This window comes from Mycobacterium shimoidei, from assembly GCF_900417275.1.
In the GTDB taxonomy this organism is placed as follows: domain Bacteria; phylum Actinomycetota; class Actinomycetes; order Mycobacteriales; family Mycobacteriaceae; genus Mycobacterium; species Mycobacterium shimoidei.
Genome location: NZ_UEGW01000001.1, coordinates 740638 through 798308, shown reverse-complemented (window position 1 = coordinate 798308; position 57671 = coordinate 740638). Strand labels below are relative to the sequence as shown.

Here is a 57671-nt window from a genome sequence, read left to right as displayed (position 1 = left end):
ACGAAATCTGGACCACAGCATGTGATTACGACTACCTGATCCCTGGCCGGGGTGTCTGTGTGCTGCTGGACGACGGGTCGCAGGCGGCGTTGTTCCGGCTGGACGACGGATCATTACGTGCGCTGGGCAACATCGACCCGTTCTCGGGCGCCGCGGTGCTGTCCCGCGGAATCGTCGGTGACCGCCGCGGACAAGCAGTGGTCCAGTCACCGATCGCCAAGCAGGCTTTCGCGTTGGACGATGGCCGCTGCCTCGACGATCCCGCCGTGGCGGTGCCGGTCTACCCGGTCCGCGTGATCGACGGCACCGTCCACGTCGGCCGGTCTCCTCGCCTTCAGGCCGGAACGGCGGTGCGGGCCGCCTGAAACCGGCTCGCGATGAGCCGGGCCAGGCCCGGGTGAGCGCTCAGCGGTGCGCTGACCAGATCGGCACCCGCGCGGTGCGACCGCTCGAAGAACATGCCTTCGGCCAGTAGGTAGGACGCGACCGCTACCCGGCGAGTAGACCTCGAACGCGCCCGGGCAACCGCCTGCTCGACCGTGGGCTCACCGGTTGCGGCGAAGGCCAAATCCACCGCCGATCCGGTCAGCGCGGAGAGCATCCTGGCGGTGCTGCGCAGATCGGCGCGGGCGGCGTGATCGGACGTGCCGGCCGCCGCCAGCACGATCGAATCTCCTGGGCGCCAACCAGACTCACGTAGCTGGTCGATCACGATCATGGCCAGTTGCGGGCTGGGCCCCAGCGCGGGCGTGACGGTGACGTCGGGATGGCCGCTGGCCGCGACGTGCGCGGGCAGGTCGGTGCGCACATGGTATCCGCGGGACAAAAAGGCCGGCACCACGATTGCAGGCTCGCCGCCGGCCGCCGCGTTGGCGAGTATCTCGGTGGGCGTGGGTCCCAACACGTCGACGAATCCCACCTGCACGGTGTCATTCAGCAATGTGCTGACCTGTTCAGTGAGGTCGCCGATCATGGCGATGCCCTCTGGGCGGCGTGTGCCGTGCGCCACCAGGATCCGGCTCATGCGACGTCCCATTGCTCGTCGATGGCCAGTCGATAGCCGCGTTTGACGACGGTTGCCACGATGTTCCTGTCGCCCAACGCTGTTCGAAGGCGCAACACGGCGGTATCGACCGCGTGGGTGTCACTGCCGTTGCCCGGCAAAACCCGAAGCAATTCACTGCGAGCGACCACGGCCCCCGGCCGTTGCGCCAATGCGCGCAACGTCGCCATGCCCGCGGGCGACAGTGGCTTGATGGCGCCGTCGACGAGCACACACGATCCGCGGATCTCGATGGCGTGACCCGCTGCGTGCAGCGTGCTGGACCGCAGCGACGGCAGTTCGTCGGCGATGTGACGGGCCAACGCGCCCAGCCGCATGCGTTGCGGCGAAGATGTCGGAATGCCCAGGCGCACCAGTGGTTGAGCGGTGACCGGGCCCACGCACATGGCACGCACGTCGGTGCGCAACGCGGCCAGCAGCTGGTCGTAGATGCCCATTTCGCGGGCCCGCTGTAGCGTCGCCGCCACCGCCGGTGCCGAGGTGAAGCTGACCGCATCCACCTGACGCTGTGCGATCTGGGCGACCAGCGCGTTGAAGTCTACCGGTGGAGCGGGCTGCCAGCGGTACACCCGGACCGGCACCACTTCGGCTCCGGCCGTACGTAATTCGTCAACAAACTCCGGAAACGGGTCCCAGTCCGCGCTGGCGCCATGCAGCTGCAGCGCGATCCGGCGACCGTGCACACCGGCCTCCAGCAGGTAGTGCAGCACCTCACGGGAGGATTCCGATTGCGGGCTCCACTCCTCGTGCAACCCGGCGGCACGCAGTGCCCCGGTGGCTTTCGGCCCGCGGGACACAATACGGGCGCTTGCCAGGGCTTTGAGCAGCAGGTCGGTCAGCCCCCACCCGTCGGCAGCGGCGATCCAGCCGCGAAACCCGATACCCGTCGTGGCGATCAGAATATTTGGCGGACGGGCGACCAGCGCCTCGGTGTGGCGGTGCAGTTCGTCGTCGTCGTGCAGTGCGACTTTGGTGATCGCGGGGGCGGCGCAGACGGTGGCGCCTTGTTTGCAGAGCATCGCGCACAGCTCGTCGGCGCGATGCACGGACGTCACTGCCACTCGGTAACCGGCAAGCGGTAACGAGTCGGGTTGACCCATAAAACGTGTGTATGCCCGACAGATTGCCGCAGCGTTACCTGGGAATTTCCGACGAGTTGCTCCGGCGTCACGCGGCCGGGGCGCTGGTTTACACGGCGCTGCGGGTCGGCGCCGTGTGCTCGCCGGGCACCGCGGTGGCCGACGAGGGCGTGCGCACGTACATGGCCCACGTCAGCACCGAAGCTCCCAGGTAGAACACCAAAAACACCCAGAACGCCGCGGTCTCTTCACCGGTGCTCGCGTAGGACTGCCGCAGCGCCAGATTGATCGCCACACCGCCCAGCGCACCGACCGCCCCGGCGAATCCGATCAGCGCGCCCGACATATCCCGCGCCCAGTGGCGGCGTTCGGATTCACTGGCATCCAAACCACGGCTGCGCGCCTCGAAGATCGACGGGATCATTTTGAACACCGAACCGTTGCCGATCCCGGACAAGACGAACAGCGCGACGAAGCCGACGATGTAGCCGAGCATCGCCGCACCGCTGGTAGCCGGACCGCTGTGCTCGTCGTACACGCTCACGCCGACCAGGAGCCCGGCCGCGAGGATCATTCCGGCGAACGCGGCCAGGGTCACCCGGCCGCCGCCCACCCGGTCGGCCAGCCTGCCGCCGTAGATCCGGGACAGCGAACCCAGCAGCGGCCCGAGGAAGGCGATCTGTGCGACGTGCAGCGACGCCTGCGCAGCGGTTTGTCCGCCGCCCAGAAAGTTGATGTAGAGCACGCGGCCGAACGCGAACGAGAACCCGATGAACGAGCCGAAGGTACCGATGTAGAGCAGCGAGATCACCCAGGTATGCCGCTCGCGCAGGATCGAACCCAGGTGGCCGACCTCGATGCGGTGGTCCAGGTTGTCCATGAACAACGCCGCCGCGATCCCGACGATCGCCAGCAGCACCAGGTAGACCGCGCACACCAGATACGGTTGCCGGTTGCCGGCGATGGCGAGCACGAACAGCCCGACCACCTGAACGATCGCCACCCCGAGGTTGCCGCCACCGGCGTTGACCGCCAGCGCCCAACCCTTGAGCCGTTGTGGGTAAAAGGCATTCACGTTGGCCAACGATGCCGAATAGTTGCCGCCACCCAACCCGGTAGCCGCCGCGCACAGCACGTACGGCCACAGTGGCAGGCCGGGGTGAGCGAGCAGCAGCATGGTCGCGACCGTCGGGATCAGCAATATCAGCGCCGAAAACGTCGTCCAGTTGCGCCCGCCGAATTTCGCTATGCCCATTGCGTAAGGGATCCGCACGCATCCCCCGACGAACATGGCGACGGCCGCCAGCAGGAATTTGTCGGCAGCGGTGAATCCGTAAACCTCTTGCGGCATGAACAGCACCATCACCGACCACAGCGACCAGATCGAGAATGCGACATGGTCCGACATGACTGTACAGATCAGGTTACGACCGGCGACGATTTTGTTGCCGGCCTCCCAGGCAACGGCGTCCTCGGGATTCCAATCAAAGATCTTGTGCGAGCGGGTCATGCAGCACTACCTTTCGAATCCCAATGCACCCCAACAGCATTACGCTCACAGGGGTGCCGGAACGACCAAATCTGGTTCGTGTCCGGCACCCCCGTGCGCCGGAGCTCGCCGCCACGACAACTCCGGCTCTCGGCAAGCTCGATTGTTACGCCCGGTCTGCGGGCATACCGCGTTGTATCGGAGTCGTATTGGGCAATTCCACACCAGTAACCAAAACCGGGTCAAGCCAGATTCGATGCCAACCGCTGAAAGTTGTATTCCAGTTAGCTGTATGAATGCTGGTAGCGTTCGCGCGGCGTTGTGTCGCGGTATACTGCTCCGTCCCAACATCTTTCAGGTGATGCGACGGCGGTCACACTTTCGTGAGGCCGGTTTCCGGCAAGGCGATGTGAGCGGGCGGCAAACTCGGTCGGCGAATGTACATCGCCCAGGTTGTCACGGATGCGGCAAGGTAGAACGAGATGAAGGTCCACAATGCCGCCGTCGCTGACCCACTGCCCAGATATGACTGCCGCAGCGCGAGATTGATCCCGACGCCCCCGAGCGCGCCGACCGCGCCGGCGAAGCCGATCAGCGCGCCCGACATGGCGCGTGACCACTGCTGACGCTGCGCTTCGCTGGCGTTCAGTGATCGGCTGTGCGCGTCGAAGATTGACGGAATCATCTTGTAAACAGAGCCGTTTCCAATCCCGGACAACACGAACAGTGCGATGAAACCGATGACGTACCCCGTCATCGTGGCGCGGTCCGAGAACTCGCTGCCGTGGTCGTCGTGGGTGCTGACCACGACCAGTAGGCCGGCGGCCATGATCATGCCCGCGAACACCACGAAAGTGGTGCGGCTACCACCAACGCGGTCAGCCAGTTTGCCGCCGTATACCCGTGCCAGTGATCCCAACAGGGGCCCGATGAACGCGATTTGGGCGGCATGCAGCGATGCCTGCGCCGCGCTTTGCCCGCCGGCGGTGAAATTGATCTGCAGCAGTTGGCCGAACGCGAACGAGAACCCGATGAACGAGCCGAAGGTGCCGATGTAGAGCAGCGAGATCACCCAGGTGTCACGCACAAACAGGATCGACCGCATGGCAGTGACGTCGATGCGGTGGTGGTCGAGGTTGTCCATGTACCACGCGGCACCGACCCCGGCAACGGCCAAGAACACCACATAGAACGCGCAGACCCAGTACGGCTGCGTGTTGCCCGCGGTGGCGATGACCAGCAGACCGATCACCTGGATCAGCGGCACCCCGAGGTTGCCGCCGCCGGCATTGACGGCCAACGCCCACCCCTTGAGCCGCTGCGGGTAGAACGCGTTGACGTTGGTCATCGATGCTGCGAAATTGCCGCCGCCGAGTCCGGTCAAGGCCGCGCACACCAGGTACGGCCACAGCGGAAGGCCGGGGCGGGCCAACAGCGCGATCGTGCCGAAGGTCGGGATCAGCAGCACCAAAGCCGAGAACACGGTCCAGTTGCGGCCACCGAACGTCGCGGTGGCCAGCGTGTACGGGATGCGCAAACAGGCACCGACCAGTGTCGCGGTGGCGGCCAGTAGGAACTTGTCGCCGGCCGAAAACCCGTATACCGCCTCGGGCATGAACAACACCAGCACCGACCAGATGGACCAGACCGAGAAGCCCGCGTGTTCGGCTACCGTCGACCAGATCAGGTTGCGTCGGGCGATGTTCTTGTTTCCGGCCTCCCATGCAACCCGGTCTTCAGGGTCCCAGTCGGCGATCAAATGCGAGCGTGGCATGCGGCCACCGTAGGAACGCCGTGTTACGCGAAAAGTGTGTGTCGTGACCCGGGGGTGAACTTCCGCTCACGGCTGCGCAGGGGCCGCGTGAGACTGAAAGTGTAGGCTCCATCAAACTACTGGTCTGCCAACCGATTCGATTTCCGCTGCATCTAGGAATTCTCGATATGGATATTCGTCACACCCTGACCGCAATCGTTCCCTGCACGGACCTCGATGCGAGCGAGGAGTTTTATGGCCGATTGGGCTTCTCCCGTAGTCAATCGGAGTATCCGGCAGACGACCACTACCGGATGCTCGACGATGGTCGCGGGGCGGCGGTTCACCTCACCCGCGCTGTCGATGAGCTGACTGCCCGGGTCGCCGACGCGATCATCGCGAACAGCGGCCCGGAAGTAAAGCCTTGGGGGATGTACGAATTCGCATTATCCGACCCCGACGGGACCCTTGTCCGTGTGGGCTGGCAGGCGCGGTTGCGGTCCCAAAGTCCTTAGCCGTCGCCTGAGTTGGATATCGACGCCGCCGTAGCGCAATTGCGCATCATCTAGACACCGAGCGCAGGGTCGGCACAAGTCGGACCAGTTCGGCCTGACATGTGTGCGGGTCTTGTCTCAGACGTGCTGCAGGTGACCAGGGCGTTGTCGGGCAGTACCGCTCCGCAAATGGAGTAGCCGACTACGCTACGAGGTTTTCGGACCGCGTCCAAGACTGCCCTCAGCGATTGGGAGCGACGATAGGGACCCGCCATGGACAGTCATCACCGCACTCATATCCCCGTGCAGGTGCGGCCCGGCACGGGGCGAGTCACCCGCTCGGTGACGATTAGGTTGTGAAATGTCAACGGACGCTTTTACGTCGACTGAGCTCGAGGTAATCGACAAGGGTATCTGTACGCCCGCGCATCCGGCCCCGCTGCTGTTCGTGCACGGCGCCTGGCACGGGGCATGGTGCTGGGATGAATACTTCCTGGACTTCTTCGCGGACAAGGGTTATCGTGCGCTGGCCGTCAGCCTACGTGGCCACGGCCAGAGCCCGACCACCAAGTCCCTGCGTAGCTGTTCTTGCAAAGACTATGTCGACGATGTCCGCTCGGTGGCGGGCCGCCTGGTCACGCCTCCGGTGCTGATCGGTCACTCGATGGGCGGCTACGTGGTACAGAAATATCTGGAGTCGTGCACGGCGCCGGCAGGTGTTTTGCTCGCCTCGGTGTCCTGTCGAGCTATACACGGTTTCACGCTGCGACAGACGCAGCGGCACTCGTGGCTCATGTCCAAAGCCATGATCACCGGCAAATCGTCAGACATGGTCAACACCCCCACGCGGGCGCGCCAACGCTTCTTCTCCCCGGAAACCCCCGAAACCGACATCGCGCGGTACGTCGGCCTGCTGCAGGAAGAAAGCCAACTGGTGGCGTGGGATGCGTTGCTGTTCAACGTCCCCAGACCCAGACGGGTGACCACACCCTTGCTCGTGCTGGGTGCCGAAGACGACGGCTGTTTTACCGTCAAGGCGGCGCGTGCATTGGCGCGTTCCTACCGCACCGACGCGGAGATCTTTCCCGGCATGGGCCACAACATGATGCTCGAGCCGGGCTGGGCCGCGGTCGCCGAACGGATCCACAGCTGGCTTGGCGCGCAGCGCCTGTGATAAGTGTCTGAACGGAGCGGTGGCCAGTGGGGTCATCGCGGCCGCCAGAAACGGCCCGGCACTCGCGCCGAGACCGATCAACCGGCGACGGCGGGCCTTGGCGTTCCGCGACCGACGATCCCACTTGGTGCTGGGCTGGTGAGCCATTGTCTTTACTCTTCCCGTGCTTCACCGCTGAACGTTGCTGGACGCCGGCGAAATCATGGGCAGGCTATACGGGTAGACCTACCAGACGTCGCCGTCGCGCCAGTCACAGGTCAGCTCGGCGGTGGTGTCCAGCTCGACTCCGACCGGCAACACGAACACCGACCCGTCCTCCTCGGGGGTCCGCACCGTTCCGGTGGGCGTCAGCACCGATGTCGGCCCGCGCCACGGCAGCCAGCCGCGCACGGCGTAGAGCCGCCGTCCGCGGTCGGTGGAACTCAGTGCGCCAAGCGGATAAGCACCGCGAATGACTTGTTCGCACGCGTCGAGTATCGCGATGGCCAGCCCCTGACCGCGCCATTCCTCGGCCACTGCGACCGCTTCGATGTAGCCGCACCGCAGTGGGGTCCCGCGGTAGATCAGTCGCCGTTGCACCACCGCGCCGTGCGCGATGATCGAGCCGTGCTGCCAGATCAGAGCATGCATTCCGCCCAGCGCGTGGTCCCAATCGGTGTCGGAGAATTCACCGGCGAAGGCGTCGATGACCATCCGGCGGGCACTCTGCCAGGTCTCGTTGTCGAGATCGGCAGTGTGAACCAGGCGGGCGGTGTGTACCTGGGTGCGCACACTGCTGGTTTACCAGCTTTACCGCCCCGCTGTCACCGCGCTCGACGCCGACGCCAGCGGCGACCGGGGTCGTGACCAATGCAGCCGCACGTATTGGCCGGGCCGGATCTGGGCCACCTTGTCGATGTTGTGGTAAGCGACGACTCCGGCCACCGGATAGCTGCCGGTTATCGGATGGTCCGGTCCCAGGATCACCGGTAAACCGTTGGGCGGCACCTGGATCGCGCCGCGGGTGGCGCCCTCGCTGGGCAGTTGACGATCCGGCCACCGATACTGCAGTGGGCGTCCCTCCAACCGCATCCCCACCCGGTCACTGCGGTCGGAAGCCATCCAAATCGTGTGTACCAGCGCGTCCGGATCGACCAGCCAGTCATCGCGCGGCCCCGGCACCACCAGCAGTTCCACCAGGTGCTCTTCGATCGGCTCCACCGGGGCCTGGTCGAGCTCAGGGTAGTCGTCGGTGTGCTCGCCGATCGGCAGCACGTCACCGGGCTGCAACGGCAGTGGGCCGATCGCCGACATAACGTCGTAGCTGCGCGAGCCCAACACGGGCGTGACATCGATGCCGCCGCGTACCCCCAGATAGCTGCGCAGCCCCGCATAGGGGGAACCCATCGAGATGACGTCCCCATCACGGACATGGTGAATGCTGTTGATGCCGAACGGGATTCCGTTGACCGACGGGTCGGTGTCGGCACCGGTAACCGCGATGTCGACGTCGCCGCCGCGGATTCGGGCAGCAAAACCGCCGAAGGTCACCTCGATGGTGGCCCGGTCGTCGGGGTTGGCAACCAGCCGGTTGGCCAGGGTGTGCGAACGGTGGTCGGCCGCCCCGGAGCGGGTGACACCGAGATCGGCCAGCCCGACCCGGCCGAGATCCTGAACAAGCGCCAACGGTCCGGGGCGCAGGATTTCCAGCGTGGTCACAATCGGGCTCCTAAGCGGCTCGGAACTGGACCCACATGCCCGGCGTCAACAGCGCCGGAGTGGGCCGGTCGATGTCCCACACGACGGCGTCGGTGTGGCCGATCAGCTGCCAACCACCGCGGGACCGTCGCGGGTATATCCCGCAGAATTCACCCGCCAGGCCCACCGCGCCGGCAGGCACCGATGACCGCGGCTCGCAGCGCCGCGGCACGATCAAACGCGGGTCGCCGCCGACCAGGTATGCGAACCCGGGCGTTGATCCGCCGAAAGCGACTCGCCACCGGGTAGCGGTATGCGCGTGGATGACCTGCGCGGTGCTCAGCCCGGTACGGTCGGCCACCTCGGCGAGATCGGCGCCGTCATAGACGACGTCGATCACCGTGCACTCCTCCGGAGGAGCGGTCGGCTCTACGTCGGGGTTCACCCGCAACTTGCGCAACCGGTTACGGACGACGCCCTGGTAGCGCGGACCGTCGAGTTTTATCAGCACGGTCCGTGAGGCCGGGACAATGTCGAGCACACCGGGCAGCGCCGCCTCACGCAGCGCTGCCGCCCACGCCAATACGTCTGCGGTGTTGTCGAATTGCAGCAGCAGGGCCTGATCGCCGTAGTCCAGAACCATATCGGCGAGGCTCAGATCCATTGCCACACTCATTACTCGACAGTAACCCCGCATGACCGGCGCGGAAACAACTTTTCGAGCACTGCCAGAGGTGCCTTAGCAAACGCTCAGACGGTCGGCTCCGGCGGGTTCTAGTGCAGGATCTTGGCCATCATCGGAGGCAGTTGATCGGCCAGCAGCGGGTAACTCAACGGCGAGGCGAAGGCGATCGCCCCGGCTTGGTCCTTGGTGGTGAACACGCTGCGCGACGCCAGACTCGCCGCGTCGGGATCGGCCATGAGGGCCGCATGATCGTCCTCGCTGTCGGTTGTCCAGATAAGCAGATCGGCGGCACCGAGCACGGGTTTGATCTGGTCTCGCGGCACGAACGCGCGGTGCGAATCGACGGCGAATTCGTTGACGCCCTCGGCGATGACCAGACCCATCTGGGTCAAGAACTCGGCGCGCCAACCCGTCGTCGCGATCGCGTTGTCCTGGTAGAGCGTGCCCTGCAGTAGCAGCACCTTTTTGCCCTTGAATCCCCGATTGGCGTCCGCAACATCGGCGAACCGCTTGTCCACACCGTCGATCAGCGACTTCATCTGATCGCTCTGAAACACCGCTTGGCCGATCGCGGTCGCTTGGACCTTCCACGGCTCGAAGAACGCGTCGCCGTCGGACTGTGGAATCGTCGGAGCGATGGCCGACAGCTTCTGGTAGGTGTCGGCGTCCACCCCGGCATCGGTGGCCACGATCAAATCGGGTTTGAGACGGGCGATCTGCTCGATCGAGATTCCGTTGTCAAGGCTCAAGACAACGGGTTTGGCGTCGCCGAGTTTGGGCTGGGCCCAAGGCCATACGGCGAACGGCTGGTCGCCGAACCAGTTGGTCACCGCGATCGGGACGACTCCGACGGCCAGCAGATCGTCATGGCAGGTGTAGCCGGCGCTGACGACCCGCTTGGGTGGCTCCGGCACGGTCGTCTCACCGAAGGCGTGCGTGATCGTCACCGGCTGGCCAGCGGTGTCGCTGGATTCGGCTTTGTGCGACGAGCAAGCCGCCGAGGTGGCTGTGAGCAGCCCGGCGGCCCCGGCAGCGCGCAGGAATCCGCGTCGACTCCATTGCTGGTGCATCGCTTGAGGCCTCACGTCAGGGGTGGTGTCGAGAGCAATTCTCTCGCACTCATGGCGAGCGCTGTTGTGGGATTGCACCGTATCCACCCCCACCGGGGGTTTCGATCACCAGCATGTCGCCGGGCCGGACTTCGGTTGAGTCGCACCCGGCCAGCTCGACGGTGCTGCCGTCGGCGCGTTCTACCCGGTTGCGTCCCGGCTCGCCGGGTGAGCCCCCGGCCATACCGTAGGGCGGGACTCTGCGATGGCCGGACAACGTGCTGACGGTCATGGGTTCAGTGAACTCGATTCGGCGGATCGCGCCGTCACCGCCACGCCATCGGCCGGCGCCGCCGCTGCCGCGCCGGATGGCGAATTCCCGCAGCAGCACCGGGAAACGCCATTCGAGGACTTCGGGATCGGTGAGCCGGGAGTTCGTCATGTGTGTCTGCACGACGGACGCCCCGTCGAACCCGTCACCGGCCCCCGAGCCGGAGCCCAGGGTTTCGTAGTACTGGTACCGGTCGTTGCCGAAGGTGACGTTGTTCATCGTCCCGGCTCCCTCGGCCTGCACCCGCAGCGCAGCGAACAGCGCGCCGGTGATCGCCTGCGAGGTTTCGACGTTGCCGGCCACGACCGCGGCCGGGTAGGTCGGCGCCAGCATCGACCCGTCCGGGATGACGATCCGCAGCGGGCGCAGGCAGCCGTCGTTGAGCGGGATGTCGTCGGCAACAAGGGTCCGGAACATGTAGAGCACCGCGGCGGTCGCCACCGAGGACGGCGCGTTGAAGTTCGTGTCCAGTTGCGGCGAGGTTCCGGTGAAGTCGATAGTTGCGCTGCGGGTGGCACGGTCCACGGTGATGCGGACGGCGATCGTTGCGCCGGAATCCATTTGGTAGCGGTATTCGCCGTCGTCAAGCTTGTCGATGACCCGCCGCACTGCTTCCTCGGCATTGTCCTGGACATGGCGCATATACGCCTGCACGACATCGAGGCCGAACTCGTCGATCATTTTGCGAACTTCCTCGACGCCTTTCTGGTTGGCGGCGATCTGTGCGCGCAGATCGGCGAGGTTGGTGTCGGGATCACGGGACGGAAAGCGCGCCTCGGTGAGCAGCCGACGGGTTTCGGCTTCCCGCAAGCGTCCGTTCTCTGCGAGCAACCAGTTGTCGAACAACACACCTTCCTCATGGATTTCGCGGCTGTTCGCCGGCATGGATCCCGGTGTGATTCCACCGATTTCGGCATGGTGGCCGCGAGAAGCGACAAAGAACAGCACTGTTTCGCCCGCGATGTCGAACACCGGGGTCACGACGGTGATGTCCGGCAGGTGGGTACCGCCGTGGTAGGGGTCGTTGATCGCATACACGTCGCCGGGTTTTATCTGGTCGCCGCGCCGGCGGATCACTTCCTGGACGCAGGTGCCCATCGAGCCGAGGTGCACCGGGATGTGCGGGGCGTTCGCGACGAGGTTGCCCTGCGGGTCGAACAGCGCGCAGGAGAAGTCCAGCCGCTCACGGATATTCACCGACTGCGCGGTGGCTTCCAACCGGAAGCCCATCTGCTCGGCGATCGACATGAACAGGTTGTTGAAGATCTCCAGCAGTACAGGGTCGGCCTCGGTGCCCACGTCTGGCTGCGCGGCGGCGGCCACTCGTGCGATGAGCAGATGCCCGGCCTGGGTCATCGTGGCGCGCCAGCCGTCGTCGACCACGGTCGTGGCGTTGGCCTCGGCGATGATCGCCGGGCCGACCACGATGTCCCCCGCTCGCATCTGCTCCCGGTGATGCAGCGGGGCGTCATGCCACGACTCGCCGGAGTAGACACGGACGGTTTCTGACGAGCGGGCGGTGTCGGCGCGCTGATCGCCCAGATGGGACAGGTCAGGTTGCTCGGTGAGCCCCGTCGCCTCGACTGAGATTGCCCCGGCGATCAGCGGACGCTGCATCAGAAACGAGTACGTCGCTTGATGCGCGGCTTCGAATGCCGCGGTCATCGTGTCGAGGTCGGCCAGTTCGACCGGGATGGGAGTGTCAGTTCCCTGGTAGCGCAGGTGCACTCGCCGAACCACGCGGATACGTTCCGGCGGAACGCCCTCGTCGAGCAGTTCGCCTTTGGCCTCCCTCTCGAGGGAGTCCGCGACGGCCGCCAGTCTGTTCATGGCGGCGCTCTCGAGCCGGGTCTCGACCGACTGCTCACGCATCGCGGTGGTGTCGGCCAGGCCGATCCCGAGTGCGGAGAGCACACCGGCCATCGGCGGGACGAGCACGGTGCGGATCCCGAGCGCGTCGGCGACCGCGCACGCATGCTGCCCACCGGCGCCGCCGAACGTTGTCAGCACATAACGGGTTACGTCATGGCCTTTCTGCACGGAGATCTTCTTGACCGCGTTGGCCATGTTCGCGACAGCGATCTGCAGAAAACCTTCGGCGACCTGCTCGGGCGAACGGTAATCACCGGTGCGTGCCCGGATGTCGGCGGCCAGGTCGGTAAAGCCGCGCCGCACGATCTCGGCGTCCAGCGGTTGGTCGCCGTCGGGACCGAACACGGCCGGGAAGTGCGCGGCCTGGATGCGGCCGAGCATCACGTTGGCATCGGTGACGGTGAGCGGTCCGCCGCCGCGGTAGCAGGCCGGGCCGGGGTCAGCCCCGGCCGAGTCCGGGCCGACCCGGTAGCGGCTGCCGTCGAAATGCAGGATCGACCCACCGCCCGCGGCCACGGTGTTGATGTCCAGCATCGGAGCTCGCAGTCGGACCCCCGCCACCTCGGTGGTGAACACGCGCTCGTACTCGCCCGCGAAGTGCGACACGTCGGTGGAGGTGCCGCCCATGTCGAAGCCGATGACGCGATCAAACCCGGCCAGTGCCGACATCCGCACCATGCCGACGATGCCGCCGGCCGGGCCGGACAGGATCGCGTCCTTCCCGCGGAAGTGGCCCGCTTCGGCCAGACCACCGTTGGACTGCATGAACATCAGTCGTACGCCACGCATCTGGCCCGCCACCTGCTCGACGTACCGACGCAGCACCGGGGACAGGTACGCGTCGACCACGGTGGTGTCGCCACGTGGGACCAGCTTCATCAGCGGGCTGACTTCGGAAGACAGCGAGATCTGCGGGAAGCCGATCTGCTCGGCGAGCTTGCCGATCTGTTGCTCGTGCGCCGGATACAGGTAACTGTGTAGGCACACCACCGCCACCGCGCGAATCCCGTCGGCATGGGCCTGCCGCAGTTGCTCACCAAGCCGGTCAAGATCGGGGGCGCGTAAAACGCTGCCGTGCGCGGTGATCCGCTCGTCGACTTCAACGACCCGCTCGTACAGCATCTCGGGCAGCACGATCTGCCGGGCGAAGATTCGCGGCCGATTCTGGTACGCAATGCGCAGCGCGTCACCGAAGCCGCGAGTGATCACCAATACCGTGCGCTCGCCGGTGCGCTCCAGCAACGCATTGGTCGCGACGGTGGTGCCCATCCGCACTGCCTCGACGTGCTCGACGGGAATGGGCGCATCCTCGGTGATCTCGAGTAGCGCGCGAATCCCGGCGACCGCGGCGTCGCGATATCGCGCAGGGTTTTCCGAGAGCAGCTTGTGCGTCAGCAGGCGTCCGTCTGGCCGACGCGCGACGATGTCGGTGAAAGTGCCGCCCCGGTCGACCCAGAACTGCCACCCCGTTTCAGCCACCCGGACTCCCTTTCATGGCTCCCCAACCTTATCGAGCCGGGAGTAAAACCGCCGGGGTCGAAACCCGACGGCAGCATCTGGGTTGCTCAGCGAAAGATGTTGACGGTCTCGGGCAGGCCGAACCCGTTCGGGTCGAGGCGTCCGGTCGCGACCAGCAGGAAGTCGTGGGCGGCGATGCCGGTGACGTCGGCAAAGTCGGTGGCCGGTATGCCGATGACGCGTGCGATGCGCGGATCCGTCGCGGACTGGTCATCTCGGCTGAGCGCGCCGAGCACGAAGTCGAGGCTGGCGTAGAGCCCCGGTCCGGGGTCGAATGCCTGGCCGAGGGCGGCTCGAATGTCGTCGGCGTGCACGTAGGCATCATTTACCAGCGCGTGCACGCCCTGCCCGACGGTGAAATCGGGGATCGGGCTCGGGCCGGCCCAGGACGTGTCATCCAAGACAGCTGCGAGTTGACCCACCGAGTCTCGCGCCGCGAGCAGTTGCTCGGCGAGCGCGCTTGGCTGTTCGTCGCGCAGGGCGGCCGCCTGTTCATCGGCGGTACGGGTGCCTGCGGTCCCGGAAATCACGTCGGACGCCTGGCCGACGACGTGGGCAGCGACATCACACACCTGCCACCCGACACAGCGTGTCGGTTGGTGCAATGCCGAATCATCGAGTGACGCAACGAGGTTGGCGAATAATCGGTACTCTTCGAGCAGCGCAGTGAATGTGCTTTCCCGATCCGGTTCGGATCGCCTCATGTGAGTGCCTCCTTGACTTGACGAAGCTGCTTGAGCTGATCGAGGAATGCGTTCGGGCCCAGCACGCCGATCCGGCACACGAGGTGACGGGCTCCGGCATCTACGTAGCGGCGCAGGGCGGCGGCGACGACGTCAGGCGGTCCAGCAGCGAATGCCTGAATCTGTTCTACGACCTCGAGTGGGAATCCGTATGTCTGCGTGGTGAACTCGTCGAGCACAGCGCGTCCGCCATCCGCGGCGTCGGTCACCAGGACCGTCACGAAGAGCGCCGGGGTGAGGTCTGCCGGCCGCCGGGCGCCCTCGGCGGCAGCTCGCACCTCAGCCAGGCCCGATGAGAACCCTTCGGGCGTTGGCGGGTACGGCAACCATCCGTCGTAGAGCGCACCTGCCCGGGCCCGAGCCCGCGGGGTATCGGCGGCAAGCCACACCGGCGGACCTGTTCTGGTGAAAGGTGTTGTACTGCCTGGTATATCGTCGAGGTGCAGAACTTTGCCGTGAAACGAGACCGATTCCCCTCCGGCCCACAACCTGCGCCACAGCGCGACGGTGTCGTCGAGGCGTGCGAATCGGCGCGGCCACGGCACTTCCGAAGCGGCGTACTCCACTTCGGACAAGCCGGGGAATCCGGCGCCAACCGCCACGATCAACCGGCCGTGCGCCAGCCGGTCGATGGAGGCGAGCACCTGCGCCGTCTGCACCGGCCTGCGCAGGGCCGGCTGTAACGCGGCGGTGCCCAGCGTGATCCGCTCGGTGACCGCCGCGGCGGCCGCCAAGAAGGTCAACGCTTCGATTCGTGCGCGTACCAGCGAGTCGTTGGCCCACAGCGAATCGAAACCGAGATCCTCTATGGTGCGGGCGAAATCGACGAGGCGGCGAAGATCGGTGCCCGCCCACTGATCGGCGGCGAGCGGCGGGAGCAAACCCATACGCAGTTCCATGCGCCGATCGTGTGGTGCTGACCCGCTGATGGCAACTCCCTGGAGGGTATAGCGGCCAGCGCGATGATCGGGTTGACTGGCGTTATGTCGGAAGCCACCACCACCGACTTCGGCACAGTGCTACGCGACTTGCGCACTCGGCGCCGCCTGAGCCAGATGGACCTGGCCATCGCCGCCGGCACCACACAGCGCCACCTGAGCTTTCTCGAACAGGGCCGGTCTGCGCCCGGGCGAGGAATCGTCACACGCCTCGCAGGGTCACTCGATCTGACTCTGCGCGAACGCAATTGGCTGCTTTCGGCAGCCGGATTCGCGCCGGCCTACCCGGAATCGGCGCCCGATGCGCCGTTTTTCGAGCCGCTCCGGGAGGCGCTGCAGCACGTGCTCGACGGTCATCTGCCCTACCCGGCGATGGTCATGGACGGCTTCGGTGAACTCGTCGCCGCGAACGGTGCGTTTGGGCTGCTGACCGAGGATGTCGCGCCCTGGTTGCTGGAACCACCCGTCAACGTGTTGCGCGTCGCTTTGCATCCGGACGGCATGGCGCGGCGCACAGTCAACCTCGACGACTGGCGCCGCCACATCTTCGATGCCCTGGTCCTGCGGGGGCCCCACCCGCGCATCGACGCCCTGTTCGAGGAGTTGAAAGGCTACGGGTTGCCGGAGCCGGGACGTGAACCCTTCGAGTCGCTCGGGTTCGCCGTGCCACTGCACCTGCGCACCAGCGAGGGTGACGTGCATTTGGTCGCGACGATCTCGACCTTTGTCGGTGCGCTCGATGTCACGGTTTCGGAACTACGACTGGAGGCGTTTCTGCCCGCTGATCGAGAAACCGCGGAAATCCTCGCTCGCCGCTGGCGTTGACACAGCCGGGCTAACCGCGGCTGGGGTTGCCGGGCCATTTCGGCCAGGGGCTGTAGTCGGCGATCAGTTCCTCCTGCGGTGGCCGCTCGTCGGCGGGCACATGCTGCAGGTTGATGCGGATTCGATACCAGATCGAACTAGGCCCGCGCATTCCGTCGACGAGCACGTCGGTCGGCTGCAGCCGCTTCGCCGCGGCCGGATAGCGGTCCCGCCAGGTGTCCAGTGCGGCCATCGCCTCGTCCTTGGTCTTGGTGCGGGCGATTTCGATGAGCGGCATCGGTGAGTGGCGACGACCCGCGCCGGCGCGTCTCCGCGATCCTTTGGGGGCTTTCTCGGCGGGCCCGAGTTCCTCGGCCAGCACCAGCAGCCGCTCCAGCCCTCCGACGGCGTCGTCCATATCGGCCCAGGGATCCCCGATGTCGGCGAAGCGGTCCGGCACGCTGGCAATCGTGAACGCCGCCGGATCACAGTCGGCGACCTCGTCCCAGTGCAGCGGTGTGGACACCCGGGCATCCGGGGTCGCCCGCACCGAATACGCCGACGCGACAGTGCGGTCCTTCGCGTTCTGGTTGAAGTCGACGAACACACCGTGGCGTTCTTCCTTCCACCACCGGGCGGTGGCCAGGTCCGGCGCGCGCCGCTCGACCTCGCGCGCCAGCGCCTGGGCCGCCAGCCGGACCTGCCGAAACGACCAGTCGGGGGCGATGCGGGCGTAAATGTGAAACCCTCGTGACCCCGAGGTCTTCGGCCACGCGGTCAACCCGTAGTCCTCGAGTACCTCGCGGGCAACGGCCGCCACCTCCACGATCTGGCGCCATTGCACGCCGGGCATCGGATCGAGGTCCACCCTCAGCTCGTCGGGATGGTCGAGATCTTCAGCGAGCACCGGATGCGGGTTGAGGTCGATGCAGCCGAGATTGATGACCCATGCCAAACCGGCTGCGTCGCGGATCACGGCTTCGGCGGCCGAAGTGCCCGACGCATAGCGCAGCTCGGCCACATCGACCCACTCGGGCCGCTTTGCCGGCGCGCGCTTCTGGAAGACCGCCTCGTGGTCGATGCCCTTGACGAAGCGCTTCAAGATCATCGGACGCCCGGCCACGCCCCGCAGCGCGCCGTCCGCGACGGCCAGGTAGTAGTGAACCAGGTCGAGTTTGGTGATGCCGAGGTCACCGAAGATCACCTTGTCCGGGTGGGTGATCTCAACGTGGCGGCCGCCCACCTCGAGCGTCACCGGACCGGCCATGCCGTTCATCGTAATTTGCACGTCGCAGTGCGACCTGGCTCACATATTGTGGGGTTATGGCTACCATTCCTAGCCCGTTCGGGGCCGCGGCAAAAGTTCAGCAGTATGCGTCGCGGGGCCTGGCCGAGCTGCACTACTTCCGCAAGATCCTCGAAGCCGGTGGGCTCCCGATCAAGTCGCCACCGGATATGGCGGCGATGGTGAAGGACATCCGCAACTGGGGCGAGATCGGGATGCTGCCCGCGCTGCACGCACGCCGCACCCCTGACAAGGTGGCGATCATCGACGACGAGGGCGAGTTGACCTGGCGGGAACTCGATGACGCTGCCCACGCGGTCGCTAACGCTCTGCTCGACAAGGGCGTGAGGGGTGGCGACGGCGTGGCCATCCTGGCCCGCAACAGTCGCTGGTTTTCCATCGCGGAGTACGGGTGCGCACGGGTCGGCGCCCGGATCATTCTGCTCAACAGTTCGTTCTCCGGCCCGCAGATCAAGGAGGTGTCCGAGCGCGAAGGCGCCAAGCTGATCATCTACGACGACGAATACACCGCCGACGTCAGCAAAGCAGAGCCGCCGCTGGGCAAGCTGCGGGCCCTGGGCACCAACCCCGACGCGGACACGGATTCGGGCAGCACCGACGAGACGCTTGCCGATCTGATCAAACGCAGTAGCAACGCCCCCGCGCCCAAGGCGAGCAAACACTCCTCGATCATCATTTTGACCAGCGGCACCACCGGCACCCCCAAGGGCGCGAACCGCAGGACCCCGCCGACTCTGGCGCCGATCGGCGGCATCCTGTCGCATGTTCCGTTCAAGGCCGGCGAGGTGACGGCGCTGCCGGCGCCGATGTTCCACGCGCTGGGCTTCCTGCACGCCACCATCGGGGCGTTCCTGGGTTCGACGCTGGTGCTGCACCGCAAATTCAAGCCGGCGACGGTGCTGGAAGACGTCGAGAAGCACCGCGTGACGGCGGTCGTCGTCGTCCCGGTGATGTTGGCGCGGATGCTCGATGCGCTGGAGAAGATGGAGAAAAAGCCGGACCTGTCCAGCTTGCGGATCATCTTCGCGTCCGGCTCGGCGTTGGGCGCCGACCTGGCCGAGCGAGCGCTCAAGGACCTCGGCCCCGTTCTGTACAACATGTACGGCTCGACCGAGATCGCGTTCGCCACCATCGCCGAACCCAAACATCTGCAACTGAATTCGTCGACAGCGGGTCCCGTCGTCAAAGGGGTGCGGGTCAAGATCTTCGACGAGAACGGCCAGGAGTTGCCCCGCGGCGAGGTCGGCCGGATCTTCGTCGGCACCAGTTTCCCGTTCGAGGGTTACACCGGCGGCGGCAACAAGCAGATCATCGACGGAATGCTGTCCTCAGGCGATGTCGGCTATTTCGACGAGCACGGCCTGCTCTACATCAGCGGCCGCGACGACGAGATGATCGTGTCCGGCGGCGAGAATGTCTTCCCCGCCGAGGTCGAGGATTGCATCAGCGGGCATCCCGACGTGGTCGAGGCCACCGCGATCGGCGTCGACGACAAAGAGTGGGGCCAGCGGTTGCGCGCGTTCGTCGTCAAGAAAGAGGGCGCAGACATCGACGAGGACACCATCAAGAAATACGTGCGAGAACAGTTGGCACGCTACAAGGTGCCGCGTGAGGTGATCTTCCTCGACGAGTTGCCCCGCAACCCCACCGGCAAGATCCTCAAGCGCGAGCTCCGCGAAATGGACGTCTAACCTGGCTTAGCCGTCGAATCCGGTTGCACCGTCAAGCTGTTCGCGCAAGATGTCGAGTTGTCCGGTGTGGCGGGCGGTCTCTTCGATCATGTGCACATAGATCCAGCGCAGCGACACCGTGCCGAAACGACGGTGCGGCACGGCGTGATCCAACGGAAACCGCGCCGCGATGCGCCGGGACTCGTCGCACTGGGTTTGGTATTCCGCAACAAGTGTGGCCAGCGACTCCTCCGGAAGAAAGTCGAACTCCCACGACCGCTCGTGAGTGCGACGGTTGTCGTCGAGTCGCTCCTGCAACAGCTGGTCGAACCAGCCGTATTCCACCCAGCGCAGATGCTTGACCAGCCCGCCGACCGTCGTCGCTGACACAACCAGCCGACGCCGGGCGTCGGCGTCGGACAGGCCGGAAACCTTGCGCACCACGATATCTCGGTAGTCGTCGAGGAAGGCCTCCAGGTTTTGACGCTCGCCGGCGTCCGCACGGTTGCGGCGATCGGGCGCGGCGTCGGTCATGCCGGCCTACGGGTCGCGGGGCAGGCCCAGCAACCGCTCGGCGATGATGTTGAGCTGCACCTCCGAGGTGCCGCCGTAGATGGTGGTGGCGCGGCTGGCCAGCAGGTAGTCGGCCCACTTGCCAAACAGCTGATCGGAGTCACCGATCGCGGCCTCGGTTCCGAAGGTGGACACCGCGAATTCGGCGTAGCCCTGAGCCGTGCGCATCGACAGCAACTTCGAGATCGCCGCCGAGGGCATCGCATCGCCGCCGGCCAGCGTCAGCAGCGTCGAGCGCATGTTGAGCACCTTGGCGGCGTAGCCCTCGGCGATCAATTGTCCGGCCCGGTTCTGCGCGACCTGGTCGAACTGACCGTCACGCATGAACTCGACGAACCCGTCCAGGTTGGCCAGGAACGGCGCCTCGCTGCTACCGATCGAAACCCGTTCCGCGGTCAGCGTGGTGCGGCTGACCTCCCAGCCGCGGTTCACCTCGCCGAGCACCAACTCGTCGGGCACGAACACGTCGTCGATGAAGACCGTGTTGAACATCGCGCCACCGGTGAGCTCGCGCAGCGGTTTGACTTCCACCCCTTCGCTGCTCATGTCCAGCAGGAAATAGGTGATGCCGTTGTGTTTCGGAGCGCTCGGGTCCGTCCTGGCGAGCAGCATGCCCCACTGCGAGAACTGCGCGGCGGTGGTCCAGATCTTCTGGCCGGTGATCCGCCACCCGCCCTCGGCCCTGGTCGCCTTGGTGCTCAATCCGGCCAGGTCGGATCCGGCACCCGGCTCGGAAAACAGCTGACACCAAATCATTTCGCCACGCAGGGTCGGCGGCAAGAACCGCTGCTTCTGTTCCTCGGTGCCAAACTCCACCACTGACGGCACCAGCCAGGCGGCGATGCCCATCTGCGGCCGCCTGACCCGCCCGGCGGTGAACTCCTGAGCAATGATGATCTGCTCGACCGGGCTGGCGTCCCGGCCCCACGGCTTGGGCAGGTACGGCAGCACCCAACCGCCCTCGGCGATCGCGGTCGTGCGCTCCTCGCGCGGCATCGCCTTGAGCGCGGCCACCTCCGCGCGGATCTCGGCGCGCAGCTTCTCGGTTTCCGGATCGAGATCGATGTTCAGTTCGCGCATCCCGGTGCTGGTCGCGGTGTCGACCACCCGTTGCGGGTAGTCGGTGCGACGGCCGAACGAGGCGGCCAGCATCAACGCCCGGCGGTAGTACACGTTGGTGTCGTGCTCCCAGGTGAATCCGATGCCGCCGTGCACCTGGATGCAATCCTGCGTGCAGCGTTGAGCGGCCGCCGGGGCCAGCGTCGCCGCCACCGCCGCGGCGAACTCGACCCCTGAATCTTTCCCGGAGGCGGCCTCGTCGATCGCGCGGGCAGCATCCCACACCGCGGCGGTGGCCCGCTCGGTGTCGGCGATCATCTCGGCGCACTTGTGTTTGATGGCCTGGAACTGGCCGATCGGCCGGCCGAATTGTTCGCGGATCTTGGCGTACTCCGACGCCGTGTCGGTGGCCCACCGCGCCACACCGATGGCCTCCGCCGACAGCAGCGTGGACATCAACGCGTGCGCGGTGGTCATGCTCAGGTTGCTCAGCAGCGCGTCGTCACCGACCTCGACGGCGTTGGCGCGCACGTGCGCGATCGGCCGCAGCGGGTCCACGCTTTTGACCGGCTCGATCTCGAGTTGCTCGGCGCGCAGCACCACCCATTCCTCGCCGCTGTCGATCGCTACCGGCAGCACTAGCACCGATGCCTGCGCCGCTGCGGGCACCGCCCGGACTTCCCCGCGGATCACCAACCCGTCACCGTGGCGGGTCGCGGTCAGCCCGGAACTCAGGGCATACGCGGCGATGGTCGTGCCCGACGCCAGGTCGTTGAGCACTTTCGTGTTCGGGTCGTGCGCCGAGATCAGCGCGCTGGCGATCGCCGACGGCACAAACGGGCCCGGCACCGCGCCGTACCCGAATTCGGCGAGCACCACGGCCAACTCCAAGATGCCGAACCCCTGGCCGCCGACGGTTTCGGCGAGGTGAACGCCCTGCAAGCCCTGCTCGGCCGCAGCCTGCCAGTACGGTGGCGGGTTGTCGACGGGTGTCTCCAGCGCGGCGTGCAGCACTTCCGACGGCGCTACCCGCGCCACCAGGGATCGCACTGAGTCGGCCAGGTCTTGATGCTCAGGGGTGATCGCGATCGGCATTGGTCGCCTTCCGTTGGGAGCTTGTCCCCCCAATTTAATAACCGGTTGGTTGGTTGACTACATTGGCCAGCCGCTGACCGTCGCGCAGCCGCCTGCAGTTGGCGACGGCCTGTTCTAGGTAGCGCCGCATCGTGTCGACGGTGTACCAGCTGACATGCGGCGTCAGCGCGACATTGTCGAGGCCCAGCAACGGGTTGTCCGGCGCGACCGGCTCGACGGCGAACACGTCGAGCCCCGCCGCACCCAACCGGCCGCTGCGCAGCGCGTCCACCAGAGCGGCTTCGTCGACGACTCCGCCGCGCGAGGTGTTGACCAGCACCGCGCCGGGCTTCATCGCGGCCAACTCGTCTGCTCCCAGCAGGTTGTGCGTCGACGGCGGCCCGTCCGTTAAGGGCACATGCAACGAGACGACGTCGCTGTCGGCCAGCAGCTCGGGCAAGCCACGCCAAGTCGGCAGCCCGTCGCTGCCGGTGCTAGTGTGCAGCACCGTTGCGCCCATCGCGGCGACCATTTGCTCGACCCGCTTGGCGATGTTGCCGTACCCGACCAGGCCGACCGTGCAGCCGCCGATATCCCGCACGGTCTCACCCAGCTGCGGATCAGACGGCCAGCCGCGGCCCTGCCGGGTCAGTCGATCCAACGCCGGCAGCCGACGCAGCGCGGCAAGCATCAGCAGCACCGTGCCCTCGGCCACCGACGCCGCGTTGGCACCCGGCATGTTGGCGACGGCGATGCCCTGCTCGCTCGCCGCCGCGACGTCGACGGTGTTCACCCCGGCGCCGAGCTTGTGCACCAGCCGCAGCCTGGACGCCCGGCGCAGGTCGGCAGCCGACAGCGGGCGCAGCACATGCCAGATCACCTCGGCGTCGGGCAGCTCGCGATAGAAGGTGATGTCGTCGTCGGCGGCGCACCACCGGACATCTAGCCAATCAGCCTCGGACGCAAGGAAATCCAGAACTTTACTGCCAGGTATGAAATGAGCAAGGACCCTCAGCGCCACCGTTTCGCAATCCACTTGGCGATCGTGTCAGCTTGCTCGCTGCGCGCTCCCGGCGTGGTGAAGTAGTGGTCGGTATCGATTGAGCACAGCGTCTTGTCGGTGCTGGCAAGCGCGTCGTAGATGCGCTTCGCGTCGGAGGGGAAAACCCCGGTGTCGGCTTCGGCATTGATAACCAGTGCCGGACAGCTGATGCGGGCCAGATGCGGCTCGGCACGGGTTTGCGCAGTCCGCAGACTCCACATGCCCAGCCAGTTACGCAGCGTGCACGCTGCTGCGATGCCGTGCGCCGAGCGGTTCGCCCTCGCCGGGACACCCGCATAACACATGTTGGGCTGACGTTTGGTCGGCTCGATGGTGGGGTCAACCATGCGGGGATCGGCCCAGGTCCGCATCACGGTGAACGGCCGGTCCGAGAACCCCGCGGCGCGAACCCGTTTCAGTTCCTTCTCGGCCCAATCGGTGATGGCGTGGTTGCGCGCTGTTTGCGCTTTCCGGTATTGGGCGAGGAACTCAGGGGCGTACGGCGGGCCATTGGACTCGTTGAACAGGTCGAGGTCGGGATCGGTGGCGACGGGGTCGTTCTCGTCGACGACGGAGCCGTCCATCCACGCGGTCAGCACATCGGGGCGCCCAGGATGAGCCGCGCTGGCAATGTATCCATCGGCGGGTATCAACTCGGTCAAGCCGGCCGCGGGACGCATGCCCGGCAGCGGGGTGACATTCGGGTCCACTGCCTGTGATTGGTAGGCGGCCATCAGCGATCCTCCACCCGAGTTACCCAGCAGCACAACGGCTTCCACGCCCTGAACCTCGCGAAGCCAGCGGACGCCGACACCGATGTCGACCAAAGCGTGGTCGAGCAGAAAGCTGCTCTCGAAGCCACGGAACCGCGTGTTCCAGCCCAAAAAGCCCACGCCGCGGGTGGCGAGATAATCGGCGAGATAGTGCTCAGAGAAGTCGATTTGATAGTGGGAGGCGATGACCGCGACCTTGGGCTTGCGTCCGACGCCGCGGTGATAGAGGCCCTGGCATGGATGACCGCCCGCATCGGCACGCCGGGCAGTTGGCGACGGCAGGCCGATGAATTCGCGCAAAACCCCCGCCGCGCCGGTATAGCGAGTCGTCATATCAGTCGGCCCCTCCTTGCGATGGCTCTCCTCTCCTGACGACCACCCCAGGAACGCTAGAAGAGAGCTGAACCTGATGTTAAATTCAGTTAAGGATCTCCGCCCAGAAAACCAGCGAACTGCACGCCGTCGGACGGGAGCCCGATGATGATCAAGCCACACAACCCCAACAGCGAGTTCGAGCTCGGCGGGATCAACCATGTTGCGCTGGTGTGCTCGGACATGGCGCGCACGGTGGACTTCTACAGCAACATCCTGGGCATGCCGCTGATCAAGTCGCTCGACTTGCCGAATGGCGCCGGCCAGCACTTCTTCTTTGACGCCGGCAACGGTGATTGCGTTGCGTTCTTCTGGTTCGCCGACGCCCCCGATCGGGTGCCGGGAATCTCGTCGCCGGCCGCCATCCCCGGCATCGGCGATATCACCAGCGCGGTCAGCACGATGAACCACCTGGCTTTCCACGTCCCCGCCGAGAAGTTCGACGAATATCGCCGACGGCTCAAGGAAAAGGGCGTTCGAGTGGGGCCGGTGCTCAACCACGACGAGAGCGAGATGCAGGTCTCGGCGACGCTGCATCCCGGCGTGTATGTGCGGTCGTTCTATTTTCAGGATCCCGACGGAATCACGCTCGAGTTCGCTTGCTGGGTCAAGGAATTCACGGCGAACGATACTCAGGCCGTGCCTAAGACGTCGGCCGACCGGCGGGTTCCGGCAAGTCGCTAATTGTGATAGAGCGCCGGGTCGGCGAGTTGGTCGAGCAGTGAGGCCAATTGGTCGACGAGTTCGTCGGGCTTGAGTTGCACCTCCCCGGCCAGCCAGGCGCTGAGCGTCTGTCCGACGCCGCCGACGACGAAATGCGCGGCGGCCGTGCTGCGCTCGTTCGGCGGCATTCCTGACAGGTTGCTGGCGTGGCGGCCCAGCAGCATCGCGAACAATGTGATCGATTCGACGCGTTTGCGAATCAGCACCGCGTTGGTCAGATGCACGCTGAACAGCAGACGCCCGATCCGGGGATCGCCCGCGATGGTGTGCACGATCTTGGCCATCCCGGCGCGAGTTTGCTGCTCGGGTCGCACCGCGTCCACCGCAGCCTGGATACTGGCCGCCAGGTCGGCCACCACCCAATCGAAGACGGCGCTGACGAATTGGTCTTTGTCGGCGAAACTCTCGTAGAAGTAGCGCGCGGCCACGCCCGCCTGGCGGCAGATGCCCCGGACGGTCAACTCGGAAATGTCCTGGTGCTGCGCACCCAACAGGTCCAGGCCGGCGACCAACAGTCGACGGCGGCGCCCGGCGAGCCGTTCGGCAGGTTCGACGCCGCGATAGCGCCGCATGCTCGCCGTTACGCTCGCCGTTTCCATGCGCACCATCTTGACACCGCGGCACCGAGCTGGGCAATATCAGGAAACAAGCGTTCTCACAATTAGCGGAGCAGGTGTGGCAATGACAGTCGAACATGTCGAACGTCCGGTCAGCGATCGGCCCATCGCCGCGGTGACGCGCCGTCGGCCGCCCCGTGCCCTGCGCCAGGACGACACGCTGATGGGCATGGCGTTGCTGCTGGGCCCGGCTAACGTGATCATGCAGCTGGCCCGGCCCGGTGTGGGCTACGGCGTGGTGGAAAGCCGGGTTGAAAGCGGCCGTGTCGACAAGCATCCGATCAAGCGAGCCCGCACCACGTTCACTTACCTTGCGGTGGCCATGGCCGGTACCGACGCCCAGAAACAGGCGTTTCGCCGCGCGGTGAACCGCGCCCATGCCGAGGTCTATTCGACCCCGGAGAGCCCGGTGCGCTACAACGCGTTCGATCCCGACCTGCAGCTGTGGGTGGCCGCATGCCTCTACAAGGGTGGGGTCGATTTCTACCGCATGTTCATCGGCGAGATCGACGACGACGCCGCCGAACAGCACTACCGCGACGCGGTGGTGCTCGGAACGACGCTGCAGGTGCCCGAAGAGATGTGGCCGCCGGATCGCGCGGCGTTCGACCGCTACTGGCAGGAGTCGCTGGACAAGGTACACATCGATGACACCGTTCGCGAGTATCTGTATCCGATCGCCGCGGGCCGGGTTCCGGGTTTGAAGTTGCCCGGACCGTTGCAGCGGCTGGCGGACGCGCCCGGGCTGTTCATCACTACCGGCTTTCTGCCGCAACGGTTCCGCGACGAGATGCGACTGCCGTGGGACGCCACTAAACAACGGCGGTTTGACCGGTTGATAGCTGTGCTGCGGACCATCAACAACCTCATGCCGCGGTTCGTTCGCCGATTCCCGTTCAACGTGTTGCTGTGGGACCTGGACCGGCGGATCAAGCGCGGCCGCCCGTTGGTCTAGCGGCGCCGTTGCGGCGCGGCGGCCGCAACCGCCGCGCGTAGGGTCAGGTACATGCGTACTGAAAATGACACCTGGGACATCACGACAAGCGTTGGTCAGACCGCGTTGTTCGTGGCCACCGCTCGGGCCTTGGAGGCGCAGAAGCCCGACCCCCTTGTCGTCGACCCCTTCGCCGAGGTGTTCTGCCGCGCCGCGGGCGGGCAGTGGGCCGACGTGCTGGACGGCAAAGCGCCCGAGCACCAACTGAAGACAGCCGATTTCGGCGAAGCCTTCGTCAACTTTCAGGCCGCCCGCACCAAGTACTTCGACGACTACTTCGGCCGGGCGGTCGATGCCGGCGTCCGCCAAGTGGTGATCTTGGCCGCCGGGCTGGACTCGCGCGCCTACCGGCTGTCATGGCCGGCCGGCACGACGATCTTCGAGCTGGATCAGCCCGCGGTCCTCGACTTCAAACGCGAGGTGCTCACCGACCTGGGCGCCACGCCCCACGCTGAGCGCCGTGAGGTCGCCGTCGACCTGCGTGACGACTGGCCACAGGCCCTGCGTGACAATGGGTTCGATCCCGCCAAACCCTCGGCGTGGCTTGCCGAAGGCCTGGTGATCTATCTGCCGGCCCACGCGCAGCACCAGCTGTACACCGGCATCGATGGATTGGCCGGTTCGGGCAGCCACGTTGCCATCGAAGATGGTGCCCCGATGTCGGCCGAGGCCTTGGCCGCCGCCATCGCGGAGGAACGTGATGCCAATGCCCGGGGCGACAACCGGCTGTTCTTCCAATTGATCTACAACGAGCAATGCGCCCCGGCGGACCAGTGGTTCGGCGAGCGGGGCTGGACGGCCGTTCCCACCCCGCTGGCCGACTGGTTGCGCGCGGTCGGCCGACCGGTACCCGCGCCGGATAGCGAGGGCGGCCGCACGATCGCCCTCAATACTCTGGTCAGCGCCACCAAGCCGTGACCGGCTGACCGGCACCCGTAGATGAGGATCAACCGGCATTGTTGATCCTCAAATGTGCACCTTTTAGGGCCATGGCACCGCGTCTGCAGATACCATCTGGCGGTGTCCAAGGCTGCGAGGCCTGACAGAGCGCACAACGGCGGCCGGGAACTCACGCACAGCCGGTACCGACTAGTGCTGGAGGCTGCCCGCGTCGTCTACTCGTCCCGGTGGGGGCGGTTCCGCTAGCGAAGGTCTGCGAGGTATCGTTGGCCGGGCTTATCGAAAACGATTTTCATCAAGGTCGGGCCTGCATCGGCCGGTAAGGAGGAACGGGTGGCCCGTTCTACACGACGGTTGGGACGCCGCCGCGAGGTGACCGAGGCCACGACTTGGGGTGATGGGTGCATCTCGACACTTAGCTTATGCAATGCTAACTTCAGCCAGGTTAGCTTAGGCAATACATGCTCGAAGGGGAGGCAGGGCCGTGGATAGCGCTGACGGCGGCATGCTCGCTACCCGGCCAGCAACACCCCGAATCGACGACGACGTCGTCAGCCGGTTCGCCACCTGCTGCCGGGCGCTTGGGCTTCGGGTCTACGACCGCCGCCGCCCGGCCGATTTGTCCGCCGCGCGATCCGGCTTCGCCGCGCTGACCCGCATCGCCCACGACCAGTGCGACGCCTGGACCGGACTGGCCGCCGCCGGCGACGCGTCCGCCCGGGTGTTGGAAGCAATTTCGCAGACCGCCGACACCGCGGGTGTACTGCAGCGCCACGTCGAACTGGCGCCGGGGTCGTTGGGATTCCACTACGACAGCGGGCTTTACCTGAAATTCCGCGCCACCGAGCCCGACGACTTCCATCTCGCCTATGCCGCGGCACTGGTGGCCGACGGAAGCTACGCAGATGCCCACGAGCTGGTGACCGATGTCAGCAAGCGTCGGCCGAACTGCAACGAGGCCCGCTGGGTCGCCGTCGCCCTGCACTACCGCACCGAGCGGTGGTCGGACGTCGTCAAACTGCTGACGCCGATCGTCAACGACACCGGCCTCGACGAAACGTATGCGCACGCCGCCAAAGTCACCCTGGGTATTGCGCTGGCCCGGCTGGGCATGTTCGCCCCGGCGCTGTCGTATTTAGAGGAGCCCGACGGGCCGGTGGCGATCGCCGCGGTGGACGGCGCGCTGGCCAAAGCGCTGGTGCTGCGCGCGCATGTCGACGAGGAATCCGCCAGTGAGGTCCTGCAAGACCTCTACGCCGCCAATCCGGAAAACGAGCAGGTCGAGCACGCCCTGTCCGATCCGAGCTTCGGGATCGTCACCACGACCGCCGCGCGAATCGATGCGCGCACCAACCCGTGGGATCCCGAAACCGAACCCACTCCAGGCAATTTCATCGACCCCGAAGCCCAGGAGCGCAAGCGCGCCCTGCTGCACGAGGCCGAACGCGAGCTCGATGAATTCATCGGCCTGGACAAGGTCAAAGATCAGGTCGCCCGGCTCAAAAGCGCGGTCGCCATGGAGCTGGTCCGCAAGCAGCGCGGCCTCGAGGTGGCCCAGCGCACCCACCACCTGGTCTTCACCGGACCGCCTGGAACCGGCAAGACCACGATCGCCCGCGTCATCGCCAAAATTTATTGCGGCCTAGGCCTTTTGAAAAAAGAGAACATCCGCGAAGTGCACCGCGCCGATCTCATCGGACAGCACATCGGCGAGACCGAGGCCAAAACCAACGCGATCATCGACAGCGCCCTGGACGGCGTGTTGTTCCTCGACGAGGCCTATGCACTGGTGGCCACCGGCGCCAAGAACGACTTCGGTCTGGTGGCCATTGACACGCTGCTGGCCCGGATGGAAAACGACCGGGATCGCTTGGTGGTGATCATCGCCGGATACCGCGCCGATTTGGATCGGTTCCTCGATACCAACCAGGGTCTGCGGTCGCGGTTCACCCGCAGCATCGACTTCCCGTCCTACAAACCGGCTGAGCTGATCGAGATCGCGAACTTTATGGCAGGCAAGCGCGACAGTGTCTTCGAGCAAGCCGCGCTCGACGATCTCGAGGCATTGTTCACGCATTTGGCCGATTCGTCGAAACCCGACGCCTCCGGGGTAGAGCGGCGCGGCCTGGATATCGCGGGCAACGGCCGATTTGTCCGGAACCTCGTCGAAAAGTCCGAAGAGGAACGTGAATTCCGGTTGGACCACTCCGAGCACGCCGAGACCGGCGAATTCACCGATGAGGAGCTGATGACGATCACTGTCGAGGACGTGCGCAACTCGGTTGGGCCGCTGCTGGAGGGCCTCGGCCTGCAGGAGCCGGCATGACCCACCCGGAGCCATTGGACGAACGGCGCTCGTTTTCGTCGCGCACCCCGCGCAACGATAACCCCGACAAGGTCGTCTACCGGCGTGGCTTCGTCACCCGCCACCAGGTGAGTGGTTGGCGATTTGTCATGCGCCGCATCGCATCTGGAGTCGCGCTACATGACACCCGCATGCTCGTCGACCCGCTGCGTACCCAGACCCGCGCAGTGCTGATGGGTGTGCTGATCCTCGTCACCGCCCTGGTGGGCTGCTTCGTATTCTCGTTGATCCGGCCCAACGGCTCGGCAGAAAACAACCCGGTGCTGGCCGACCGGTCCACCGCGGCACTGTATGTGCGGGTGGGGGACCGGCTGCACCCGGTGCTCAACTTGACGTCGGCCCGACTGATCACCGGTAGGCCGGTCAACCCCACGAGCGTGAAAAGCAGTGCGTTAGACCAATTTCCGCGCGGCAACCTGATCGGCATCCCGGGTGCGCCGGAACGGATGGTGCAGGCCACCCCCAAGGACGCGAACTGGGCGGTGTGCGACGGTGTTTCAGGGCCGGCCGCTGGGGTCACGGTGATCGGCGGAACCCTGGACAGCAGCGGTGCCCGCGCCGCGCCGCTGGACGCCACCCAGGCGGTGCTGGTTCGCAACGGCAGCGGCACCTGGTTGCTGTGGAACGGTCGCCGCAGCCGCATCGATCTGCACGACCGCCCGGTCACCAGCGCACTGGGCTTCGGTAACGACGTGCCGACGGCGCGGCCCATCGCCGCAGGCTTGTTCAACGCGATTCCCGAAGCACCGGCGCTGACGGCTCCCGACATCCCCGGGGCAGGCAGCCCACCGCAGTTCGCCCTGCCGACGTCTGCGCCGGTGGGTGCGGTGGTGCAGGCGCACGCCCTGGAAGCCAGCCCGCAGGGCAGCGTGCTGTACTACGCGGTGTTGCCCGATGGGCTGCAGCCGATTTCGCCGGTGCTGGCCGCCGTGCTGCGCAACGCGAACTCCTACGGTTTGGATCAGCCGCCGCGGCTCGGCGCCGACCAGATCGCCCGGCTGCCGGTGTCGCGGATGCTCGACACCGGCCGTTATCCCGAGCAGCGGGTGACGCTCGTCGACGCCGGCCACGATCCGCTCATCTGCGCGCACTGGAGCAAAGCGGCGGGCGCCGCCACCAACTCGCTCACGTTGCTGGCGGGTTCGACGCTCCCGGTGCCCGACGGTGTGCACACCGAGGACCTGGTTGGGGGAGGCGTCGACGGGACCGCCACCCGGGTCGCGTTGGCGCCTGGCAGAGGGTATTTCACGCAGACGGTCGGCCACGATGCGTCCTCGCCGGCGGCCGGCTCGCTGTTCTGGGTCGCCGACACCGGCGTCCGCTACGGCATCGACAACGAGCGCGACGCCACCGGTCACTCCAAAACCGTTGAAGCACTTGGCCTCAACTCACCACCGACTCCGATCCCGTGGTCGATGTTGTCGCTGTTCGCGCCCGGACCGACTTTGTCGCGCGCCGACGCGCTGCTCGCCCACGACGGCTTGGCGCCGGACTCTCGGCCCGGTCGTACTACCTCAGCCGAAGGGGCAACCCGATGAGCCGACTCATCTTCGAGGCCCGTCGCCGGGTGCCGCCGCCGGCAACCCGCAAGGGAGCCATCAACATCGAGGCGCCGCCCGAGCTGCAGCGGGCGATTCCGCCGTCGCTGTTGCGCCGCGCCCTGCCCATCGTGATCGTCATCCTGATCGTCGGGATGATCGTCGCGATGGTCGCCACCGGGATGCGAGTGATCTCGCCGCAGACCTTGTTCTTCCCGTTCGTGCTGCTGCTGGCTGCCACCGCGCTCTACCGCGGCACCGACAACAAGATGCGCACCGAGGAGGTCGACGCCGAACGCGCCGACTACCTGCGCTACCTGTCGGTGGTCCGGGACAACATCCGGGCCCAGGCCGCCGAGCAGCGGGCCGCCGCGGAATGGTCGCATCCTGAGCCCGCCGACCTGGCCGCAATACCCGGCTCGCGGCGCCAGTGGGAACGCGATCCGCATGACGCCGACTTCCTGGTGGTACGGGCCGGGCTGCACTCGACTGCACTGGACACCCCGCTGCGGGTCAACGACACCGCCGACGAGATCGATTTGGAACCGGTGTGTCACAGCGCGTTACGCAGCCTGCTGGACACCCAGCGCACGGTGCGGGATGTGCCCGCAGGAATTGACCTGGCCAAGGTTTCGCGGATCACGCTGCTCGGCGACACCGACGACGTACGCGGGGCATTGCGGGCCTGGATCGCCCAAGCGGTGACCTGGCACGACCCGACGGTGCTCGGTATCGCGCTGGCCACATCCGATTTGGAGGAACCCGAGTGGTCATGGCTGAAATGGCTGCCACACGTGGACATTCCGGGCCAGGTGGACGGCGTCGGTCCGGCTCGCTACCTGTCGACCAATATCGACGAACTGGCCGCGCTGCTCGGTCCCGCGTTGGCTGATCGCCCCGCGTTCACCGGTGGGTCCGCAGACGCGCTGCGCCATCTGCTGATCATCGTCGACGACCCCGACTACGACGTCAACGCATCGACGCTGGCGGCCGGTTGGGCGGGCGTTACCGTCATCCACCGTTCGGCCAAACAGCCGCACCGCGAGCAGTATTCGGATCCCGAGCGGCCGATCCTGCGGATCGCCAACGGAGCCATCGAGCGCTGGCAGACCGGCGGCTGGCAGCCCTACATCGACACCGCCGACCAGTTCAGCGCCGACGAGGCCGCCCATCTCGCGCGCCGGCTGTCCCGCTGGGACTCCAACCCGACGCACAGCGGTCTGCAGTCGGCGGCCACCCGGGGCGCCACATTCACCACGCTGCTGGGGATCCCGGACGCATCGCAGCTCGACGTGCCGACGCTGTGGGCGCCACGGCGCCGCGAGGACGAGCTGCGGGTCCCGATCGGGGTCACCGCGACCGGCGAGCCGCTGATCTTCGACCTCAAGGATGAAGCCGAAGGCGGCATGGGTCCGCACGGGCTGATGATCGGCATGACCGGGTCCGGCAAGTCGCAGACCTTGATGTCAATCCTGTTGGCCTTGTTGACAACTCACCCGGCCGATCGGCTGATCGTCATCTATGCCGACTTCAAGGGTGAGGCCGGCGCCGACAGCTTCCGGCACTTCCCGCAGGTCGTGGCGGTGATCTCGAACATGGCCGAGAAGAAATCGCTGGCGGACCGGTTCGCCGACACGTTGCGCGGTGAGGTGGCCCGCCGGGAGGTGCTGCTGCGCGAGGCCGGCCGCCGGATACAGGGCAGCGCATTCAACTCGGTGACCGAATACGAGAACGCCATCGCCGCCGGCCATGACCTGGCGCCCATACCAACGCTGTTCGTGGTGGCCGACGAGTTCACCTTGATGCTGGCCGACCATCCCGAATACGCCGAGCTGTTCGACTACGTAGCCCGTAAGGGACGCTCGTTCCGCATCCACATCCTGTTCGCATCGCAAACGCTGGACATCGGAAAGATCAAGGACATCGACAAAAACACCTCGTACCGCATCGGTTTGAAGGTGGCCAGCCCAGCTGTTTCCCGGCAGATCATCGGCGTGGAGGACGCCTACCACATCGAAGCCGGCAAGGAACACAAAGGCGTGGGATTCCTGGTGCCCGCGCCCGGTGCCGCGCCGATCAAATTCCGCAGCACTTACGTCGACGGCATCTACGATCCACCGCGGGCGGCGAAAACCCTTGTGGTGCACTCTGCGCCGGATCCCAAGCTGTTCAGCGCCGGGCGGGTCGAGCCGGACCAGGGCACCGTGATCACCGGTGGTGACGAGGACGAGCCCACCGGTCCGCCGCGCAAGCTGATCGCCACCATCGGCGACCAGCTCGCACGCTACGGCCCGCGGGCACCGGAGCTGTGGCTGCCGCCGCTCGACGAGCCAATTTCGTTGAGCACGGTGCTGGCCCGCGCCGGCGTACCGGCGCGACAGGGCCGCTGGCCGCTGGGCGAGATCGACAAACCCTACGAGATGCGTCGCGACCCGCTGGTGTTCGACGCCCGGTCAGCGGCGGGCAACATGGTCATCCACGGTGGCGCGAAGTCCGGGAAGTCGACTGCGCTGCAGACATTTATCCTCTCCGCTGCCAACTTGCACTCGCCGCGTGAAGTGAGCTTCTACTGCCTGGACTACGGCGGGGGACAGCTGCGGGCACTGGAGGACCTGGCGCATGTCGGCAGCGTTGCCTCACCGCTGGAGCCCGAGCGCATCCGCCGCACCTTCGGCGAGCTCGAGCAGCTGCTGCGGTCCCGTCAGCAGCGTGAGGTCTTCCGGGACCGGTCGGCACTTGACGACGGCTACGGCGAGGTGTTTTTGGTCATCGACAACCTCTACGCCTTCAGCCGGGACAACACCGACCAGTTCAACACCCGAAACCCGTTGCTGGCCAAGGTCACTGAACTCACGAATGTGGGACTTGCCTACGGTATCCACGTCATCATCAGCACGCCGAGCTGGTTGGAAGTACCGCTGGCGATGCGAGACGGACTCGGTCTGCGGTTGGAACTCAAGCTGCATGATCCACGCGACAGCAACGTCCGCGTCGTGGGCGCGCTGCGGCGTCCCGCCGAGGCTGTGCCGCCCGACCAGCCTGGCCGCGGTCTGACGATGGCCGCCGAGCACTTCTTGTTCGCGGCGCCGGAGCTGGATCAGGTGCCGGCAATCAACGCCATGCACGCCGGTGTGACGGCGCCGCCGGTGCGGTTGCTGCCAACCAACCTGGCGCCCAGCGATCTGGGCACCCTGTACCGGGGCCCCGACCAGATCGTCGTCGGTCAGCGCGAAGAGGACTTGGCCGCAGTCGAACTCGACTTCGCCGCCAACCCGCTGCTCATGGTGTTCGGCGACACCAAGTCGGGTAAGACTTCGCTGCTGCGCCACATCATTCGCACCGTCCGGGAGAACTCGACCGCCGAGCAGGTCGCGTTCACTGTGCTGGATCGCCGGCTGCACCTCGTCGACGAACCGCTGTTCCCCGACAACGAGTACACCGCCAACCTGGACCGCGTCATTCCCGCGATGCTGGGGTTGTCGGCGCTCATCGAGAAGCGCCGCCCGCCGGCGGGGCTGACGCCGAGCGAGTTGTCCGGCTGGTCGTATCACGGCCACACCCACTACCTGCTCATCGACGACGTCGACCAGATCCCGGACACACCGGCGATGACGGGCCCATTCGTCGGACAGCGACCGTGGACCAGTCTGATCGGCCTGCTGGGCCAGGCCGGCGATCTGGGTCTGCGAGTGATCGTCACCGCACGCGCCAGCGGGTCGGCGCACGCGCTGATGACCAACCCGTTGCTGCGCCGGTTCAACGACCTGCAAGCCACCACATTGATGCTGTCCGGCAACCCGGCCGACAGTGGCAAGATTCGCGGCCAGCGATTCGATCGGCTGCCGGCCGGGCGGGCAATCCTGTTGGGCGACAGCGGCGATCCGACGTACGTCCAGCTGGTCAACCCGCTTGTAGACGAGAGTGTCAGTGCTGAGCGTCAGTGACGTTCATCGAAAGGAGTATCACCCATGACGTTGCAAGTCGTACCCGAAGGCCTGGCCGCGGCCAGCGCCGCGGTGGAAGCGATCACCGCCCGGCTCGCGGCGGCGAACGCCAGTGCGGCGCCGGTGATCGGCGCGGTGGTGCCTGCGGCGGCCGACCCGGTGTCGCTGCAGACCGCCGCGGGTTTCAGCGCCCAGGGCAGTGAGCACACCGCGGTAGCGGCCGAAGGTGTCGAAGAGTTGGGCCGCGCCGGCGCAGGTGTTGCGGCGTCCGGCGCCAGCTATGCCGCCGGGGATGCGGCCGCGGCCTCGACCTACCTGGGTGGCGGCAGCTGAGCATGACCGCGCCGGTGTGGATGGCGTCGCCGCCTGAGGTGCATTCGACGCTGCTCAGTAGCGGCCCAGGACCCGGGCCGTTGTTGGCGGCCTCAGCGGCGTGGGCGTCGCTGAGCGACGAATACGCTTCGGCTGCGAGCGATCTCACCACGCTATTGGGCGCGGTGCAGGCCGGCGCCTGGGAGGGCCCAACCGCCGAGCAGTATGTCGCCGCCCACCTGCCGTATCTGGCGTGGCTGACGCAGGCCAGCGCCGACAGCGCCGAGGTGGCCGCACAACACGAGATTGCGGCGGCGGCCTACACGACCGCCTTGGCCGCCATGCCCACCTTGGCCGAGTTGGCCACCAACCACGCGATCCATGCCGTGCTGGTAGCGACGAACTTCTTCGGCATCAACACGATTCCGATTGCGCTCAACGAGGCCGACTACGTGCGGATGTGGATCCAGGCCGCCACCACGATGGCGACCTATCACGCCGTGTCCGGCACCGCATTGGCATCGGCGCCGCGCACAACACCTGCTCCGGCTGTGCTGAAACAGCAGAGCAGTAGCGCGGCCGCCGCCGCGGACCCGCCATCGTCGGGGGACTTCTTGACCGACATGTTCAACCAGCTTGTCCTACTCTTCCAGGACCCAGCCGGTGTGCTCAGCTCGATAATGGCGAACCCGACCGCGTGGGGCCCGCTGCTGTTCTTTGTCGGATATGAAGTGGTGACCAACATCCTGGGCTGGCCGACCTGGGCGATGATCCTCAGTTCGCCGTTCTTGTTGCCGCTCACCATCGGAGTGGGTGTCAACGCGCTGCTGGTCCAGCTGGCGCCGGTCGCCGTCCCCGCCTTGGCAGGACCGGCCGCGGCCGCCGCGGCTTCGGCCGCCCAGCCCGGGTCCTTGCCGCTCGCAACCTTGGCGTCGAACGTTGCCGCGCCGGCGGCAACCGCAACGGCGGCGCCCGCCGCGGCAACCGCGGCCGCCGCCGGCGGCCCGGCGGCGGCCTCCGCCACCCCGGCCTTTGCCTATGCGGTAGGCGGTTTCGGGCCGGGTGGCGGGCCCGGCCCAGCCCTGATCGACCGCCGCGGCGCCAAAGCCCCGGCGGCCCGTATCCCCGCCGCCGCTGCCGCGGTAGGGGTTTCGAGCCGCGAGAAGGCCCGGGCACGGCGGCGCAGGCGGACGGTGATGCGCGACTACGCCGATGAGTTCGCGGACATGGAAACGGATTTCGAGCCCGATACCGGCGCGCCAACAGAGTCGGTCGCTTCCGACAACGGGGCGGGCCGGTTGGGATTCGCCGGAACCGTAACCGACGACGCCCTCAGCAAGGAGGCGGCCGGACTGACCCGCTTGGCGGGTGACGACCTCGCGGGGGGACCCGCCAGGCCGATGATGCCCGGCACGTGGGATACCGAACATACCGGTGAGGCCAACGAAGAAGGGGGAGAGCGCAACTGAGACTTAAAAGGCAAACCACAGACAGCAATTGACGAAAGGATGCAGACGATGAGCATGTTGGATGCGCATATTCCGCAGTTGGTGGCGTCGCAGTCGGCGTTTGCGGCTAAGGCGGGGTTGATGCGTTCGACGATTGGGCAGGCCGAGCAGGAGGCGGTGTCGGCGCAGGCGTTTCATGTGGGGGAGTCGGCGGCGGCGTTTCAGGGTGCGCATGCCCGGTTTGTGGAGGCGGCGGCGAAGGTGAATGCGTTGCTGGATATTGCGCAGGCCAATTTGGGGGATGCCGCGGGCACGTATGTGGCGGCCGATGCGGCGGCGGCGTCGAGCTACACCGGGTTTTAAGGGAAGAGGGGTTTAGTGATGTCGCAGATTATGTACAACTATCCGGCGATGCTGGCGCATGCGGCGGATATGGCCGGGTATGCGGCGACCTTGCAGGGGTTGGGTGCCGATATCGCCAGTGAGCAGGCGGCGTTGTCGGGGGCTTGGCAAGGCGATACCGGGATGACGTATCAGGCCTGGCAGGCGCAGTGGAATCAGGCGATGGCCGATTTGGTGCGGGCTTATCACGCCATGGCGGGCACCCATGAGACCAACACCACCGCGATGCTGGCCCGCGATCAAGCCGAAGCCGCCAAATGGGGCGGCTAGCAAAGACGGGCTCGTAGGTTAGATGGGCGCAGAACCCAACGCCGTCGAGCTGACCGTCGAACAGGCGTGGTTCATTGCCGACTCCATTGGCGCGGGAACCTTCCCGTGGGTGCTGGCAATCACCCCGCCTTACACCGACGCCGGCCAACGCGGCGCGTTCGTCGAGCGGCAGAAAGCCGAACTGACCCGGATGAGACTCATCTCCGCCGACGGGGTGATCAACCACGCGGTGGGCGAGTGGATCCGGGTGGTTTGCTTTCCGGAACGGTGGCTGGACCTGCGCTACGTGGGACCGAACACCGGGCCTGCCCGCGGCGACATGCTGCGCGGCATCGTGGCATGTCGCGGCGACAAAACCGTCGTGGCGCTGCGCAATGCGCAACTGGTCACCTTCACGTCGATGCGTATCGATGACGCGCGGGCATTGGTGCCGGTGCTGGGAGTGGGACTGGCGCAGCGACCGCCCGCGCGCTTCGACGAGTTCAGCATGCCGGCCCGGGTCGGTGCGCGGGCTGACGAGCGGCTGCGCAACGGCACACCGCTCGTCGAGGTGCTCGAGTACCTCGGTATTCCGGAATCCGCACGGCCCGTTGTGGAATCGGTGTTCAACGGTCCCCGCAGCTATGTCGAGGTCGTCGCCGGTTGCCGCCGTGACGGTCGGCACGCCACCACCGAAGTCGGGATGAGCATCGTCGACACCACCGCGGGCCGGGTGCTGGTCGCGCCGTCGCGCGCCTTCGACGGCGAATGGGTGTCGACGTTCAGTCCCGGAACACCATTTGCGATCGCCGTCGCCATCGAACAACTGATCGCGACGCTCCCGGACGAGGAATGGTTTCCGGGCAAGCGGCTGTCACGAGACTTCACTGTGTCCACCTAGCCCAGATTCACCGAGAGAAAGAGAACTCATGTCCCACCAACGTCCGAGGATCCGCTGATGTCGAGCGCCGTGATGCCGATCGTGCGGGTTGCCATCCTCGCCGAGAGCCGGTTGACGGAAATGGCTTTGCCCGCCGAGCTACCGCTGCGCGAAATCTTGCCTGCGGTCCAGCGTTTGGTGGTTCCCACAACTGGTCAAGATGCCGCCGACAACGGCGATATCGCTGACGAGGCAACACCCACCCGGCTGAGTCTTGCCCCGATCGGCGGAGCGCCGTTCAGCCTGGACGCCAGTCTGGACACCGTCGGCGTCGTCGACGGCGACCTGCTCGCGTTGCAACCGGTGCCCCCCGGCCCCGCCGCGCCCGGCATCGTCGAGGACATCGCCGACGCGGCAATGATCTTCTCCGAGTCGCGGTTGAAGCCGTGGGGCATCACTCACATCCAGCGTGGGGCGCTGGCCGCAGTCGTTGGATTCGTAATCGTGGCAACCGGTTTCGCGACCGCGCACCGGGTGGCCACCGGGGTGAACGCGGGACTGTTCGCGGTAGGCGCTATCGCGGTGCTCACCGCGCTGGCCGGCCTGACGGCACGTTCCTCGCGGGTGGCGATGACTCTCTCGGCGACGGCGCTGGTGCCGATCGCCGCCGCGCTGGCATTGGCGGTGCCGGGCACCTTCGGCTCCGAACACGTGATGCTGGCCGCCGCCGGAGTTGCCGCATGGTCGCTGGTCACCATCATCCTTCCGCGCCGTGAGCCTGAACGCGCCATCAAATTCTTCACTGCCACAGTAGTTTTAGGCGCCAGCGTGTTGCTGGCCGCGGCCGCCCAGTCGGTCTGGCAGCTACCGCTGCTCAGCCTGGGCTGCGGACTGATAGTGGTGGCGCTGCTCGTTGCCGTCGAGGCACCGCAACTGTCGGCGCTGTGGGCGCGGTTGCCGCTGCCGGTCATTCCGGCGCCCGGCGATCCCACTCCGTCGGCGCCCCCGTTGCGTGTGCTGCAGGATTTGCCGCGGCGGGTGCGGATCAGCGACGCACATCAAACCGGATTCATCGCCGCCGCGGTGTTGCTCAGCGTATTGGGGTCGGTGGCGATCGCGATGCGGCCCGAGACGCTCTCGGCGTGGGGCTGGTATGTGGTGGCGGCAACGGCGACCGCTGCCGCGCTGCGTGCCCGGGTGTGGGATTCGGCCGCCTGCAAGGCCTGGCTGCTTGCCCAGCCGTATCTGGTCGCGGTGGCGCTGCTGGTGCTCTACACCTCGACGGAGCGCTACGTCGCCGCACTGTGCGCGGGCGTCGCGTTGGCCGTGTTAGTGCTGGCCTGGGTAGTGGTCGCGCTGAACCCGGCGATCGGATCGCCGGACAGTTATTCGCTGCCGGTGCGCCGGCTGCTCGGCTTCGCCGCGGCCGGCATCGACGCGTCGCTGATCCCGGTGATGGCCTACCTGGTCGGGCTGTTCAGCTGGGTGCTCAATCGATGATTCGTGCCGGGCTAGCCTGCGTCGCCGCGGTTTTGACCGCGGCGACGTGGGTGTGTCCATCGGCTGCGGCGATCAGCCCGCCCGTGGTCGACCCTGCCGTGCCGCCACCCAACGGCGCGCCGGGGCCGGTCCAGCCGATGGAGCAACGCGGGGAATGCACTGTCTCGGGCGTCATGCCCGGAACGGATCCCGGTGCCATTACCGCCAACCAGCAGATGATGAATCTGCCTGCGGTGTGGAAGATTTCCCGGGGCGACGGTCAGTTGGTGGCCGTCATCGACACCGGTGTGCGTCCGGGTCCCCGGCTGCCCAACGTCGACCCCGGCGGCGACTACATCGAAACCAGCGACGGCCTGACCGACTGCGACGGACATGGCACCCTGGTGGCCGGCATCATCGCCGGCCAGCCCGGCGACGACGGCTTCGCCGGCGTCGCGCCCGGGGCGCGGTTGCTGTCGTTGCGCGCCGCCTCGGCGAAGTTCTCGCCGAAAATGGCTGGCGGCGACTCGACTTTGGCGCAGGTGTCGTTCGACGTGGCGGCGATGGCGCGGGCGATCGTGCGCGCGGCCGACCTCGGCGCCCGGGTGATCGACATCTCCTCGGTGACCTGCCTGCCCGCCGACCGCAGCGTCGACCAAACCGCGCTCGGTGCCGCTATCCGCTATGCGGCCGTGGACAAAGACGCGGTGATCGTCGCGGCCAGCGGCAACAGCGGCCCGACCGGCTCGGCCGGCGGCATCGCCTGCGAGTCCAATCCGCTTACCGACCTGAGCCGCCCCAAAGATCCCCGCAACTGGGCAGGCGTCACGTCGGTGTCCATCCCGTCGTGGTGGCAGCCCTATGTGCTGTCGGCGGCCGCGCTGACGCCGGACGGCCAGCCCGCCAAATTCAGCATGGCCGGCCCGTGGGTCGGCATCGCCGCACCCGGGCAGAACATCGTGTCGGTGAGCAACCGCGACGACGGCGGTCTGGCCAACGGGCTGCCCAATGAACGCCAGCAGTTGGTTCCGTTGAGCGGCACCAGCTACGCGGCCGGCTACGTTGCCGGTGTCGCGGCGCTGGTCCGCAGCAAGTATCCCGATTTGACCGCCCAGCAGGTGATACACCGCATCACCGCGACCGCGCACAACGGGGCCCGCGCGCCCTCCAACCTCGTCGGTGCCGGCACCGTGGATGCGATGGCGGCGCTGACCTGGGAACTGCCGGCCGCCGCCAAACCCGACACGGCACCGGTGAAGCACATCCCCGCACCGCCCGAACCCGCGCCGAAGAATTACACCCCGCTGATCGTCGCGGCCGGCGGAACCGCCGCCCTGGCACTTGTCGTGGTGGCCGCGGCGGCGATCGCCGCGCGCCGCCGAAAGGAGCTCACCTCGTGAGGCAATCGCATACCGGACGGATCACGCTGGCGGTGTTGGCCGCGGTGGCGGTGGGTATGGCATATCCGTGGCAGTCGACGCGTGAACGGTGGGTCCTCGGCGTCGCGATCGCCGTGCTGATCATCCTGGTGGCGTGGTGGCGCGGCATGTTCATAACGACGATGCTGCGTCGGCGAATAGCGTTGCTGGCCCGCAGACCTGGGCGGACCCATAAGCCCGGGATCGACGTACGGACGACGGTGCTGCTGCGGGTGAGCGCGCCCGACGCCGAAGCCGACCACGTGCCGCTCACGATGATTGCGCAATACTTGCACCGCTACGGCATACGTGCCGACGCCATCCGGGTCACCAGCCGCGACACCGAATCGGATGCGGGAGTACCACAGCGGCAGACGTGGATTGGGCTGACCCTTTCGGCCACCGACAACCTCGCCGCTCTGCAGGCTCGTTCGCCGAGCATTCCGCTGCACCAGACCGCGGAGGTCGCCGCGCGGCGGCTCGCCGACCACTTGCGGGAGATCGGCTGGACGGCCAGCCTGGCCGAACCCGACGACGTCCCGGCGGTTTTCGCGCCGACGGCCCGGGAAACCTGGCGCGGCATACGCCAGGGAGGCGCCGATTACGTTGCAGCATACCGAGCCAAGGCCGACACGGCGCTGCCGGAGCTGCTCGCGGTGATCCGGTCCTATCCAGCCCGCGAAACATGGACGACGCTCGAAATCGCCGGCGCGGCAGAGGCTCCGACGGTTGCGGTAGCCTGCGCGCTGCGCACGAATACCCGGCCTGGGGGACGTGCACCGATTTCCGGGTTGTCACCGCAATCCGGAAACCACCGGTCGGCGCTCACGGCGCTGCAGCTTGGGTCAACCGAAAGATTGGACGGACACACCGATTTACCTGCCGACCTGCTCAGTCAGCTGCGCTGGCCGAGCAGCGCCCAGCAACTGCACGCCGCGGTCTAACTGAACATAAAGCCCTGCAAGAATTGAGTCATTCGGCGCAGATACTCCAGTTGGCTGATGTGCATCAGGTGACTTCCCGGAAACCAGTGCAGCGCGCAGCGATCCCAGTGCTCCCAAAGCATTTCGGCTTGGCCCGGTGGGGCGAAACGGTCACCGAGACCGGTGATGATCAGCCGGCGGTCCATTGCCACCATCGGCTGGTAGTTCAGCGGACAGTGATAGGACAGTGCCGCGCTCAGCTCGTCGCGGCCGATTTGGCCGATTCGCAGCCCGAGTGAAACCAGCACACTGGCCGGAAACCAGTCGTCGAACAACTGGATCGGCGTGACGACAGGGCAATTTGGGATCACCGCCTCGAGCCGGTCGTCGACGGAGGCGATCAACGACGATGTGTAGCCGCCAAGTGATATACCGGTCAACGCGATACGGTCCACGCCGGTGTGCTGAAGATAGTTGACCAATGACCGAAAATCGTGCACAGCCTGGGCCATCGCTTCGGCGAAACCGGTCAGACCATGGGCGAAGTAACCGTATCCGCTGAATGGAGACTTCTTTTCGGCACGCCTGCCGTGGAACGGCAAGGTGTAGAGCAGAACGTCGTAACCCGATTTGTAATACCAGGGCAGCGAGAAGAACAATCCGTTGAGTAGGTACGGTGACCCCAAAAAGCCGTGGATGACACAGAGCGTCGGCCGTGGCCCGTCGCCGTGGCGCCAATGCTGGGCCCGTACCACATTGTTGTTGCGCAGGCTCCGCCATTGTTGGCGCAGAGCAGGATTCACCGCCTCGAAGCTACTGGCGAACTCGATGTTCTCCACATTGCCGTGTGCGATTCTCTCTGCGATCACGTTGGCCGGCCGTGCCAGTACCCGAGGCACCGATGTCGGAGCCGGAAAGGAGATCGCCGAATCACGCTCACCGGCCAGCTCGGCATAGAAGCGCAAATTGGCCCGCTCCCTGCGAGATTGGCTGCGCAGCAGGCTGGTAGCTAACACCGGCGGCGCCATCGTCGCCGCGAGCATGGTGGCCACCGCCGTCCGCAGGCCGATGTCGCTGAGTGCGGTCGCTTCGACAAAGGCTCGTTGGCGTAGCGGCAGGGCCGCCAGATCCGGCAGGCCCGCCGCACCGGCGTCCGCGCCGGGTACATCGGGAATCGGAACGGGCGCGCTGAGCGGATCGGCGTCGGACGTCATTGTCGGCTGGCCTCTCTGGTGTCGAGCGGGTGAAACAGCGTAGCCGCATTCTGGTAGAACACGGCGCCCAACCAATCGTCGTCGATATCGGGTAACCGGGTGAGGGCGCGCATCGCATCAGCGTAGCTGTAGGGGATGTTCGGGAAGTCGCTACCGAACAAAATGCGGTGACCCAGCTGGCGCAGCCGGCGCAGCTGATCCGCTGGGAACGGCATGGTCTCGTCGACGAAGGGAGTGAAGGCCATGGTGGTGTCCAGTCGCACGTCGGCAGCGCTTTCGCAGATGTCCAAGAATTCGGCATATTCCGGCATCCCCATGTGCGCGATGATCAACCGCAACTGCGGGTAGCGGCGCAGCAGACGGCGTATCGGTTCAGGCCCGGTATGTTCACCGGATACCGGCCCGGATCCACAGTGGATGACGATCGGCACCCGGGCATCTTCGATGACGCCCCAGACCTGGTCCAGCAGTGGATCATTCGGATCGTAGTGGCCTACCTGAACATGTGCCTTGAATACCTGTGCGCCGTCGCGGACGGCGGCTTCGACATATTCGCCGGCATCGGGTTCGGGGTAAAACGTAGCGGTCGCAATGCAATTTGGTGTGGACCTCGCGAACTCGCCGGCCATTGGTTCAGCCAGGCCGCCATATCTGGTTTGTGTGGGTAGACCAAGGCGGTGAAACCGCGCACCCCGAACAGCCTCAGCAGCTCTACTCGTCGGGCCTCGTCGGACCGGTAACTGATCGGCCAGTACCGGCCGACCAGCGGGCCTGCGGAGTCGAAGTACTTCCACACCTTGTCCATCACCGGCTTCGGCATGAAGTGGGTGTGTACGTCGATCACCCCGGGCAAGCCCAACTCAGACCAGATCCGCCGAACGTTTGCAGCGTCGTCTTCGTCAGTCATCTCCACCCTCGTCTAACGTTTCTCTATACCAGTCGGCTCGTAGGTGTCGATCGGAAGGACCAGACATGTGGGATCCGGACGTTTACCTGGCGTTCGCCGATCAGCGCGCCCGCCCGTTCTACGACTTGCTGGCCCGGGTGGGCGCCGAGCACCCGCGGCGGGTTGTCGACCTGGGCTGTGGTCCCGGCAACCTCACCGTGGAGTTGGCCCGACGCTGGCCCGACGCCACCATCGAGGCGCTGGACAACTCACTGGAGATGGTCGCCGCAGCCCGTGAGCGCGGCGTCGACGCCACCGTCGGCGACCTGAGGACCTGGACACCGCAACCGGACACCGACGTGGTGCTGTCCAACTCCGCAGTGCACTGGGTGCCCGAGCATGCTGAACTGATGGTCCGGTGGGCCGGTGAGCTGGCACCCGGCTCGTGGATCGGCGTGCAGGTACCCGGCGCATTCGACAGCCCGTCACACGCGGCGGTGCGTGCGGTGGCTCGCCGCGAAGCTTGGGCAAAGAAGTTGAGCGACATACCGTTTCGGGTAGGCACGGTGGTCGACACGCCGATGCACTACGCCGAACAACTGATCGACGCCGGTTGTACGGTCGACGCCTGGGAAACCACCTATCTGCACCAGCTGCGCGGCGAGCACCCGGTGCTGGACTGGATCAGCGGCACCGCGCTGCTGGCGGTGCGCGAGCGGCTCAGCGAGGAGGACTGGCAGCAATTCCGCGCCGAGCTGATCCCGCTGCTCGCCGACGCCTACCCGCCGCGGCCCGACGGGACGACGTTCTTCCCGTTCCGGCGGATCTTCGTCGTCGCGCAGGTCAACTGACCGGCGCCGAGAGTGCAACTACCGACGGTCCTACTCGCGAAATGCGTCGGTAACTGCACTCTCGCGGAGCGTGCTCAAACCGGCAGGCCCAGCTGCTCCGCCTCCGCGCGGTAGCGGTCCACCCATTCGTCGGAGCGCTGGTCGGCCTGGCGCTCCAAGACCGGCGCGGGCGCCAACCGGGGATCCTGTCCGACCGCTTCCAGCACGGTCGCGACGATAGAGGTCAAATTGCGCCACAGCACCGGGTAGGAGACGTCGATCGGCTCGATCTGCTCTTCGGCGAACCAGTTCCGCCAGCCCTCCTCCTGAGCGCGCAGGAGCCTGACGATGTGGGCAATCGCGCCGGCGTGGTAGGTGGCGCGGGAGTCGCGTTCCGGGTCCGGGCGACCGCGCCACACCCTGGTCTGCACCGCCCGCCAGAACGACACCGCCTGCGACACCGTGTCGGGCCGGTAGACGTGCACGTAGACCGGCTCGCTGCCGATCACGTCACGGATCGCTGCCCGCAGCGTGTCACCGGAGCGATCCGGCAAGCCCGCGGCCCGCTGTTGCAGCAGCGCCGTCTGGTTCCACATCAACTTGCCGCCCCAAATGCCGTTGGGTGTGCGGCCGGAACTGCGGATGTGCTCGCGCCAGGCCACCGCGCTGGCGGTGTCCGGTGTCCCCGGCTCCAGCGGATCGAGCAGCCGCAAAATCGTCTCGTCGTCGACGTCGGCGAACCACTCCCGCGGCTGGGGCGCCATACCGGTCGACGGCAGATATTGGAAGAACTCCTGCGGCTCGCCGGCACACCCGGTGGCGCGCAACGATTCCACCAGCAGCGTGCTGCCGCAGCGTTGCGACGCGAGCACCAGATACGACGTCGGCTTGTCAGCCATCGCCCGAGCTTATTTCCTGCTCGTCCTCGATGCCGCGGTCCACGGCGATCGCTGAACGGCTGGTCGGCACCTTCGGCGCGTGAATTCGTAGGTAGGTCTCGGTATAACGTTCGGCGATGCGGCTGCCGGCGAAGTCCGACGGTATGACATCGCCGGTCTGCTGCCGCCATTCATGGAGCAGGACAGCAAGGTCGGCGGCGATCGCGGCTGCTTGGCCGGTGTCGTCGGTGGCCAGCAGGTTATTGGTCTCATTAGGATCAGCGCGCAGGTCGTAGAGTTCGCGCCGCGGCCGCGGCGCGGTGACCAACGGGGCGACGGCATGCCCCGATGGGCTCTCCTCGATGTCCCACGGCAGATCCAGCAGCGGCCGCTGAGCATAATTCTCGATGTAGCTGTATTCCTTTGTGCGGATGGCTCGTATCGGATCGAACGAGTCGTGATAGGTCTTCGCGGTGTACACGTGCTCGCGAACCGGTGACTCGTTCGGTGAAAGCAACGCACGCGCATGCGACTTACCCTCGATGTCGGCTGGTTCGTCGACACCAAGCAGCTCCAGCAAGGTCGGCACCAAGTCCACACCGCTGAACAACTCGTCGTAAACCCTTGAACCCAAGCGCATCCGGCCCGGCGGACGGATGATCATCGCGATGCCGGTTCCGGCGTCGTACAGCGTCGATTTCGCTCGCGGAAACGCCGCGCCGTGATCGGTGAAGAACACCACCCACGTGTTGGTGTCGAGTCCGGTGTCGGCGAGTGTGTCCAACAGGCGCCCGACCGCGGCGTCGGCAGTGGTGATCGACCCGTAGAAGTCGGCCATATCCTGGCGGACTTCCTGCGTGTCGGGCAGATACCCGGGCGGCTGAACTGCGGTCGCGTCGGCGGGCTGATAGCGATCCCGCGGATAAGGTCGGTGGGTTTCGAAGAACCCGGCCGTCAACAAAAACGGGCGGCCCGAGTCGTAGTCTCGCAGCCACTTTTGGCTTCGCTCCACCACGTACTCGCAGTACGAGTTGGAGACGTCGAACTCGCTGAACCCGAGTTGCGACGGATACGATGTCTCATGCTGCATACCGAAAAGTACTGAATGCCAACCGGCTTCACCCAAGATTTGCGGCAGCGTGCGGACTCCCGAGCGGTACTCCCAGCCATGGTGCGCCAGGCCGACGAGCCCATTGCTCTGGGGATAGCGGCCGGTGAACAACGATCCGCGAGATGGCGAGCACAGCGGTGCGGTGGCATGTGCTCTGGTGAACAGAATGCCTTCGGAGGCAAGCTGGTCCAGCCGCGGACTGGACACGTCAGGGTGGTCGTAGACGCCGAGATAGCGGCCGAGGTCGTGCCAGTGCACGATCAGTACGTTGTCGAGTTTCCGCTCTGTTTGGTCGCTGCCGCTGATGGCCGTCACCCTTCTGGCTTCTCCGGTGTGCCCCAAGTGTTCTCCGAAACGAATTCTGCCAACGGACGCCCAACCGCCCAGCCGTCCAGTTCCAATGCGGGCCGGTCGGGAAAGTCGGGCACCGGGCCCAGACACAGTATCGCGACTGGTTCCGCGTCGGCAGGAATTGACAGCAAGCTGGCTAACCGCCGCGGGTCGAACAGCGACACCCACCCCATGCCCAGACCTTCCGATCGCGCTGCCAGCCAGAGGTTTTGAATCGCACACGACACCGATGCCAAATCCATCTGCGGTAGCGTGCGGCGACCGAACACGTGCGTGTGTCTGCCCTCGCACAACGCCACCACCAGCAGTTCCGCACAGTCGAGGATGCCTTCGACTTTCAATGCGAGAAACTCATTCGCACGCGGGCCGAGCGCGTCGGCGGTCAGTAGGCGTTCCTCGTCGACCAAAGCGTGGATGCGCCGCCGCAACGACTCATCGGTGATGCGCACGAAGCGCCACGGCTGCATCAGGCCGACGCTGGGTGCAGTGTGCGCGGCCTGCAGCAGCCGGACCAGCACATCCTCTCCGATTGTGCTGCCCGGCACGAACCGCCGCATGTCGCGGCGTTCAGCGATCACGCGGTAGACGGCTCGCCGCTCCAGTGGGCTGAACGCGTGATCGTGCACAGGGCCATGGTAGAAACCGCTACGGGCGATAGGTGACGCCGACCGCGCGGAACACGTACTCCGGCGGTACGTCGAAGTCCAGCGACCGGCACGGCAACCCGGCCAGCACGTCGCCGGGGATGGTGGTCTTGTAATGCAGCGACAACCGACCGTGGAACGCCGGATCGACACATCCGACGTCCAGCTCAACCTGCAGACCGGCCGCGGAAAGCCGCGCGGCGGCCGGACCGGTCTGTGGTGCGTCCCAGCGCGCGTCGACGGTGGTACCGGCCAGCTTCGGCAGCGACGACAAGGTGCCCAGCACCCGCTCGGAGGTGATCGCCAAGGACCCCACGTAGCTCGCTACGCTGTGGGCCGAACGCAGCCCCGGGATGGCACCGCTGAATCGCCGGGTAACCGGGACATAGTCGGCAAGGTAGACCAGCCCCTCAGCGTCTACCTGAGCGCGCACGTCCGCGGGCAGCTTGCCGATGCCGAGCAGTCGCCGGACGATGACCGCCATCCGCCCAGTATGACGGCGGCCGCGAAGCCCCTGGTAGTCCCGTGGTAACGGTGTAGTGGTGGTGTCACTCCGCCGCAGCGTGGCCCTGACCGCCGCGGGCGCCGTGCTGGTGTATGTGGTGACGTGGCTGGGTTATCGGCACGACTGGGCCTGGTTGAACCCGATCGACTCGTCCTCGTTAAGCGCGCTCTACCATCTCGGGGCCGACCACCCCGGGTGGATACGGTTTTGGCAATTCGTCTGCACGGCGTTCGGCCCGGGAGCGTTTCGGCTGCTGGGTGCGCTGGTGGTGGTGATCCTGCTGGTCAGACGGCAGCTGCGCACAGCGCTGTTCCTCGTCGCCTGTGTGGAGCTCAGCGGCGTGATCACCCAGGCCGCCAAGGGTTTGGCCGATCGCCCCCGACCGGAAACAGCCCTGGTTGTCGAATCGTCGTCGTCGTTTCCGTCCGGGCATGCGCTCGGGGTCATGGTCGGGGTGCTCGCGCTGCTCAGTGTGCTGCGGCCATTGCTGCGACGGCGGCTGCGTTCGCTCGCGGTTGTGGTGGGCGCGTTGGTGGTATTGGCCGTCGGGTTCGGCCGAGTCGCGTTGAACGTGCATCACGTATCCGACGTGCTGGCCGGCTGGGCGCTGGGATATCTCTATTTTCTGGTGTGCGCGTTGGTGTTTCGTCGCTAAGGCCCACGCTTGACGGCAATCGGCTTACCCGACAATCGTTTCGACGCCTCCGGCGGAGCCGCGGTGAGGCGTCCCTGCACCGGCGCGCCGTTTCGCACCGACGGAGCGACGACGCGTTTGGTGTCCGGCTTGGGCTCGCTGGGTGAACCATGGGAAACAGGCATGCCGCCCGGCGGCATCATCGGCATGGCGCCCGGCCCAACCTTCGGCGCGGTTGGCGCCTCCGCAGGTCTCGGCGGGACCGCCGACGTGGTCGACGCCGCGGGCACGGTGCCCGGCGACGGAACCGCCGGTGGTCCGAGCACCGCGGTCGGCACGGTGGCGTCGGTGCCGCCGACTTCGAAACCGTCACCACCACCTGCTGTTTCAGCGTCGTCGTCACCACCGAACGGGTCGTATGGCAGCGTATCCACGTCCGCAACGCCGCCACCGACCTGCTGCAGCCCGCCCATGCCGGCCTGCATGGCCTGCTCGCCGACCTGGGCGGCCTGTTGCGGGACTTGGCTCAGCGACTGCACCGCACCGCCGAACGCCGCAGCCAGCGCGCCCGCGATCCCGGCCACCCCGGCCAACTGTGCGGCCGAGCCTTGTTCATTGGCCGGAAACTCCGCTTCGGCGTCGGCGGTCTTCGCGGCGCGGTCGGAGTGTCCGGCCTGCGCGTCGATGTAGTCGGTGGGGACGCCGAGGTTGGCGGCGGTGCCCAACGTCGCCAGCAGGTTGTCGACGATCGAACCGGGGCCGGCAACCGCGGTGGGCGTGATGGGTGGCGGTGGCGGATTCGCCACCGCCGCAGCCGCATAACCCGACGGTGACGCCCGCAACGGGCGGCTCATGTCGGCCCCGAAAGTCCCGAAAGTAGCGCGGTCAGCTGCTCGCGGACCTGATCGTGGTGGGGGTAGCCGAACATGCGGCCGGTGTCGACGCCGTGCTCGGCGGCGAGCTTGCGAGCCGACCTGTCGATACCTTCCGCGCCGAGAATCTTCTGGACAGCGTCGAGAATGTCCTGGCCGTAGATCGCCGCCGCCGCGTTCGCCCGGGTCTGACACTCCAGCACGACGCCGACGAGGCGGTCGAGTTTCTCCGCAGCCGAGCCGTGCCCGTCCTGGATCCGCATGATCTGACGGTGGCCGTCGTCGGCGATCGTGGTGAGTTGCGCACGCAGCGCGCTGGCCGCATCATGGGCGGATTGAAAAGCAGCCCTCTTTGTTTCGTACTTCTCCGCGATAGTGCGCGCGTGCTCTTCGCCGCGTTCAAACGCCGCCCGCACGTCGTCAGCGGTCACGCCCTCCTGGTCGGCGAGTGGTCCGAAACGGGCCTGGCGCAACTGGTCCTGTAATGCCAGATATGCCGCGGCGACGTTGCCGACATCGGCCGACGCGCTGTTGAGTATGGCCAGATTCGACCCCGACGGCCACACGTGACCGACCAGAACCTGCGACAAGCGGCCAACCGGAAAGTCCGACCGAAAATCCGACACGGGCCGATGGTATCGCTGTCCGGCGATTGCGCTATTCAGTCTGCATTGCTGCACACCGGTGACCCGATCGATGCTAAACCTTTACTTGACACTCAGATTGGTTACCGACGACGATGAACCGGTGCGCCGACTGTCGGGTTCGCTTTTTGCTGCGCTGGGCGCGGTCTGCATGATGCTGGCGGCAGCGCCGCTCGCCGCCGCTACCGGCGCGCCGTGGTTCGCATCGGCGGTCGGTAACGCCACCCAGGTGGTTTCGGTTGTCGGAGTGGGCGGTTCGGACGCCAAGATGGACGTCTATCAGCGCACCGCCGCGGGCTGGCAGCCGGTGGCCAGCGGCATCCCGACTCACATCGGGTCGGCGGGCCTGGCGCCGAAGGCCAAAAGCGGTTATCCGGCCACCCCGATGGGCGTCTATTCGTTGGACTCCGCTTTCGGTACAGCGCCCAATCCCGGTGGGGGACTGCCTTACACGCAGGTCGGGCCCAACCACTGGTGGAGCGGTGACGACCACAGCCCGACGTTCAACACCATGCAGGTCTGTCAAAAAGCGCAGTGCCCGTTCGACACCTCAGCAAGCGAGAATCTCGATATCCCGCAGTACAAGCATGCGGTGGTGATGGGCGTCAACAAGGCCCGCGTGCCCGGCGACGGCTCAGCCTTCTTCTTTCACACCACCGACGGTCGACCGACCGAGGGCTGCGTGGCCATCGACGACGACACACTGGTGCAGATCATCCGCTGGCTGCGGCCCGGCGCGGTGATCGCCATTGCGAAGTAGTCATCCGCCGAGGCCGATGAGATCGGCGAAGTTGACCAGTGTGCCGGCGATGGCTATTGCGATTGGTGCGCCCGCTTCGAGTACACCCAGGAACGGGATCAGCCCCACATCGGCGGCGATCGGCTCACCGATCGCGCCGATCAGGTCACCGGCCTCGAGGTTATCCATGAAGAGGCTCAGGTTGTATGCGGGCAGCGATGTGAAGAGTGCATTGACCGAGTCTGCAACTGGGAGCAAGGCTGCGTAGTCGGCCGAAAGGGTGGCCGAAAGCATGTTGATGATCTCGGTCGGCGACGAGGTGAACAGCGATACGTCCGAAGCCGGAAAGCCGGCGAGATCGCCCAGCCCGTTGCGCGCGAGTTCCAGCAGCGCAGGCAGATTGAGCAGTTGCGAGATGTCCGTCGCGTCTGTGAGGCCGAATGCGTGCACCAGGCTCACCACATTCGCCAGCAGCGGGCTGTCCAGAATCGACAATGGGTTGTAGTTGTCCGGATTCAGCAGTTGCTGCACGGAGTCGGTGACTCCTTGCTGCAGCCCGTTGGCCAGCGCCGCGAAAACATCGCTCCAGTTGAGATCGGTTGGGAACAGCCCGAAGGGCGTGAACTCATTCGCCGGACCGGGATCCCAGCCGTCGGTGATGCTGCCGTAGCCCAGATTCACCAGGATCCGCATGTCCGGTTCCAGCAGATCGTAGAGCGGCTGACCGATGAACGGGATCAACTGCAATGGCTGCAGCAATGGCAAGTTCTCGGCCGGGATCATGTAGTAGTTGGTCAGCCCCTCCCCGGTGAGCGCCGCCGATCCGGGCAACAGAATCGCTTCGCCACCGTCAGCCACCGGCGTGAGCTGTTCGGGGGTAAGACTCAAGTACGTGCTGTGCTGGAGAAGGAAGCCCAGTAAGGCGTTCACATCCGACAACAAATTGATCGGGTAGCGCGGGAAGTCGGCGACGCCGTCGTACTCGGTCGTGTAGATGTCGGCCGGGTACTCCCCACTTGGTGTCGGGGCGCTGGCCGAGAAGCCGAGGCTGGGAATCGACAGGCCGTCGCCGGCCGGTACGTCGAAGCGGGCGAACATGCCGCCGTTGGGAAGGTTGGGATCACCGACCAGCACAAAATGCACGTAGTCGCTGGGCACCCCTTCGTCGTGCAACTGCTGCATCGTCAGTGAAGAGATCCCGGCGCTTTGGGACCAGCCGAAAACCACGACCGGATCCTCGGCACTGACCTGCCCGGTGGCGATTTGCTGATGTATCGCCGAGTCGAGGATCTGCTGTCCCTGGGCGACCGAAGCGAGGTACGTCAGGCTCTTGGGCCCGGTGATCGGGTAAAGCCCCTCCGGGGTAAACAGCGCCTCGGTCGTGCCGGTGAAACCACGCGGCTGCAAGTAGAGCTCGTCGGCAAGATCGAGGTAGGGCTGCGGAGGAAGAGAAAGGGTGCTGGGACCCATGACCAGCGCCGTGCCGTCCCCGAGCGGCGAATCAGCGGTGTCAGTGCCCAGCAGCCGCACCGCCTGACTCTGGGCCGACGGTGCCGGTGACATCGACGGGACAGCGGCCAGGCTTGCGCCAGCGATAGCGAGAACTGTTAAGAGATAGGCACGAAATGCGCGGGGCATAACCGCTCCCGAAAGTGATGTTTGTAGTCGGCCAAGTAACGCACTAAAACATCCGCAGCCTAGGGACGAGATCGGCGGACGGTCAAGATTAGTTCCACCGCCAGCCGCGAGGTCAGGCCAACGCGCGACCGGGAGTCACCTTGAAATCCATGCCCGCCAAAGACATCGTCGCCTCGTAGGTGCGGTCATACCCGGTGGCGCTGATCCGCCAGCCGTCGGGTGTGCGCCGGTAGTGGTCACGATAGAACGCCGCCCCGATGAGCATGAAGTTGAACTCCGCGACGATGACGCGGTCCTGCAGATACCAGATGGCCGACGCCTCGTCACCGTTCACCGTGATCTCCGGGTGGGTCACCCGGTGTTCGGTGATGACATTTGGTCCCAGCGCGGAACGCATGTAGTCGACTAAGTCTTTGCGGTTGGCGAAGTGATGCTCCTCGCCGACAGATGATCCGTAGTCACCCTTGACGTCCTCGGTCAAGGTGTCGGCGAAGTCGTCCCAATGTTTGGTGTCCAGCCCGCGCAGGTAGCGGTACTTGACCTGCTTGATCGCTTCGATGTCGTCATAGGAGCCCATCACGACATTGCAGCACAGCGCTGCAGGTAATGCGTCACCATGTCGATCAAAGCGCGACGTTCCCGCTGCCAGTCGACGGGGACGCCCACGATCATCTGGGCCAACACGACACCGCGTAAAGCCGCCCAAATCACGTCTGCCACACCGTCATTCGCAGGATCATCGGTCACCAATCGGCCGAGTTGGGCGATGGCATCGTTCATCTCGAGCAGATGCCGTCGTGAACTCCACCGGGTGGCGCGCAGGATTTCGAAGGCGGCCATCGACGTCGGGCTGCTGTAACAGCTCCACGCGGTGTCGACGACGACTTCAATGCGTTGGCGCAGTGGCAGTTCGCCGATTTCGGCCGATGACAGCGACTGCAGCAGCTTGGCCACCCCGTCGTCGACGACGGCCATCAACAGCCCGGCGCGGTCGCCGAAGTGGTACTGGATCACGCCCCACGTCACGCCCGCGCGCTCGGCGACGTGTTTGGCGGTCGCGGCCGGGAACCCTTCCTCGACGATGCAGCGGACTGTTTCGTCGATGATCCTTGCGCGCGTGTCATCACCGAGCTTGCGCGGCGCGCTGGTGCGCCGGGTGGGGGAAATCGACATTGTTGACTTTATAACATAGTCAGATCTATTTTTGGGCGGTGAGCCGATATGCGCGGCTGTCCCGTGAGCAGCTGGCCACCTTGGTCCCCGAACTGCTGTTGATCGGTCACATGATCGACCGCTCCGGCATGGCCTGGTGCATTCAGGAATTCGGCCGCGAGGAGATGCTGCAGATCGCCATCGAGGAATGGGCCGGGGCAAGTCCGATCTACACCAAGCGGATGCAGCGGGCGCTGAACTACGAGGGCGACGACGTGCCCACCATCTTCAAGGGGTTGCAACTCGACATCGGGGCGCCGCCGCAGTTCATGGATTTCCGCTACACCGTGCATGACCGCTGGCACGGCGAATTCCATCTCGACCACTGCGGCGCCTTGCTCGACGTCGAGCCGATGGGCGATGAATACGTCTTCGGCATGTGCCACACCATCGAGGACCCGACGTTCGACGCCACCGCGGTGGCGACCAATCCCCGCGCGCAGATGCGGCCCATCCACCGCCCGCCGCGCCAACCCGCAGACCGGCATCCGCACTGCGCGTGGACGGTCATCATCGACGATTCCTATCCGCCCGCCCAGGGCATTCCCGCGGTGGACACCGTGCGCCGAACATATGCTGCCACTTGGGAACTCGATGCTATCGACCCGTCTGAGGAGGGGCTGGCCGACTACTCGGGCCCGCTGGTGTCCGATCTCGACTTCAGCGCGTTCTCGCATTCGGCGCTGGTGCGGATGGCCGACGAGGTGTGTCTGCAGATGCACCTGCTGTATCTGTCGTTCGCGATCGCGGTGCGCGCGCGGGCAGGCGCTGAGGCGGTCTCGGTGGGCACCCGCCAGTTGATCGGCCTGGCGGGCCTCGGCGCCGAGCGGATTCACCGCGCACTGTCGCTACCTGGCGGCGTCGAGGGCACCATGCGGGTGCTGGGGTTGCATCCCTTGCTCAACCCCATTAGGTACGTGCGCAGCGAGATCTCAAAGAACCGGCTGATCGTGCAGCGGTCACCGGCGCATGACGACGCGGCCTGGATTTCATTGTGTTCACCGCAATCGGTGCAGCCGCTGCAGGCGATCGCCACCGCGGTGGATCCTCACGTCGAGGTGCGGGTCAGCGGCTCCAGCGCTGACTGGACCGCTGAGTTCGCCCAAACTGACACCGCCGCAACGGAACTGCCCGAGGTATCGGTCGCCAAGCTCAGCGGCGGCTCGACGTTCCAGTTTCAGCCGCGCCGCTCGCTGCCCCTGACGGTGGTGTGAGTTCATTCTGCGTCCACCACGTTGGTTATTCGGACTTTTGCGTGGTGACCGCAGAGTCAACGTGCCGACGGCCTAGCCCAAAGCCGTCAGACCGGCTACCGCGCGCCGCAGTACGGCCGGGTCGGGGCGCTTAGCCGGGTCAAGCAGCCATTGCACACCGAGCCCGTCGACAAGGGCGATGAGGATCGATGCCACCGATTCGGCTTCGCGACCCCCGCCCAACGCGGTCGCGATATCGCGGCGGAATTCCTCGTAGTAGCCGGCCAATTGGGCTCGAGCATGCTCTGATCGCTGCGCGTGCGCGAATGCCTCCACGAATCCGACGAACAAGGCCCGGTTGGCGTCGAACACCTCGTAGAGATCTTCGACCGCGCTGGCGGCGCCGGCGCTGACGTTCGGCGCCGAGGCTGCCATCGTCTTCTGAAAGCCTTCGATCCAGCGTCGCAGGCTCTCGGCGATGGCCGCATTAAGTAGGCCCTCGGTCGACCCGAAGTGATACCGGATGGCACCAAGGCTGACCCCGGCCGTGCCGGCCAAATCGCGTGCACGGGTGCCGCCGTATCCGCGCTCCCGCAGACAGACGATCGCCGCTTCCAGCAGGGCCTCTCGGTTACCCATCAAACTCCTTGCACAAATGTCTTAAGACATCTGTATCATACCGGGTATGGCCTCTACCTCGCCGACGCCCGGGCCGTCGCGGCGCCAATCACTCCGGTACTGGACGCAGATCCTGCGCGATCCGCTGGCGGTCTACATTGCGTTGGCTTGCGACTATGGCGACGCGGTGCGCATTCCGCTCACCGCCAAGCACACTTTCTTCCTGCTCAGCCGTCCCGAGCACGCCGAACACGTGTTGGTCGCCCATCAGGACCATTACGTGAAGGCCTTCACCTACCGGCCGCTGAAAGCGATTCTCGGCGACGGGCTGCTGACTGCCGAGGGCGATACCTGGCGTCGGCACCGTCGCCTGGTCCAACCGGTGTTCAGCCACCGCCACGTGCAGACGTTCGCGCCGGCCGTCGTCGCGGCCGCCCGCGATCGCACGAATCGGTGGACGCCGGGAGCCACCATCAACCTCGCCGACGAAATGCGGACGCTCACCATGCATGTGATCGGGCGGGTGCTGTTCGGGATCGACCTGGCCGACGACGCGGAACCGATCGGGCGCGCGGTATCACGGCTGCAGAGCGCGGCAACCGCCGCCATGCTGTTGCCGAATCTCGGTTCGCCGCAGCGTACGCGGTGGCTGGCCGCCCACATCATCCCCGGCCTCGGGCGAGCCACGACCACGCTGGAATCGCTGGTCTCCCGCATCATCGATGCGCGCATCGCCGCGCCGCACACCGAGCCCAGCGATCTGCTGGATCTGTTGCTGGCTACCGAAGAACTGCTGAGCCGCAGCGAGATTCAGGACGAGGTGATGACGCTGGTGTTGGCCGGGCATGAAACCACCGCCAACACACTGACCTGGGCGTTGGCCCTGCTCTCGCGCCATCCCGCCGCCCGCGACCGGTTGGTCGCCGAGGTCGACGAGGTGATCGGCGACGGCGATCCGCAAGCCACCGACAT

General features: G+C 66.1%; 52 protein-coding genes and 1 pseudogene (2 of these 53 only partly in view). 24 read left to right on the top strand and 29 right to left on the bottom strand.

The features are described 5' to 3' along the window. Nucleotides 1-365, top strand: the 3' portion of a protein-coding gene (nirD, locus tag MSP7336_RS03930) for a nitrite reductase small subunit NirD (RefSeq protein WP_069397127.1). The gene continues 43 nt to the left of window position 1, outside the view; only the last 365 of its 408 coding nucleotides appear in the window; the start codon falls outside the window, past its left edge; its stop codon occupies nt 363-365. On the opposite strand, the gene MSP7336_RS03925 is transcribed toward nirD, so the two are convergent. From MSP7336_RS03925 to MSP7336_RS03910, 4 genes are all read right to left on the bottom strand, one after another. Then, nucleotides 335-1024 (bottom strand): sirohydrochlorin chelatase, encoded by a 690-nt coding sequence (locus MSP7336_RS03925; RefSeq protein WP_069397126.1) that lies wholly within the window; start codon nt 1022-1024, stop codon nt 335-337. The two genes, nirD and MSP7336_RS03925, sit on opposite strands and share 31 nt — an antisense overlap. Next, on the bottom strand, nt 1021-2163 hold the full coding sequence (locus MSP7336_RS03920) for a uroporphyrinogen-III synthase (protein ID WP_069397125.1): 1143 nt from the start codon (nt 2161-2163) through the stop codon (nt 1021-1023). Before MSP7336_RS03920 ends, MSP7336_RS03925 begins: the two co-directional genes overlap by 4 nt. A gap of 88 nt (nt 2164-2251) precedes the next feature. After that, nucleotides 2252-3652 carry a nitrate/nitrite transporter gene (locus MSP7336_RS03915; RefSeq protein WP_069397124.1) on the bottom strand — a complete coding sequence of 467 codons (1401 nt, stop codon included), beginning with the start codon at nt 3650-3652 and terminating at the stop codon, nt 2252-2254. A gap of 352 nt (nt 3653-4004) precedes the next feature. After that, nucleotides 4005-5405 (bottom strand): nitrate/nitrite transporter, encoded by a 1401-nt coding sequence (locus tag MSP7336_RS03910; RefSeq protein ID WP_069397123.1) that lies wholly within the window; start codon nt 5403-5405, stop codon nt 4005-4007. Between the two features lie 167 nt (nt 5406-5572). Between MSP7336_RS03910 and MSP7336_RS03905 the strand changes: the two genes are divergently transcribed. Both MSP7336_RS03905 and MSP7336_RS03900 read left to right on the top strand, forming a co-directional pair. Then, nucleotides 5573-5899: a VOC family protein gene (locus MSP7336_RS03905; RefSeq protein WP_069397122.1), complete on the top strand. Its 327-nt coding sequence runs from the start codon at nt 5573-5575 to the stop codon at nt 5897-5899. Between the two features lie 340 nt (nt 5900-6239). Beyond that, nucleotides 6240-7052 carry an alpha/beta hydrolase gene (locus MSP7336_RS03900; protein WP_069397121.1) on the top strand — a complete coding sequence of 271 codons (813 nt, stop codon included), beginning with the start codon at nt 6240-6242 and terminating at the stop codon, nt 7050-7052. A 225-nt stretch (nt 7053-7277) separates the two neighbouring features. Here the strand turns inward: MSP7336_RS03900 and MSP7336_RS03895 are convergent, their stop codons facing one another. The 7 genes from MSP7336_RS03895 to MSP7336_RS03865 form a co-directional block, all read right to left on the bottom strand. Further along, nucleotides 7278-7823 carry a GNAT family N-acetyltransferase gene (locus tag MSP7336_RS03895; RefSeq protein WP_069397120.1) on the bottom strand — a complete coding sequence of 182 codons (546 nt, stop codon included), beginning with the start codon at nt 7821-7823 and terminating at the stop codon, nt 7278-7280. Between the two features lie 18 nt (nt 7824-7841). Next, nucleotides 7842-8750: a 5-oxoprolinase/urea amidolyase family protein gene (locus MSP7336_RS03890; protein ID WP_113963089.1), complete on the bottom strand. Its 909-nt coding sequence runs from the start codon at nt 8748-8750 to the stop codon at nt 7842-7844. 10 nt (nt 8751-8760) lie between these two features. Then, a complete protein-coding gene (locus tag MSP7336_RS03885; protein ID WP_069397118.1) occupies nt 8761-9405 on the bottom strand; it encodes a 5-oxoprolinase subunit B family protein in 645 nt (214 codons plus the stop codon). Nucleotides 9406-9503: 98 nt separating this feature from the next. Next, nucleotides 9504-10484 (bottom strand): ABC transporter substrate-binding protein, encoded by a 981-nt coding sequence (locus MSP7336_RS03880; RefSeq protein WP_069397117.1) that lies wholly within the window; start codon nt 10482-10484, stop codon nt 9504-9506. Nucleotides 10485-10533: 49 nt separating this feature from the next. After that, nucleotides 10534-14145: a hydantoinase B/oxoprolinase family protein gene (locus MSP7336_RS03875; protein WP_113963088.1), complete on the bottom strand. Its 3612-nt coding sequence runs from the start codon at nt 14143-14145 to the stop codon at nt 10534-10536. Between the two features lie 86 nt (nt 14146-14231). Then, on the bottom strand, nt 14232-14888 hold the full coding sequence (locus tag MSP7336_RS03870) for a maleylpyruvate isomerase family mycothiol-dependent enzyme (protein WP_113963087.1): 657 nt from the start codon (nt 14886-14888) through the stop codon (nt 14232-14234). Continuing rightward, nucleotides 14885-15826, bottom strand: a complete 942-nt coding sequence (locus tag MSP7336_RS03865; protein WP_113963086.1) for an LLM class flavin-dependent oxidoreductase — start codon at nt 15824-15826, stop codon at nt 14885-14887. Before MSP7336_RS03865 ends, MSP7336_RS03870 begins: the two co-directional genes overlap by 4 nt. Before the next feature lie 84 nt (nt 15827-15910). On the opposite strand from MSP7336_RS03865, the gene MSP7336_RS03860 reads away from it, so the two are divergent. After that, nucleotides 15911-16690 carry an MmyB family transcriptional regulator gene (locus MSP7336_RS03860; protein WP_113963085.1) on the top strand — a complete coding sequence of 260 codons (780 nt, stop codon included), beginning with the start codon at nt 15911-15913 and terminating at the stop codon, nt 16688-16690. A 10-nt stretch (nt 16691-16700) separates the two neighbouring features. Here MSP7336_RS03860 and ligD read toward each other — a convergent pair whose 3' ends face one another. Then, entirely contained in the window at nt 16701-17945 is a 1245-nt protein-coding gene (gene ligD / locus MSP7336_RS03855; RefSeq protein ID WP_113963084.1) for a non-homologous end-joining DNA ligase, read from the bottom strand. A 47-nt stretch (nt 17946-17992) separates the two neighbouring features. Between ligD and fadD2 the strand changes: the two genes are divergently transcribed. After that, nucleotides 17993-19666 (top strand): long-chain-fatty-acid--CoA ligase FadD2, encoded by a 1674-nt coding sequence (fadD2, locus tag MSP7336_RS03850; RefSeq protein WP_069397111.1) that lies wholly within the window; start codon nt 17993-17995, stop codon nt 19664-19666. A gap of 6 nt (nt 19667-19672) precedes the next feature. Here fadD2 and MSP7336_RS03845 read toward each other — a convergent pair whose 3' ends face one another. The 4 genes from MSP7336_RS03845 to MSP7336_RS03830 are packed head-to-tail and all read right to left on the bottom strand — an operon-like array spanning nt 19673 to nt 24499. Beyond that, the gene (locus MSP7336_RS03845; protein WP_069397110.1) at nt 19673-20179 is read right to left on the bottom strand and encodes a DinB family protein; all 507 of its coding nucleotides are present in this window, start codon (nt 20177-20179) and stop codon (nt 19673-19675) included. A 6-nt stretch (nt 20180-20185) separates the two neighbouring features. Next, nucleotides 20186-22372, bottom strand: a complete 2187-nt coding sequence (locus MSP7336_RS03840; RefSeq protein ID WP_069397109.1) for an acyl-CoA dehydrogenase family protein — start codon at nt 22370-22372, stop codon at nt 20186-20188. A gap of 34 nt (nt 22373-22406) precedes the next feature. Next, a complete protein-coding gene (locus MSP7336_RS03835) occupies nt 22407-23387 on the bottom strand; it encodes a 2-hydroxyacid dehydrogenase (RefSeq protein ID WP_244917409.1) in 981 nt (326 codons plus the stop codon). Continuing rightward, nucleotides 23363-24499, bottom strand: a complete 1137-nt coding sequence (locus MSP7336_RS03830; RefSeq protein ID WP_069397108.1) for an alpha/beta fold hydrolase domain-containing protein — start codon at nt 24497-24499, stop codon at nt 23363-23365. The genes MSP7336_RS03835 and MSP7336_RS03830 overlap by 25 nt, the downstream gene beginning before the upstream one ends. Before the next feature lie 147 nt (nt 24500-24646). Here MSP7336_RS03830 and MSP7336_RS03825 point away from each other — a divergent pair, with 147 nt between their 5' ends. Then, nucleotides 24647-25222 carry a VOC family protein gene (locus tag MSP7336_RS03825; protein WP_113964762.1) on the top strand — a complete coding sequence of 192 codons (576 nt, stop codon included), beginning with the start codon at nt 24647-24649 and terminating at the stop codon, nt 25220-25222. Here the strand turns inward: MSP7336_RS03825 and MSP7336_RS03820 are convergent. Then, nucleotides 25219-25869 (bottom strand): TetR/AcrR family transcriptional regulator, encoded by a 651-nt coding sequence (locus MSP7336_RS03820; RefSeq protein ID WP_069397107.1) that lies wholly within the window; start codon nt 25867-25869, stop codon nt 25219-25221. The genes MSP7336_RS03825 and MSP7336_RS03820 overlap by 4 nt on opposite strands. A 73-nt stretch (nt 25870-25942) precedes the next feature. Between MSP7336_RS03820 and MSP7336_RS03815 the strand changes: the two genes are divergently transcribed. The 13 genes from MSP7336_RS03815 to eccE all read left to right on the top strand — a co-directional run bounded on the left by MSP7336_RS03815 (nt 25943) and on the right by eccE (nt 42751). Then, nucleotides 25943-26833 carry an oxygenase MpaB family protein gene (locus MSP7336_RS03815; protein WP_069397106.1) on the top strand — a complete coding sequence of 297 codons (891 nt, stop codon included), beginning with the start codon at nt 25943-25945 and terminating at the stop codon, nt 26831-26833. Between the two features lie 51 nt (nt 26834-26884). Beyond that, the gene (locus tag MSP7336_RS03810) at nt 26885-27790 is read left to right on the top strand and encodes a class I SAM-dependent methyltransferase (RefSeq protein WP_069397105.1); all 906 of its coding nucleotides are present in this window, start codon (nt 26885-26887) and stop codon (nt 27788-27790) included. A gap of 487 nt (nt 27791-28277) precedes the next feature. Further along, nucleotides 28278-30098, top strand: coding sequence for a type VII secretion AAA-ATPase EccA (gene eccA, locus MSP7336_RS03805; RefSeq protein WP_113963083.1), 1821 nt, complete (start codon nt 28278-28280; stop codon nt 30096-30098). Next, nucleotides 30095-31675, top strand: a complete 1581-nt coding sequence (gene eccB / locus MSP7336_RS03800; protein WP_113963082.1) for a type VII secretion protein EccB — start codon at nt 30095-30097, stop codon at nt 31673-31675. The genes eccA and eccB overlap by 4 nt, the downstream gene beginning before the upstream one ends. Further along, nucleotides 31672-35619, top strand: coding sequence for a type VII secretion protein EccCa (gene eccCa, locus MSP7336_RS03795; protein WP_069397102.1), 3948 nt, complete (start codon nt 31672-31674; stop codon nt 35617-35619). Before eccB ends, eccCa begins: the two co-directional genes overlap by 4 nt. Nucleotides 35620-35643: 24 nt before the next feature. Then, nucleotides 35644-35952 carry a PE family protein gene (locus MSP7336_RS03790; RefSeq protein WP_069397101.1) on the top strand — a complete coding sequence of 103 codons (309 nt, stop codon included), beginning with the start codon at nt 35644-35646 and terminating at the stop codon, nt 35950-35952. Between the two features lie 2 nt (nt 35953-35954). Then, nucleotides 35955-37400 (top strand): PPE family protein, encoded by a 1446-nt coding sequence (locus MSP7336_RS03785; RefSeq protein ID WP_181786543.1) that lies wholly within the window; start codon nt 35955-35957, stop codon nt 37398-37400. Between the two features lie 48 nt (nt 37401-37448). Then, nucleotides 37449-37742: a type VII secretion system protein EsxG gene (gene esxG, locus MSP7336_RS03780; RefSeq protein WP_113964327.1), complete on the top strand. Its 294-nt coding sequence runs from the start codon at nt 37449-37451 to the stop codon at nt 37740-37742. An 18-nt stretch (nt 37743-37760) separates the two neighbouring features. Then, on the top strand, nt 37761-38051 hold the full coding sequence (locus tag MSP7336_RS03775; RefSeq protein WP_113963081.1) for a WXG100 family type VII secretion target: 291 nt from the start codon (nt 37761-37763) through the stop codon (nt 38049-38051). A 22-nt stretch (nt 38052-38073) separates the two neighbouring features. Beyond that, complete coding sequence (locus MSP7336_RS03770) at nt 38074-38931, top strand: ESX secretion-associated protein EspG (protein WP_113963080.1); 858 nt, start codon at nt 38074-38076, stop codon at nt 38929-38931. A 57-nt stretch (nt 38932-38988) separates the two neighbouring features. Beyond that, nucleotides 38989-40410: a type VII secretion integral membrane protein EccD gene (gene eccD, locus MSP7336_RS03765; protein ID WP_113963079.1), complete on the top strand. Its 1422-nt coding sequence runs from the start codon at nt 38989-38991 to the stop codon at nt 40408-40410. Next, nucleotides 40407-41789 carry a type VII secretion-associated serine protease mycosin gene (mycP, locus tag MSP7336_RS03760; protein WP_113963078.1) on the top strand — a complete coding sequence of 461 codons (1383 nt, stop codon included), beginning with the start codon at nt 40407-40409 and terminating at the stop codon, nt 41787-41789. The genes eccD and mycP overlap by 4 nt, the downstream gene beginning before the upstream one ends. Continuing rightward, a complete protein-coding gene (eccE, locus tag MSP7336_RS03755) occupies nt 41786-42751 on the top strand; it encodes a type VII secretion protein EccE (protein ID WP_244917408.1) in 966 nt (321 codons plus the stop codon). The genes mycP and eccE overlap by 4 nt, the downstream gene beginning before the upstream one ends. On the opposite strand, the gene MSP7336_RS03750 is transcribed toward eccE, so the two are convergent. Together MSP7336_RS03750 and MSP7336_RS03745 are read right to left on the bottom strand one after the other, a co-directional pair. Next, the gene (locus MSP7336_RS03750) at nt 42748-43944 is read right to left on the bottom strand and encodes an alpha/beta hydrolase family protein (RefSeq protein WP_113963077.1); all 1197 of its coding nucleotides are present in this window, start codon (nt 43942-43944) and stop codon (nt 42748-42750) included. The genes eccE and MSP7336_RS03750 overlap by 4 nt on opposite strands. Next, nucleotides 43941-44851: pseudogene (locus MSP7336_RS03745) on the bottom strand (amidohydrolase family protein). The gene MSP7336_RS03750 and the pseudogene MSP7336_RS03745 overlap by 4 nt, the downstream one beginning before the upstream one ends. 65 nt (nt 44852-44916) lie before the next feature. Here MSP7336_RS03745 and MSP7336_RS03740 point away from each other — a divergent pair. Beyond that, complete coding sequence (locus MSP7336_RS03740; RefSeq protein WP_113963076.1) at nt 44917-45681, top strand: trans-aconitate 2-methyltransferase; 765 nt, start codon at nt 44917-44919, stop codon at nt 45679-45681. A gap of 74 nt (nt 45682-45755) precedes the next feature. Here MSP7336_RS03740 and stf0 read toward each other — a convergent pair whose 3' ends face one another. Genes stf0 through MSP7336_RS03720 form a run of 4 tightly spaced genes read right to left on the bottom strand, consistent with a single transcriptional unit; the run spans nt 45756 to nt 49128 of the window. Beyond that, nucleotides 45756-46559: a trehalose 2-sulfotransferase gene (gene stf0 / locus MSP7336_RS03735; RefSeq protein ID WP_069396041.1), complete on the bottom strand. Its 804-nt coding sequence runs from the start codon at nt 46557-46559 to the stop codon at nt 45756-45758. Beyond that, the gene (locus tag MSP7336_RS03730; protein WP_113964759.1) at nt 46552-47955 is read right to left on the bottom strand and encodes a sulfatase family protein; all 1404 of its coding nucleotides are present in this window, start codon (nt 47953-47955) and stop codon (nt 46552-46554) included. The genes stf0 and MSP7336_RS03730 overlap by 8 nt, the downstream gene beginning before the upstream one ends. A 5-nt stretch (nt 47956-47960) precedes the next feature. Next, nucleotides 47961-48626 (bottom strand): 5,6-dimethylbenzimidazole synthase, encoded by a 666-nt coding sequence (gene bluB / locus MSP7336_RS03725; RefSeq protein WP_113963075.1) that lies wholly within the window; start codon nt 48624-48626, stop codon nt 47961-47963. 19 nt (nt 48627-48645) lie between these two features. Then, nucleotides 48646-49128, bottom strand: coding sequence for a hypothetical protein (locus MSP7336_RS03720; RefSeq protein WP_069396038.1), 483 nt, complete (start codon nt 49126-49128; stop codon nt 48646-48648). Between the two features lie 58 nt (nt 49129-49186). Between MSP7336_RS03720 and MSP7336_RS03715 the strand changes: the two genes are divergently transcribed. Further along, nucleotides 49187-49804, top strand: coding sequence for a phosphatase PAP2 family protein (locus MSP7336_RS03715; RefSeq protein WP_113964758.1), 618 nt, complete (start codon nt 49187-49189; stop codon nt 49802-49804). On the opposite strand, the gene MSP7336_RS23670 is transcribed toward MSP7336_RS03715, so the two are convergent. Both MSP7336_RS23670 and MSP7336_RS03705 read right to left on the bottom strand, forming a co-directional pair. Beyond that, nucleotides 49801-50637, bottom strand: a complete 837-nt coding sequence (locus MSP7336_RS23670) for a hypothetical protein (RefSeq protein ID WP_181786539.1) — start codon at nt 50635-50637, stop codon at nt 49801-49803. The two genes, MSP7336_RS03715 and MSP7336_RS23670, sit on opposite strands and share 4 nt — an antisense overlap. Then, complete coding sequence (locus MSP7336_RS03705; protein WP_113963073.1) at nt 50634-51281, bottom strand: hypothetical protein; 648 nt, start codon at nt 51279-51281, stop codon at nt 50634-50636. Before MSP7336_RS03705 ends, MSP7336_RS23670 begins: the two co-directional genes overlap by 4 nt. A gap of 169 nt (nt 51282-51450) precedes the next feature. Between MSP7336_RS03705 and MSP7336_RS03700 the strand changes: the two genes are divergently transcribed. Continuing rightward, a complete protein-coding gene (locus MSP7336_RS03700) occupies nt 51451-52059 on the top strand; it encodes a L,D-transpeptidase family protein (protein ID WP_139819689.1) in 609 nt (202 codons plus the stop codon). Here MSP7336_RS03700 and MSP7336_RS03695 read toward each other — a convergent pair whose 3' ends face one another. The 3 genes from MSP7336_RS03695 to MSP7336_RS03685 form a co-directional block, all read right to left on the bottom strand. Then, the gene (locus tag MSP7336_RS03695) at nt 52060-53601 is read right to left on the bottom strand and encodes a PE-PPE domain-containing protein (RefSeq protein ID WP_181786537.1); all 1542 of its coding nucleotides are present in this window, start codon (nt 53599-53601) and stop codon (nt 52060-52062) included. A 187-nt stretch (nt 53602-53788) separates the two neighbouring features. Beyond that, nucleotides 53789-54271 (bottom strand): nuclear transport factor 2 family protein, encoded by a 483-nt coding sequence (locus MSP7336_RS03690; RefSeq protein WP_425325762.1) that lies wholly within the window; start codon nt 54269-54271, stop codon nt 53789-53791. Beyond that, complete coding sequence (locus MSP7336_RS03685) at nt 54253-54849, bottom strand: TetR/AcrR family transcriptional regulator (RefSeq protein WP_113963070.1); 597 nt, start codon at nt 54847-54849, stop codon at nt 54253-54255. Before MSP7336_RS03685 ends, MSP7336_RS03690 begins: the two co-directional genes overlap by 19 nt. 38 nt (nt 54850-54887) lie before the next feature. On the opposite strand from MSP7336_RS03685, the gene MSP7336_RS03680 reads away from it, so the two are divergent. Further along, nucleotides 54888-56102 (top strand): hypothetical protein, encoded by a 1215-nt coding sequence (locus MSP7336_RS03680; protein WP_113963069.1) that lies wholly within the window; start codon nt 54888-54890, stop codon nt 56100-56102. Between the two features lie 72 nt (nt 56103-56174). Here MSP7336_RS03680 and MSP7336_RS03675 read toward each other — a convergent pair whose 3' ends face one another. Then, on the bottom strand, nt 56175-56720 hold the full coding sequence (locus MSP7336_RS03675) for a TetR/AcrR family transcriptional regulator (RefSeq protein ID WP_069396032.1): 546 nt from the start codon (nt 56718-56720) through the stop codon (nt 56175-56177). A 46-nt stretch (nt 56721-56766) separates the two neighbouring features. Between MSP7336_RS03675 and MSP7336_RS03670 the strand changes: the two genes are divergently transcribed. Beyond that, nucleotides 56767-57671 carry the 5' portion of a cytochrome P450 gene (locus tag MSP7336_RS03670; protein ID WP_113963068.1) on the top strand. The gene runs 472 nt beyond the window's last position, so 905 of the gene's 1377 nt are visible here — the first part of the coding sequence; it begins with the start codon at nt 56767-56769; its stop codon lies off the right edge, out of view.

Coding starts and splice junctions, on each gene's coding strand:
- MSP7336_RS03925 (WP_069397126.1), bottom strand. CDS start 1,024: ATGAGCCGGATCCTGGTGGCGCACGGCACACGCCGCCCAGAGGGCATC.
- stf0 (WP_069396041.1), bottom strand. CDS start 46,559: ATGGCTGACAAGCCGACGTCGTATCTGGTGCTCGCGTCGCAACGCTGC.
- MSP7336_RS03915 (WP_069397124.1), bottom strand. CDS start 3,652: ATGACCCGCTCGCACAAGATCTTTGATTGGAATCCCGAGGACGCCGTT.
- MSP7336_RS03845 (WP_069397110.1), bottom strand. CDS start 20,179: ATGACCGACGCCGCGCCCGATCGCCGCAACCGTGCGGACGCCGGCGAG.
- eccB (WP_113963082.1), top strand. CDS start 30,095: ATGACCCACCCGGAGCCATTGGACGAACGGCGCTCGTTTTCGTCGCGC.
- MSP7336_RS03695 (WP_181786537.1), bottom strand. CDS start 53,601: ATGTCACCGGCACCGTCGGCCCAGAGTCAGGCGGTGCGGCTGCTGGGC.
- eccA (WP_113963083.1), top strand. CDS start 28,278: ATGCTCGCTACCCGGCCAGCAACACCCCGAATCGACGACGACGTCGTC.
- MSP7336_RS03870 (WP_113963087.1), bottom strand. CDS start 14,888: ATGAGGCGATCCGAACCGGATCGGGAAAGCACATTCACTGCGCTGCTC.
- MSP7336_RS03740 (WP_113963076.1), top strand. CDS start 44,917: ATGTGGGATCCGGACGTTTACCTGGCGTTCGCCGATCAGCGCGCCCGC.
- esxG (WP_113964327.1), top strand. CDS start 37,449: ATGAGCATGTTGGATGCGCATATTCCGCAGTTGGTGGCGTCGCAGTCG.
- MSP7336_RS03785 (WP_181786543.1), top strand. CDS start 35,955: ATGACCGCGCCGGTGTGGATGGCGTCGCCGCCTGAGGTGCATTCGACG.
- MSP7336_RS03830 (WP_069397108.1), bottom strand. CDS start 24,499: ATGACGACTCGCTATACCGGCGCGGCGGGGGTTTTGCGCGAATTCATC.
- MSP7336_RS03750 (WP_113963077.1), bottom strand. CDS start 43,944: ATGACGTCCGACGCCGATCCGCTCAGCGCGCCCGTTCCGATTCCCGAT.
- MSP7336_RS03685 (WP_113963070.1), bottom strand. CDS start 54,849: ATGTCGATTTCCCCCACCCGGCGCACCAGCGCGCCGCGCAAGCTCGGT.
- MSP7336_RS03905 (WP_069397122.1), top strand. CDS start 5,573: ATGGATATTCGTCACACCCTGACCGCAATCGTTCCCTGCACGGACCTC.
- eccCa (WP_069397102.1), top strand. CDS start 31,672: ATGAGCCGACTCATCTTCGAGGCCCGTCGCCGGGTGCCGCCGCCGGCA.
- MSP7336_RS23670 (WP_181786539.1), bottom strand. CDS start 50,637: ATGAGCCGCCCGTTGCGGGCGTCACCGTCGGGTTATGCGGCTGCGGCG.
- MSP7336_RS03810 (WP_069397105.1), top strand. CDS start 26,885: ATGCGTACTGAAAATGACACCTGGGACATCACGACAAGCGTTGGTCAG.
- MSP7336_RS03790 (WP_069397101.1), top strand. CDS start 35,644: ATGACGTTGCAAGTCGTACCCGAAGGCCTGGCCGCGGCCAGCGCCGCG.
- MSP7336_RS03770 (WP_113963080.1), top strand. CDS start 38,074: ATGGGCGCAGAACCCAACGCCGTCGAGCTGACCGTCGAACAGGCGTGG.
- MSP7336_RS03865 (WP_113963086.1), bottom strand. CDS start 15,826: ATGGAACTGCGTATGGGTTTGCTCCCGCCGCTCGCCGCCGATCAGTGG.
- MSP7336_RS03910 (WP_069397123.1), bottom strand. CDS start 5,405: ATGCCACGCTCGCATTTGATCGCCGACTGGGACCCTGAAGACCGGGTT.
- MSP7336_RS03815 (WP_069397106.1), top strand. CDS start 25,943: ATGACAGTCGAACATGTCGAACGTCCGGTCAGCGATCGGCCCATCGCC.
- MSP7336_RS03700 (WP_139819689.1), top strand. CDS start 51,451: ATGATGCTGGCGGCAGCGCCGCTCGCCGCCGCTACCGGCGCGCCGTGG.
- MSP7336_RS03675 (WP_069396032.1), bottom strand. CDS start 56,720: ATGGGTAACCGAGAGGCCCTGCTGGAAGCGGCGATCGTCTGTCTGCGG.
- MSP7336_RS03840 (WP_069397109.1), bottom strand. CDS start 22,372: ATGCCGATCGCGATCACCCCTGAGCATCAAGACCTGGCCGACTCAGTG.
- fadD2 (WP_069397111.1), top strand. CDS start 17,993: ATGGCTACCATTCCTAGCCCGTTCGGGGCCGCGGCAAAAGTTCAGCAG.
- ligD (WP_113963084.1), bottom strand. CDS start 17,945: ATGAACGGCATGGCCGGTCCGGTGACGCTCGAGGTGGGCGGCCGCCAC.
- MSP7336_RS03920 (WP_069397125.1), bottom strand. CDS start 2,163: ATGGGTCAACCCGACTCGTTACCGCTTGCCGGTTACCGAGTGGCAGTG.
- MSP7336_RS03825 (WP_113964762.1), top strand. CDS start 24,647: ATGATCAAGCCACACAACCCCAACAGCGAGTTCGAGCTCGGCGGGATC.
- MSP7336_RS03720 (WP_069396038.1), bottom strand. CDS start 49,128: ATGGCGGTCATCGTCCGGCGACTGCTCGGCATCGGCAAGCTGCCCGCG.
- MSP7336_RS03775 (WP_113963081.1), top strand. CDS start 37,761: ATGTCGCAGATTATGTACAACTATCCGGCGATGCTGGCGCATGCGGCG.
- MSP7336_RS03885 (WP_069397118.1), bottom strand. CDS start 9,405: ATGAGTGTGGCAATGGATCTGAGCCTCGCCGATATGGTTCTGGACTAC.
- mycP (WP_113963078.1), top strand. CDS start 40,407: ATGATTCGTGCCGGGCTAGCCTGCGTCGCCGCGGTTTTGACCGCGGCG.
- MSP7336_RS03880 (WP_069397117.1), bottom strand. CDS start 10,484: ATGCACCAGCAATGGAGTCGACGCGGATTCCTGCGCGCTGCCGGGGCC.
- eccD (WP_113963079.1), top strand. CDS start 38,989: ATGTCGAGCGCCGTGATGCCGATCGTGCGGGTTGCCATCCTCGCCGAG.
- MSP7336_RS03900 (WP_069397121.1), top strand. CDS start 6,240: ATGTCAACGGACGCTTTTACGTCGACTGAGCTCGAGGTAATCGACAAG.
- MSP7336_RS03860 (WP_113963085.1), top strand. CDS start 15,911: ATGTCGGAAGCCACCACCACCGACTTCGGCACAGTGCTACGCGACTTG.
- MSP7336_RS03820 (WP_069397107.1), bottom strand. CDS start 25,869: ATGGTGCGCATGGAAACGGCGAGCGTAACGGCGAGCATGCGGCGCTAT.